Source organism: Aquabacterium commune (assembly GCF_004362855.1).
GTDB lineage: Bacteria > Pseudomonadota > Gammaproteobacteria > Burkholderiales > Burkholderiaceae_C > Aquabacterium > Aquabacterium commune.
Genome location: NZ_SNXW01000011.1, coordinates 55,206 through 104,222 on the forward strand (window position 1 = coordinate 55,206; position 49,017 = coordinate 104,222).

At 64.8% G+C, this 49,017-nt stretch carries 50 protein-coding genes and 1 tRNA gene (1 of these 51 cut by a window edge); 26 read left to right on the forward strand and 25 right to left on the reverse strand.

The features are described 5' to 3' along the window. The 3 genes in view from hisH to hisC are tightly spaced (at most 42 nt apart) and all read right to left on the reverse strand, a layout consistent with a single transcriptional unit that may run on beyond the window. Positions 1 to 365, reverse strand: the 5' portion of a protein-coding gene (gene hisH / locus EV672_RS16045) for an imidazole glycerol phosphate synthase subunit HisH (RefSeq protein WP_133611023.1). It extends 322 nt beyond the left edge of the window; the window shows 365 of its 687 coding nt (coding positions 1-365); it begins with the start codon at positions 363 to 365; its stop codon lies beyond the left edge, outside the window. A 42-nt stretch (positions 366 to 407) separates the two neighbouring features. Continuing rightward, the gene (gene hisB / locus EV672_RS16050) at positions 408 to 1,031 is read right to left on the reverse strand and encodes an imidazoleglycerol-phosphate dehydratase HisB (protein ID WP_133611024.1); all 624 of its coding nucleotides are present in this window, start codon (positions 1,029 to 1,031) and stop codon (positions 408 to 410) included. After that, positions 1,028 to 2,149 (reverse strand): histidinol-phosphate transaminase, encoded by a 1,122-nt coding sequence (hisC, locus tag EV672_RS16055; protein ID WP_133611025.1) that lies wholly within the window; start codon positions 2,147 to 2,149, stop codon positions 1,028 to 1,030. The genes hisB and hisC overlap by 4 nt, the downstream gene beginning before the upstream one ends. Before the next feature lie 76 nt (positions 2,150 to 2,225). Between hisC and EV672_RS16060 the strand changes: the two genes are divergently transcribed. Then, a complete protein-coding gene (locus EV672_RS16060) occupies positions 2,226 to 3,230 on the forward strand; it encodes a PfkB family carbohydrate kinase (protein WP_166643612.1) in 1,005 nt (334 codons plus the stop codon). Here the strand turns inward: EV672_RS16060 and EV672_RS16065 are convergent. Continuing rightward, positions 3,214 to 4,017: a GntR family transcriptional regulator gene (locus EV672_RS16065; protein WP_133611027.1), complete on the reverse strand. Its 804-nt coding sequence runs from the start codon at positions 4,015 to 4,017 to the stop codon at positions 3,214 to 3,216. The two genes, EV672_RS16060 and EV672_RS16065, sit on opposite strands and share 17 nt — an antisense overlap. Positions 4,018 to 4,159: 142 nt before the next feature. Here EV672_RS16065 and EV672_RS16070 point away from each other — a divergent pair, with 142 nt between their 5' ends. Both EV672_RS16070 and EV672_RS16075 read left to right on the forward strand, forming a co-directional pair. Further along, on the forward strand, positions 4,160 to 4,525 hold the full coding sequence (locus EV672_RS16070; protein WP_133611028.1) for a hypothetical protein: 366 nt from the start codon (positions 4,160 to 4,162) through the stop codon (positions 4,523 to 4,525). Beyond that, a complete protein-coding gene (locus EV672_RS16075; RefSeq protein WP_133611029.1) occupies positions 4,522 to 5,436 on the forward strand; it encodes a hypothetical protein in 915 nt (304 codons plus the stop codon). Before EV672_RS16070 ends, EV672_RS16075 begins: the two co-directional genes overlap by 4 nt. Here the strand turns inward: EV672_RS16075 and hisD are convergent. The 6 genes from hisD to EV672_RS16105 form a co-directional block, all read right to left on the reverse strand. Next, positions 5,423 to 6,751, reverse strand: coding sequence for a histidinol dehydrogenase (gene hisD, locus EV672_RS16080; protein ID WP_133611030.1), 1,329 nt, complete (start codon positions 6,749 to 6,751; stop codon positions 5,423 to 5,425). The genes EV672_RS16075 and hisD overlap by 14 nt on opposite strands. Positions 6,752 to 6,894: 143 nt before the next feature. After that, complete coding sequence (gene hisG / locus EV672_RS16085) at positions 6,895 to 7,548, reverse strand: ATP phosphoribosyltransferase (RefSeq protein WP_133611031.1); 654 nt, start codon at positions 7,546 to 7,548, stop codon at positions 6,895 to 6,897. 2 nt (positions 7,549 to 7,550) lie between these two features. Beyond that, positions 7,551 to 8,852, reverse strand: coding sequence for a UDP-N-acetylglucosamine 1-carboxyvinyltransferase (gene murA, locus EV672_RS16090; protein WP_133611032.1), 1,302 nt, complete (start codon positions 8,850 to 8,852; stop codon positions 7,551 to 7,553). Positions 8,853 to 8,964: 112 nt separating this feature from the next. Next, entirely contained in the window at positions 8,965 to 9,237 is a 273-nt protein-coding gene (locus tag EV672_RS16095) for a BolA family protein (protein WP_133611033.1), read from the reverse strand. A 64-nt stretch (positions 9,238 to 9,301) separates the two neighbouring features. After that, positions 9,302 to 10,075, reverse strand: coding sequence for an ABC transporter permease (locus EV672_RS16100; protein ID WP_424923170.1), 774 nt, complete (start codon positions 10,073 to 10,075; stop codon positions 9,302 to 9,304). Further along, entirely contained in the window at positions 10,072 to 11,043 is a 972-nt protein-coding gene (locus EV672_RS16105; protein ID WP_133611034.1) for an ABC transporter ATP-binding protein, read from the reverse strand. The genes EV672_RS16100 and EV672_RS16105 overlap by 4 nt, the downstream gene beginning before the upstream one ends. A gap of 145 nt (positions 11,044 to 11,188) precedes the next feature. On the opposite strand from EV672_RS16105, the gene EV672_RS16110 reads away from it, so the two are divergent. Beyond that, positions 11,189 to 11,446 carry an acyl-CoA-binding protein gene (locus tag EV672_RS16110; RefSeq protein ID WP_133611035.1) on the forward strand — a complete coding sequence of 86 codons (258 nt, stop codon included), beginning with the start codon at positions 11,189 to 11,191 and terminating at the stop codon, positions 11,444 to 11,446. Between the two features lie 36 nt (positions 11,447 to 11,482). Here EV672_RS16110 and EV672_RS16115 read toward each other — a convergent pair whose 3' ends face one another. Beyond that, positions 11,483 to 11,800: a polyhydroxyalkanoic acid system family protein gene (locus EV672_RS16115; protein ID WP_166643613.1), complete on the reverse strand. Its 318-nt coding sequence runs from the start codon at positions 11,798 to 11,800 to the stop codon at positions 11,483 to 11,485. Between the two features lie 186 nt (positions 11,801 to 11,986). Between EV672_RS16115 and EV672_RS16120 the strand changes: the two genes are divergently transcribed. Continuing rightward, positions 11,987 to 13,219, forward strand: coding sequence for a M20 aminoacylase family protein (locus EV672_RS16120; protein ID WP_133611037.1), 1,233 nt, complete (start codon positions 11,987 to 11,989; stop codon positions 13,217 to 13,219). 35 nt (positions 13,220 to 13,254) lie between these two features. On the opposite strand, the gene EV672_RS16125 is transcribed toward EV672_RS16120, so the two are convergent. Continuing rightward, positions 13,255 to 13,968, reverse strand: coding sequence for an RNA ligase family protein (locus EV672_RS16125; protein WP_133611038.1), 714 nt, complete (start codon positions 13,966 to 13,968; stop codon positions 13,255 to 13,257). 15 nt (positions 13,969 to 13,983) lie between these two features. Then, a complete protein-coding gene (locus EV672_RS16130) occupies positions 13,984 to 14,535 on the reverse strand; it encodes a hypothetical protein (protein ID WP_133611039.1) in 552 nt (183 codons plus the stop codon). Between the two features lie 40 nt (positions 14,536 to 14,575). Between EV672_RS16130 and EV672_RS16135 the strand changes: the two genes are divergently transcribed. Together EV672_RS16135 and EV672_RS16140 are read left to right on the forward strand one after the other, a co-directional pair. Continuing rightward, positions 14,576 to 16,429 carry an ExeA family protein gene (locus EV672_RS16135; RefSeq protein ID WP_133611040.1) on the forward strand — a complete coding sequence of 618 codons (1,854 nt, stop codon included), beginning with the start codon at positions 14,576 to 14,578 and terminating at the stop codon, positions 16,427 to 16,429. Between the two features lie 38 nt (positions 16,430 to 16,467). Continuing rightward, positions 16,468 to 17,196 carry a general secretion pathway protein GspB gene (locus EV672_RS16140; protein ID WP_133611041.1) on the forward strand — a complete coding sequence of 243 codons (729 nt, stop codon included), beginning with the start codon at positions 16,468 to 16,470 and terminating at the stop codon, positions 17,194 to 17,196. Here EV672_RS16140 and cphA read toward each other — a convergent pair. Further along, entirely contained in the window at positions 17,190 to 19,769 is a 2,580-nt protein-coding gene (gene cphA / locus EV672_RS16145; protein ID WP_133611042.1) for a cyanophycin synthetase, read from the reverse strand. The two genes, EV672_RS16140 and cphA, sit on opposite strands and share 7 nt — an antisense overlap. Before the next feature lie 16 nt (positions 19,770 to 19,785). Next, positions 19,786 to 21,999 (reverse strand): cyanophycin synthetase, encoded by a 2,214-nt coding sequence (locus EV672_RS16150; protein WP_133611043.1) that lies wholly within the window; start codon positions 21,997 to 21,999, stop codon positions 19,786 to 19,788. Between the two features lie 150 nt (positions 22,000 to 22,149). Between EV672_RS16150 and EV672_RS16155 the strand changes: the two genes are divergently transcribed. The 4 genes from EV672_RS16155 (at position 22,150) to EV672_RS16170 (ending at position 26,641) form a co-directional block, all read left to right on the forward strand. Then, positions 22,150 to 24,480: a cyanophycin metabolism-associated ABC transporter gene (locus EV672_RS16155; protein WP_133611044.1), complete on the forward strand. Its 2,331-nt coding sequence runs from the start codon at positions 22,150 to 22,152 to the stop codon at positions 24,478 to 24,480. A 27-nt stretch (positions 24,481 to 24,507) separates the two neighbouring features. After that, a complete protein-coding gene (locus tag EV672_RS16160) occupies positions 24,508 to 24,978 on the forward strand; it encodes a cyanophycin metabolism-associated DUF1854 family protein (RefSeq protein ID WP_133611045.1) in 471 nt (156 codons plus the stop codon). 334 nt (positions 24,979 to 25,312) lie between these two features. Further along, entirely contained in the window at positions 25,313 to 26,005 is a 693-nt protein-coding gene (locus EV672_RS16165; protein ID WP_133611046.1) for a hypothetical protein, read from the forward strand. Positions 26,006 to 26,098: 93 nt separating this feature from the next. Next, positions 26,099 to 26,641 (forward strand): hemerythrin domain-containing protein, encoded by a 543-nt coding sequence (locus EV672_RS16170; RefSeq protein WP_133611047.1) that lies wholly within the window; start codon positions 26,099 to 26,101, stop codon positions 26,639 to 26,641. A 161-nt stretch (positions 26,642 to 26,802) separates the two neighbouring features. On the opposite strand, the gene EV672_RS16175 is transcribed toward EV672_RS16170, so the two are convergent. The 3 genes from EV672_RS16175 to EV672_RS16185 form a co-directional block, all read right to left on the reverse strand. Then, positions 26,803 to 27,168, reverse strand: a complete 366-nt coding sequence (locus EV672_RS16175) for an HU family DNA-binding protein (RefSeq protein WP_133611048.1) — start codon at positions 27,166 to 27,168, stop codon at positions 26,803 to 26,805. 144 nt (positions 27,169 to 27,312) lie between these two features. Further along, positions 27,313 to 28,866, reverse strand: a complete 1,554-nt coding sequence (locus EV672_RS16180; protein ID WP_133611049.1) for a methyl-accepting chemotaxis protein — start codon at positions 28,864 to 28,866, stop codon at positions 27,313 to 27,315. Between the two features lie 80 nt (positions 28,867 to 28,946). Continuing rightward, a complete protein-coding gene (locus EV672_RS16185) occupies positions 28,947 to 29,417 on the reverse strand; it encodes a cache domain-containing protein (protein ID WP_133611050.1) in 471 nt (156 codons plus the stop codon). Positions 29,418 to 29,691: 274 nt separating this feature from the next. Here EV672_RS16185 and EV672_RS18735 point away from each other — a divergent pair, with 274 nt between their 5' ends. Next, complete coding sequence (locus tag EV672_RS18735; RefSeq protein WP_166643614.1) at positions 29,692 to 29,895, forward strand: putative motility protein; 204 nt, start codon at positions 29,692 to 29,694, stop codon at positions 29,893 to 29,895. 74 nt (positions 29,896 to 29,969) lie between these two features. On the opposite strand, the gene EV672_RS18740 is transcribed toward EV672_RS18735, so the two are convergent. From EV672_RS18740 to EV672_RS16225, 7 genes are all read right to left on the reverse strand, one after another. Beyond that, positions 29,970 to 30,089 (reverse strand) — tRNA-Ser (locus EV672_RS18740). A gap of 87 nt (positions 30,090 to 30,176) precedes the next feature. Further along, positions 30,177 to 31,109, reverse strand: a complete 933-nt coding sequence (locus tag EV672_RS16200; RefSeq protein ID WP_058089407.1) for a tyrosine-type recombinase/integrase — start codon at positions 31,107 to 31,109, stop codon at positions 30,177 to 30,179. A gap of 125 nt (positions 31,110 to 31,234) precedes the next feature. Beyond that, the gene (locus EV672_RS16205; protein ID WP_058089408.1) at positions 31,235 to 31,963 is read right to left on the reverse strand and encodes an IncC plasmid conjugative DNA transfer DtrJ family protein; all 729 of its coding nucleotides are present in this window, start codon (positions 31,961 to 31,963) and stop codon (positions 31,235 to 31,237) included. A gap of 10 nt (positions 31,964 to 31,973) precedes the next feature. After that, positions 31,974 to 34,043, reverse strand: coding sequence for a type IV conjugative transfer system coupling protein TraD (traD, locus tag EV672_RS16210; RefSeq protein WP_058089409.1), 2,070 nt, complete (start codon positions 34,041 to 34,043; stop codon positions 31,974 to 31,976). A gap of 19 nt (positions 34,044 to 34,062) precedes the next feature. Then, positions 34,063 to 34,500 (reverse strand): hypothetical protein, encoded by a 438-nt coding sequence (locus tag EV672_RS16215; RefSeq protein WP_133611052.1) that lies wholly within the window; start codon positions 34,498 to 34,500, stop codon positions 34,063 to 34,065. Between the two features lie 15 nt (positions 34,501 to 34,515). Further along, the gene (gene mobH, locus EV672_RS16220; protein ID WP_166643615.1) at positions 34,516 to 36,933 is read right to left on the reverse strand and encodes a MobH family relaxase; all 2,418 of its coding nucleotides are present in this window, start codon (positions 36,931 to 36,933) and stop codon (positions 34,516 to 34,518) included. A 9-nt stretch (positions 36,934 to 36,942) separates the two neighbouring features. Then, positions 36,943 to 37,425, reverse strand: coding sequence for a hypothetical protein (locus EV672_RS16225; RefSeq protein WP_058089411.1), 483 nt, complete (start codon positions 37,423 to 37,425; stop codon positions 36,943 to 36,945). Between the two features lie 697 nt (positions 37,426 to 38,122). On the opposite strand from EV672_RS16225, the gene EV672_RS16230 reads away from it, so the two are divergent. Genes EV672_RS16230 through EV672_RS16295 form a run of 14 tightly spaced genes read left to right on the forward strand, consistent with a single transcriptional unit; the run spans position 38,123 to position 49,012 of the window. Beyond that, positions 38,123 to 38,683 carry a lytic transglycosylase domain-containing protein gene (locus tag EV672_RS16230; protein WP_058089412.1) on the forward strand — a complete coding sequence of 187 codons (561 nt, stop codon included), beginning with the start codon at positions 38,123 to 38,125 and terminating at the stop codon, positions 38,681 to 38,683. Further along, positions 38,680 to 39,330: an OmpA family protein gene (locus EV672_RS16235; protein WP_058089413.1), complete on the forward strand. Its 651-nt coding sequence runs from the start codon at positions 38,680 to 38,682 to the stop codon at positions 39,328 to 39,330. Before EV672_RS16230 ends, EV672_RS16235 begins: the two co-directional genes overlap by 4 nt. Before the next feature lie 15 nt (positions 39,331 to 39,345). Beyond that, the gene (locus tag EV672_RS16240) at positions 39,346 to 39,618 is read left to right on the forward strand and encodes a hypothetical protein (protein ID WP_133611053.1); all 273 of its coding nucleotides are present in this window, start codon (positions 39,346 to 39,348) and stop codon (positions 39,616 to 39,618) included. Positions 39,619 to 39,643: 25 nt separating this feature from the next. Continuing rightward, on the forward strand, positions 39,644 to 40,021 hold the full coding sequence (locus tag EV672_RS16245) for a hypothetical protein (protein WP_058089415.1): 378 nt from the start codon (positions 39,644 to 39,646) through the stop codon (positions 40,019 to 40,021). A 38-nt stretch (positions 40,022 to 40,059) separates the two neighbouring features. Then, positions 40,060 to 40,368, forward strand: a complete 309-nt coding sequence (gene traL / locus EV672_RS16250; RefSeq protein ID WP_058089416.1) for a type IV conjugative transfer system protein TraL — start codon at positions 40,060 to 40,062, stop codon at positions 40,366 to 40,368. A 53-nt stretch (positions 40,369 to 40,421) separates the two neighbouring features. Then, on the forward strand, positions 40,422 to 40,979 hold the full coding sequence (locus EV672_RS16255) for a TraE/TraK family type IV conjugative transfer system protein (protein WP_160322625.1): 558 nt from the start codon (positions 40,422 to 40,424) through the stop codon (positions 40,977 to 40,979). A gap of 12 nt (positions 40,980 to 40,991) precedes the next feature. Next, entirely contained in the window at positions 40,992 to 41,795 is an 804-nt protein-coding gene (locus EV672_RS16260; RefSeq protein ID WP_083506330.1) for a TraK domain-containing protein, read from the forward strand. 8 nt (positions 41,796 to 41,803) lie between these two features. After that, positions 41,804 to 43,270, forward strand: a complete 1,467-nt coding sequence (locus EV672_RS16265) for a TraB/VirB10 family protein (protein WP_083506331.1) — start codon at positions 41,804 to 41,806, stop codon at positions 43,268 to 43,270. 4 nt (positions 43,271 to 43,274) lie between these two features. Beyond that, positions 43,275 to 44,057: a DsbC family protein gene (locus tag EV672_RS16270; protein ID WP_058089420.1), complete on the forward strand. Its 783-nt coding sequence runs from the start codon at positions 43,275 to 43,277 to the stop codon at positions 44,055 to 44,057. Positions 44,058 to 44,059: 2 nt separating this feature from the next. Continuing rightward, entirely contained in the window at positions 44,060 to 44,806 is a 747-nt protein-coding gene (locus EV672_RS16275; RefSeq protein ID WP_058089421.1) for a TraV family lipoprotein, read from the forward strand. Between the two features lie 37 nt (positions 44,807 to 44,843). Beyond that, positions 44,844 to 47,441: a type IV secretion system protein TraC gene (traC, locus tag EV672_RS16280; RefSeq protein ID WP_166643616.1), complete on the forward strand. Its 2,598-nt coding sequence runs from the start codon at positions 44,844 to 44,846 to the stop codon at positions 47,439 to 47,441. Then, entirely contained in the window at positions 47,438 to 47,980 is a 543-nt protein-coding gene (locus EV672_RS16285; protein WP_058089423.1) for a hypothetical protein, read from the forward strand. Before traC ends, EV672_RS16285 begins: the two co-directional genes overlap by 4 nt. Then, positions 47,977 to 48,633: a S26 family signal peptidase gene (locus tag EV672_RS16290; protein WP_058089424.1), complete on the forward strand. Its 657-nt coding sequence runs from the start codon at positions 47,977 to 47,979 to the stop codon at positions 48,631 to 48,633. The genes EV672_RS16285 and EV672_RS16290 overlap by 4 nt, the downstream gene beginning before the upstream one ends. A 7-nt stretch (positions 48,634 to 48,640) precedes the next feature. Further along, positions 48,641 to 49,012 carry a hypothetical protein gene (locus EV672_RS16295; protein ID WP_133611056.1) on the forward strand — a complete coding sequence of 124 codons (372 nt, stop codon included), beginning with the start codon at positions 48,641 to 48,643 and terminating at the stop codon, positions 49,010 to 49,012. Positions 49,013 to 49,017: the final 5 nt, after the last annotated feature.

Genomic DNA, 49,017 nt, shown 5'->3' on the forward strand with positions numbered 1-49,017 from the left:
CCGTCGAGGCGGAATTTGCGCACCTGCCCGGGGATGAGGCCCAGGCCCGGGGTGTCTTGCTCTTCGGAGTGGTCGAGCAGCATCTGCATGCCCACGCACACGCCCATCAGCGGCTTGTGCACGGCCGCGTGCAGCACGGCACCGAACAGCTCGCCGGCATGGGCCTCGCGCAACTCGCGCATGCAGTCGCGCATGGCGCCCTGGCCGGGCAGCACGACGCGCTCGGCGGCATGCACCACGGTGGGGTCGTTGGTGACGCGGACGTCCACGTTCAGGCCCTGGGCGGCGTGTGCCACCGCCTGCCACACGGAACGCAGGTTGCCCATGCCGTAGTCGATGACGGCGACGATCGAGTTCTGGCTCATGGTTTCACCGCGCGCCACACGGGGCGCGCCAGCTCGTGCAGGTCACAGAGAACCCTTGGTGGACGGGATGACGCCGGCCATGCGGGGGTCGCGCTCCAGGGCGGCACGCAGTGCGCGCGCAAAGGCCTTGAACACGGTTTCGCACTGGTGGTGGGCGTTGACCCCGCGCAGGTTGTCGATGTGCAGGGTGACGCCAGCGTGGTTGACGAAGCCCTGGAAGAACTCGAAGACCAATTGCGTGTCGAGGCCGCCGATGCTGCCCGAGGTGAAAGCGATGTGCTGCGTCAGCCCAGGGCGACCGGAGAAATCGACCACCACGCGCGACAGCGCTTCGTCGAGCGGCACGTAGGCATGGCCATAGCGGCGGATGCCTTTCTTGTCGCCCACGGCTTTGGCGAAAGCCTGGCCCAGGGTGATGCCGACATCTTCCACGGTGTGGTGGCCGTCGATGTGCAGGTCGCCCACGGCGTGGATGTCGAGGTCGATCAGCCCATGGCGGGCGATCTGGTCGAGCATGTGGTCGAAGAAGCCGATGCCGGTGTGCAGCTTGGCCGCGCCCGTGCCATCGAGGTTGATGCGCACGGTGATCTGGGTTTCCGCGGTGTGGCGGGTGACTTCGGCCGTGCGGTCGGCACCAATGGCTTGCGCCGTGTCGGGGGCGTTCATGCTTGAGAGGGGGTCAGGGGTTCGCGCAGGAGGTCGGAAAGCGCCGCGATGAGGGCGTCGTTTTCCGAGGGGGTTCCGACGGTCAATCGGATGCAGTTTGCCAGCAATTCGTGCAGGCCTGCGACATTTTTGATCAGGATGCCACGTGCCTTGAGCGCCGCGAACACGCCGGCCGCATCGCCCACGCGCACCAGGACCATGTTGGCCTGGCTGGGGTAGGCGCGGGCGCCGGGCATGGCGGCCAGCGCGGCCATCAGGCGCTCGCGCTCGGCCTTGATGGTGGCAGCCTGGCGGTCGAATTCGTCGGCGTGTTCGAGCGCGAACAAGGCCGCCTCGGTGTTGAGCACGCTGATGTTGTAGGGCGGGCGGACCTTGTCCACCTGCGCGATGAGGTCGGCGCGGCCCATCATGTAGCCCAGGCGGACACCGGCCAGGCCGAACTTCGAGAGGGTGCGCATCAGCAGCACGTGCGGGCGCTGCGCCAGACGACCGAGGTAGGACCGGCTGGCGAAGGGCTGGTAGGCCTCGTCGATGACGACCAGACCACAACCGGCCTCGCCCACCGCCTGCACGACCTGCTCGATGGCAGCGTCGTCCCAGAGGTTGGCCGTGGGGTTGTTGGGATAGGCGATGTAGGTGATGGCGGGGCGGTGTTCGCGCACGGCCGCGACCATGGCGGCGGCGTCCAGCTCGAAATCAGGCGTCAGTGGCACGCCGACGAAGCGCAGGCCGGCCAGTTGCGCCGACATGGCGTACATCACAAAGCCAGGAACCGGTGCCAGCACCGTTGCGCCCGGCTGGGCACAGGCCACCGACAGCAGGCTGATGAGCTCGTCGGAGCCATTGCCCAGCACCAGTCCCATGTCCGCAGGGATGCCGGCATGGGCGCGCAGGGCGGCATGCAGGTCGTTGATGCGCGTGCCGGGGTAGCGGTTCAGCGCCACCCTGGCCAGCCGCGCACCCAGGGCATCCTGCAGCGCGGGCGGCAGGGCAAAGGGGTTCTCCATGGCGTCGAGCTTGACGAAGCCGGCGGCATCCTGCACGTGGTAGGCGTGCATGGCACGGACGTCAGGGCGGAAAACGCTCAACAGGTTGGACTCGGAACTCATGGATGGCACAGGCGCGACGGAGCAACGATTATCCCATGTCAGACTTGGCGACGCCGAGCAGCCACAGAGAGACCCAAGGGGCCCCATGCAAGTTTTCGCCGCAGCGAATTTCCTCCAGGTGACCTGCGCCCGCGTGCCGCAACTGCCGCGTCCCGGCGAGATCGTCCTGGCCAGCGGCACGCACAGCGAGGCCGGCGGCAAAGGGCTGAATGTGACCCTGGGCTGCCGACGCCTGGGGGCCGAGGTGCGCGCGCTGCTGGGCATCGGGCGGGACGCACCGGGCGATGGCTTGGTCGCGTTGCTGCGCGCGCACGGCATCCCCGACACCCACGTGCACCGCCTGGCCGAGGTCTCGGGCATGGGCATGGGCTTCATCGAGCAAGGCGGGCAGGGCCAGAACTGCGGCGCGGTGTTCGCCGGCCCCAACCTGCTGCTGGACGCCGCGCATGCCGAGCTGGCGCAGGCCGACATCGCCGCGTCCGACTGGGTCTATGGCCAGTTCGAGACCGCCCTGCCCGCCGTGCAGCGCTGCTTCGAACTGGCGCAGGCTGCGGGTGTGCCGACCCTGCTCAACCCCTCGCCGTGGCAGGCCATTCCGGATGCGCTGCTGGTGCTCACGCAGGTGCTGCTGGTCAACGAAATCGAAGCCGTCCAGCTGCTGGGCACGCCCTTGCCCGCCGACGGTGATCTGGCGGCGCTGGCGCAAGCCATGCTCAGCCCGGTGGTCGCACTCTGGTCGCGCTGGCCAGGTCGCCTGCTCGTGGTGACAGCCGGCCACCGCGGCAGCATCGCCTTCGCACCGGATCGGTCGCCGCGGCTGTGCCCGGCCCATGCGGTGGACGCCATCGACACCCTGGGCGCGGGCGACGCCTTCGCCAGCGGGCTGATCGTGGCGCTGGGCCAGGGCTGGGAGAACGACAGCGCGGTGCTGGCCGCGGCCCTGCGGCAAGCCACCGCCTGTGGCGCGCTGATGGCGTCCTGCGCCGGGGTACTGGACGCCCTGCCCTCGCGAGCCACGCTGGCGCAATTCACGTCGGGCCGCCCGGAGCACGAGGTCCGCACACTGGCAGCGATCAGGCCGGCATCTTGAGCCGGTAGGCGTAGGCGTCGCCACGGAAAGTGCCCTCCACGTATTCGACCAGTTGCTGGTGGGTCGAGTAGGTGTGGCGCTTGAACAGCAAGCAGGGCCCGGGCTGGTCGAAACCGAACACGCTGGCTTCCGCCTCGCTGCTCATGACGGCTTCGATGCTCTGGTCGGCATGGCCCATGCGGATGCGGCAGACGTCCTGCAGGTAGGCATAGACCGAGCCATGGGTGTCCCAGCCTTCCAGCGCGGGCGCCAGGGTGAGGTCGTACCAAGCGACCTCGCGCGACATGGGGCAGTCGTCGGCCAGGCGCAGGCGCACCACGCGCAGGAAGCTGGCAGTGGAGGGGCGCTTGAACACCGAGGCCATGGTGCGGTCCTGCACGACGGCGCGCTCCAGCAGGCGGGAGCTTGGCGTCATCCCCAGCTCGCGCATTTCCTGGGTGAAGCCTTTGAGCTGGCGCAACTCGGGCGACAAGCGCGGCGGCGCATGCACCACCGTGCCGCCGCGGCCATGGGTGGACAGCACGCTGAGGCTGCGCAGCTCGTCGTAGCAATGCTTGACCGTGGTGCGGCTGACCTTGAGCCGCTCGGCCAGCACGCGTTCGGCCGGCAGGTTTTGGCCGGATGCCAAGGCGCCGGCGTCGATCAGGGTGCGCAGTTGCTCGGTGAGCTGCAGGTAGAGCGGTCGGGAGCTGGCCTGGTCCAGGCGCACCAGGTCGAAAACGTCTTCGAGGACGGGGACGGGCGCGGGGACGGGGTCTGGCGTGAGCGGATCTGGGCGGGATCGCATGCGGCGGCGGGACGGCAGGAGGCAAAACGTCAGGCCATGGTAGCCGAGGCCGCGCGAGCGACACCCCACGTTCTAGGGGGCTGGCACCAGCGCGGCGGCACGCTAGATTATTGGACTCTGATTGGTATCTTTTTGGATGTCCATGCGCCGCTTTCCAATGATGTTGCATCGCCGCTGCCGGCTCGCGGGTGGCAGCGCGGCGCTGTGGCTCTTGCTGATGACCGCGGGCACTTTTGCGAACGCAGCGCCTGGCATCGGCCTGCTCGCCCCTGGCGCTGCACACGCCACCTCGGCCGCCCAAGCCCTTCGGCCACGCGACATGGTCAAGACGCCACCCCTCCCGGCGCGTCGCCCCGTTGCAGATTCCGCATCGCTCGCGCTGCTGCTGGGCGGGCTGGTGGTGCTGTGGCGGACTGCAGAGCGCCGCACCAACACCACGGGCAACGCCACCAGCAACAACCACACCACCACCCGACACCGCCCCGAGCAGAAGGAGAGCGCCTCATGAGTCACGCGTCCACCGCCATGCCCGTCACCGCGACCACCGCCCTGGCCCGCGTCGCCTGCGCGCTCATCCTGGCCACCCCCACCCTGGCTGCGGCGCAGAGCTACCAGCTCACGGCCTACACCCGCGCCAACACCAACGACTTCCTGGGCAATGTGGGCAAGTCGGATTACCAAACCTTCGACTGGCAGGAAAAGCCCCAGGCACTGACCCTGAACGCCCTGGAGGCCCAATCGGCGGCCGGGGGCGGGGGCGCCACGGCGAGCTTCCTGGGCAGCATCGGCCTGCTCAAAGCCTACGCCTCGGCCACCTACCCCCGCTGCTGCGACGCGCAAGGCCACACCGTGGCCTACGGCTATGCCAATGGCACTGTGCAAGGCAGCTTCTTCGACACCCTTGTGGTCGGCGGTGGCGGGCTGGCAGCGGGCACCTCGGTGACGTACCGACTGGACTTGCGCATCGACGGTCAACTCAGCGCACCCGCCTTCGAATCGGGCGGGGCACTCAGCGCCGAGGGCGTCGCCGAAGCCAGGCTGGTGGACCGCGACAGCCGCCAGGAAGCCATCCTGCGCTGGGACGCGAAAAAACAGGCCACGGGCATCTACAGCCTGAGCTTGCTCACGCAGGTGGGCCACACATTGAGCATCAGCGGCATGCTGTTCGCAGACGCCTATGTGGGCTCAGGGGCCGTGACGGCACGCAGCGCGGAGTCGGACTTCTACCACTCGGCCGGCTACACGCTGGCCCCATCGGTGGCGGGCCTGAACACCCTGGGTGCCAGCGGCCATGACTTTGCATCTGCCGTGCCGGAGCCGGGCAGCGCGCTGCTGACGGGCTGGGGTCTGGCAGCGTTATTCAACCAACGGCGACTTTGCCGCAGCGCCGCCATCCGGGCCAAATTCAACCGCGCTTGAGGCGGAACTCGGCCGCCTGGGCGTGGGCCTGCAGGCCTTCGCCATAGGCCAGCACCGCGGCGGTTTTGCCCAACACCTGGGCACCGGCCTCGCTCACCTCGATGAGGCTGGAGCGCTTCTGGAAGTCATACACGCCCAGCGGCGAGGAGAACCGCGCCGTGCCCGAGGTGGGCAGCACGTGGTTGGGGCCTGCGCAATAGTCGCCCAGGCTTTCGCTGGTGTAGGCACCCAGGAAGATGGCGCCGGCGTGCTTGAGCAGCGGCTCCCAGCGGTGCGGCTCGTTGCTGCTGACTTCCAGGTGCTCGGGCGCGATGCGGTTGCTGATGTCGCACGCCTCTTCCATGCTGCGCGTCAGGATCAAGGCGCCACGGCCCTCCAGCGAAGCGCGGATGATGTCGGCGCGGGGCATGGTGGGCAGCAGGCGGTCGATTTCGGCCTGCACTTTGGCGATGTAGGCGGCGTCGGGGCACAGCAGGATGCTTTGCGCCAGTTCGTCGTGCTCGGCCTGGCTGAACAGGTCCATGGCGACCCAGTCGGCCGGCGTGGAGCCGTCGGCCAGCACCAGGATCTCGCTGGGGCCGGCGATCATGTCGATGCCCACGGTGCCGAAGACGTGCTTCTTGGCACTGGCCACGTAGGCGTTGCCGGGCCCGGTGATTTTGTCCACCTTCGGGACGGTGGCCGTGCCGTAGGCCAGTGCGGCCACGGCCTGGGCGCCACCGATGGTGAAAGCGCGGGTGACGCCGGCCACATGGGCCGCGGCCAGCACCAGCGGGTTCTTCTCACCTTTGGGCGTGGGCACCACCATGATGATCTCGGCCACACCCGCCACATGGGCAGGGATGGCGTTCATCAGCACCGACGAGGGGTAAGCCGCCTTGCCGCCGGGCACGTAGATGCCCACGCGGTCCAGCGGCGTGACCTTCTGGCCCAGCAAGGTGCCGTCTTCGTCACGGTACTGCCAGCTCAGGCCACAGGCCTCCTTCTGCCGCTCGTGGTAGGCGCGCACGCGCTGGGCGGCCGATTCGAGCGCCTCGCGCTGCAGGGCAGGCAGGCTGTCGAAGGCGGCTTTCAGTTCAGCCTGGGTGAGCTCCAGTTCGGCCATCGATGCGGCCTGGACGTGGTCAAAGCGGCCCGTGTAGTCGAGCACCGCGGCATCGCCACGGGTGCGGACGTCGGCCAGGATGTCGGCCACGCGCTGCTCGATGGCCGAATCCGTCTCGGCAGACCAGTGCAGCACCTGCTGGAAAGCGGCCTCGAAGTCGGGCTGGGCGGTGGCGAGGTGACGGATGGAGACGGGCTTTGCAGCGGTCATGGCAGCGGTGATGGCAGCAGTGATGGCGAAAGGATCTCAGCAATCGCGGGCCCGCGGGGCCCTGTGCCGATCGGATCTGATGATGGAGGCGATAGGGCGAGCGGCAAGGCCCGGGCCGAGGTCAAGGTGGCTTCAACCCAGGGTCAGGCCGGGATGGCGGACTCGAAGGCCTGGATCATGGCGCGCAGGGGCTCGCGCTTGAGCTTGAGCGAGGCCTGGTTGACCACCAGGCGCGAACTGATCTGCATGATCTCTTCGACCTCGACGAGCTTGTTGGCCTTGAGCGTGTTGCCGGTGGAGACCAGGTCCACGATGGCATCTGCCAGGCCGGTCAGCGGCGCCAGCTCCATGGAGCCATACAGCTTGATGAGGTCCACGTGCACGCCCTTGTTCGCGAAGTGCTCGCGCGCGATGCTCGTGTACTTGGTGGCCACGCGGATGCGGGCGCCCTGCTTGACGGCGGCGGCGTAATCGAAATCGGCGCGCACGGCCACGCTCATGCGGCACTTGGCGATGTTCAGGTCGAGCGGCTGGTACAGGCCGTCGCTGCCGTCCTGGCTGCCGGCGTGCTCGATGAGGATGTCCTTGCCGGCCACACCGATGTCGGCGCCGCCATGCTGCACGTAGGTGGGCACGTCGGTGGCGCGCACCAGCACCACGCGCACGTCGTCGCGGTTGGTGGGCAGGATCAGCTTGCGGGATTTTTCCGGGTCCTCGAGCACCTGGATGCCGGCAGCGGCCAGCAGCGGCAGGGTTTCTTCGAAGATGCGGCCTTTGGAGAGTGCCAGTGTGATCATGGTCATGCTTCCTTGACGCGTTCGATGTCGGCGCCAATGCCGCGCAGCTTCTCTTCCATGCGGTCGTAGCCACGGTCGAGGTGGTAGATGCGATCGACGACCGTTTCGCCCTCGGCCACCAGGCCGGCGATCACCAGGCTGGCCGAGGCGCGCAAGTCGGTGGCCATGACGATGGCGCCCGAGAGCTGCGGCACGCCTGTCACCACGGCGGTGTGGCCATCGACATTGACCTTCGCACCGAGGCGGATCAGCTCGTTGACGTGCATGAAGCGGTTCTCGAAGATGTTCTCCTGGATCACCGCCGTGCCCTCGGCCACGCTGTTGAGCGCCATGAACTGCGCCTGCATGTCGGTGGGGAAGCCCGGGTGCTCCTTGGTGCGGAAACCCACGGCCTTGGGGCGGCCCTTGCCTTGCACGCGGATCCAGTCGGGGCCGATGTCGAGCGAAACGCCGGCTTCGCGCAGCTTGTCGATGACGGCTTCGAGCTGGTCGGCATCGGTGCGGCGCAGGGTGACGTCGCCACCCGCGGCACCGACGGCGCACAGGAAGGTGCCCGTCTCGATGCGGTCGGGGATGATGTGGTGGGCTTGCGTGCCGCTCAGGCCATGCAGGCGGTCCACGCCCTGGATGCGGATGCGGTGCGTGCCTTGGCCCTCGATCTGCGCGCCCATGGCGATCAGCAGGTTCGCCAGGTCCACGATTTCAGGCTCTTGCGCGGCGTTCTCCAGCACCGTTTCGCCTTCGGCCAGGGTGGCGGCCATCAGCAGGTTCTCGGTGCCGGTGACGGTGACCATGTCGGTGGTGATGCGCGCGCCCTTGAGGCGGGTGGGCTGGCCATCGTTGCCCAACGGCGTGCTGGCCTCGATGTAGCCGTGCGCCACCATGATCTGCGCGCCCATGGCCTGCAGGCCTTTGATGTGCTGGTCCACCGGGCGCGAGCCGATGGCGCAACCACCTGGCAGCGACACCCGCGCCTTGCCAAAACGCGCCAACAGCGGACCCAGCACCAGGATGGAGGCGCGCATGGTCTTGACCAGCTCGTAGGGCGCCTCGGGCGTGTGGACCTGGCCGGCGTCCAGGGTGATGGTGCTGGCGTCGGCCGCATCGGCCTCGTGGACCACGCCCATGTTGCCCAGCAGCTTCAGCGTCGTGCCCACGTCTTTGAGGCGCGGCACGTTGTGCAGGGTCACGGGCTCGGCGCTCAGCAGCGTGGCGCAGAGGTCAGGCAGGGCGGCGTTCTTGGCGCCGGAGATCGTCACTTCGCCTTGCAGGCGGCGACCACCACGGATCAGGAGTTTGTCCATGAAGCACGAAGGGCGCACGGGCCACCGCACAGGGGTGACGCATGCGCCGGGTGAAAAGGTTGCAGGGGCGAGGTGCCTGGGTGAAATGCCTTGGCGGGAAATCCGGCGCGCTTCAGCCGCCAGGGGCTTGGGGGGCCTGAGGCGCCTGTTGCGACCACTCTGCCGGCGTCAGGGTCTTCATCGACAGGGCGTGGATCTCAGCTCGCATTCTATCGCCCAGGGCCTGATAGACGCGCTGGTGGCGCGCCACGCGGTTCTTGCCGTCGAACTCGGCCGAGACGATGGTGGCAAAGAAATGCTGGCCATCGCCCTCCACTTCCAGGTGGGTGCAGGGCAGACCAGCGGCGATGTAGTGCTGGACTTCGGCGGGCGTGGGATTGGCCATGGGGTGCTCGGTTCGGACGGGAGATCGGACGAAAAATGGGACGCAAACTGGGGGCGCGGACGGTTCAGTGCCGGATTTTGTAGCCCGTTTTCAGCAGGCGCAAGGCCACAGCGGCCACCGCGAGCGTGACGCTCAGCACCACCGCCAGGCTCAACCAGGGGCTGACGTCGCTCTGGCCGAAAAAGCCGCGACGGAATCCGTCGATCAGGTAGAAGAATGGGTTGAGGCGCGAGACGCCGTGCCAGAAATCGGGCAGGGAGTGCACCGAGTAGAACACGCCCGACAGGAAGGTCATGGGCAGGATGACGAAGTTCTGGAAGGCCGCCATCTGGTCGAATTTGTCAGCCCACAGCCCGGCGATCAGGCCCAGCGAGCCCAGCAGGCAGCCACCCAGCACCGCGAAGGTCAGCGCCCACAGCGGCTGCGCCATCTGGGGCGCGGCGAACACCACCGTGGCCAGCCAGACGCCCGTGCCGACCATCAGGCCGCGCACCAACGAGGCGCCGACATAGGCCAGGAACCAGGCGCGGTGGGACAGCGGCGTCAGCAGCACGAACACGAGGTTGCCCGTGATCTTGCTCTGGATCAGCGAGGACGAGCTGTTGGCAAAGGCGTTCTGCAGCACCGACATCATCACCAGGCCGGGCACCAGGAAGGCCGTGTAGCCCACGCCGGGATAGACCTGCACGTGGTTCTCCAGCACGTGGCCGAAGATGAGCAGGTAGAGCACGGCCGTCAGCACGGGCGCTCCGACGGTCTGCGCTGCCACCTTCCAGAAGCGCAGCACTTCCTTGACAAACAGCGGGCGGGCGCCCTGCAGGGATGCGAGCCAGCTCATGCCGACACCCCCTGCGCGGAGGCAACCATGCCACCGTCCGGCGCCACAGCAGGCGGCGGTGGCGTCAGGCGGCCTTGCATGATGGCCAGGAACACATCTTCCAGGTCGGCGCGGCCCATCTCCAGGTCCTCGATGGCACAGCCGGCTTCGCGCAACGCCGCCAGCGTGTGCTCGACCTCGGCGGCATCGTGCGCGGGCAACTGCACGATGCGCCCGGTGATGCGGGCCTGCGCGGCCAGTGCAGGCGGCAGGGCCGCATCCGTCTTGAAGCGCAGCATGGTGGAGGCCGTGCCCGCCAGCAGGGCCGAGGTGCGGTCCAGCGCCACCAGCTGCCCCTGCTTGAGCATGCCGATGCGGTGGCACAGGGCCTCGGCCTCTTCCAAATAGTGCGTGGTCAGCAGCACGGTGTGGCCGTCCTTGTTGAGCTTGGCGATGAACTGCCACAGCGTTTGACGCAGTTCCACATCGACGCCCGCGGTGGGCTCGTCCAGCACGATGACCGGCGGGCGGTGCACCAGGGCCTGGGCCACCAGCACGCGGCGCTTCATGCCACCCGAGAGCTGGCGCATGTTGGCCTCGGCCTTGTCAGCCAGCCCCAGGTGGGCCAGCAGCTCGTCGATCCAGTCGTCGTTGCGGCGCAGGCCGAAGTAGGCGCTCTGGATGCGCAGGGTCTCGCGCACCGAGAAGAAGGGGTCGAACACCAGCTCCTGCGGCACCACGCCCAAGGCGCGGCGGGCGGCGGCGTAGTCGCTCACCACATCGTGGCCCTGCACCGTGACGCGGCCAGACGTGGCGCGGCTGAGGCCCGCCAGGATGCTGATGAGGGTGGTTTTGCCCGCGCCGTTGGGGCCGAGCAGGCCGAAGAACTCGCCCTCGGCGATGTCGAAGCTCACGCCCTGCAGGGCACGGACCTCGCGGCCGGCGGAGGCAAAGGTCTTGGTGACCTGCTGGAAGGAGATGGCATTCATGGAGGTCCGCATTCTAGAGAGGCCACCTTGCGCGCGCTGACCCCAGGTTTTTCAGGCCCTGTTTTGAGGGGGCTGCCGAGGGCTTGAGCGCATGGAACGGGTAGTAACATGGCCCGGCCTTGACACACCCACAGGAGACAAGAACATGTCCGATCTGCAAGCCCGCTTCGACCAGGCCCTGGCCGATTCCAAGCTGCTGCCCGCCAAGCCCGACAACAGCACCCTGCTGCAGATTTACTCGCTGTTCAAGCAAGGCAGCGTGGGCGATGTGCAGGGCGACCGCCCCGGCATGATGGATTTCGTGGGCCGCGCCAAGTACGACGCCTGGGCCAGCCTCAAGGGCAAGACCCAGGACGCCGCCAAGCAGGCCTACATCGACCTGATCGAATCGCTGAAGAAGTGAACGCGGACGGGTTGGGGCACGGGCCGAAGCGCAAGCTCAGGCCTGGCCCTCGGCCCTGTTCTGCGACTTCTCGATCAAGCGGCCCAGGCTCTTGGCCACTTCGGCCTCGATCATGGGCTTGAGCGCCGACATCATCATGCCGAGCTTGATGCTCAGGTCGAACTCGGTGCCCGTCACCTTCATCGTGCCTTTGACGCCCATGCGCTCGAAGGTGATGGTGTCCTGATCCGCGCCTTGCTGGTGCTGGCAAGTCAGGCCCAGCTGGGACGCCGAGGTGTCCACCCACTTCTGGGCCAGTTCACGGGCCTTGTCCAGGCCCAGGGTGTGCGATTGTTGGAACGTCACGTCGCTCACGGCGGTCTCCTTGCAAACTTGCCGAACTGGCTGGATCGCCCCGGGTGAATCCGCGGGCACCGCACTGTAAACCGGTCCGCGGCATCCGTGCGGCCGGCAGGACGCGGAGGTAAGATGAAGCGCCGCATGCATGTGCGCTGCCACTCGCCCGCTTTCGCCAGCCACGCTCGCCCTGCCTCAGACACCATGACCGCATCAGCCACTGGTTCGCCCACCGGACTGCCCCCCACCGTTCTGCCCGAATTGCTGGACCAGGCCGAGGCCATCCGCGTGTTGCGCCGGGACATCCATGCCCACCCCGAGCTGTGCTTCGAGGAGGAGCGCACCGCTGACATCGTGGCGGGCACGCTGGCGTCTTTCGGCATCGAGGTGCGCCGCGGCTTGGGCAAAACCGGCGTGGTCGGTGTCATCCAGGGCTTGCGCCCGGGCCCGCGCGCCCTCGGCCTGCGTGCCGACATGGACGCCCTGCCCATGACGGAGCACAACACCTTCGCCCACGCCAGTCGCCACCACGGCAAGATGCACGCCTGCGGCCACGACGGCCACGTCGCCATGCTGCTGTCCGCGGCCCAGCACCTGGCGGCGCACCGCGATTTCGCAGGCACGGTGTATGTGGTGTTCCAGCCCGCAGAAGAAGGCGGCGGCGGCGCGCGGGAGATGGTCCGCGACGGCCTGTTCGAGCGCTTCCCGATGGACGCCATCTTCGGCATGCACAACTGGCCCGGCATGCCCGTGGGCAGCTTCGCCGTGCGCAATGGGCCTTGCTTTGCGTCGAGCAACGAGTTCCACATCACCATCCGCGGCAAGGGCTGCCACGGCGCCATGCCGCACCTGGGCATCGACCCCGTGCCCGTGGCCTGCCAGCTGGTGCAGGCCTACCAGACCATCCTGACGCGCAATGTGCGGCCGGTGGAGACGGGCGTCATCTCGGTGACCATGATCCAGGCCGGCGAGGCCACCAACGTCATCCCCGAATCGGTGGTGATGCAAGGCACGGTGCGCACCTTCACCACCGAGGTGCTGGACCTGATCGAAAACCGCATGCGCGAGATCACCCAGCAGCTGTGCGCGGCCTTTGGCGCCGAGGCCGATTTCAAATTCAGCCGCAACTACCCGCCCACCGTGAACCACGCTTTCGAGGCCCAGTTCGTGCGCGAGGTGATGGCTGAGCTGGTGGGCGCCGACCAGGTGCACGAGTTCGAACCCACGATGGGCGCGGAAGACTTCAGCTACTTCCTGCAGGCCAAGCCGGGCGCGTATTTCGTGATCGGCAATGGCGATGGCTCGCACCGCGAAGGCGGTCACGGTCTGGGGCCCTGCATGCTGCACAACCCCAGCTACGACTTCAACGACACGCTCATCCCCTTGGGCGCGACGCTGTGGGTGAAGCTGGTGGAACGCTGGCTGGCGCGGGCCTGAGCGCCCGACGCCAGCCCAAGGCACCATCCCAGGGCTCAATCCCAGGCGATGCGGTTCCACTGCAGGGCGCGGCTGCGCCAGTGTTCCTCGATGCTCTGCACGAAGTCGGGCCGCACGAGCTTGGCCCGCTGCAGCAGCCATTCGGCGTCTTCGTGGCGCACCACCACGCCTTCGAGCGAGCCCTCGCGGTAATGGCTGCGGTGGGTCTGCACCCACTCGGTCAACTCGGGCAGCGAGGTCTGGCCTGAGCTGACACGCGGCACCTCGCGCAGGCCCAGTTGCGTGGCCAGCGCGTGGCGTCGGCTTGTGCTCCAGAAGCGCTGCTCGGCGCGGTCGTACACATCGAAGGCCAGGAACCAGTCGGGCAAGGCGGCGTAGTCCAGCGAGTGCTGGGCCGCACACCATTCGCCGAACAGCATCAGGGTGTCGCCCAGGGCGTCGAACAGCTCGCCTTCGCGCACGCTCAGCCACTCGTCCAGGCGCGCGAACTGGCCGCCATAGGGCTTGTTGAGGTACTGGCCGCGGTTCTGCACGTGCAGCACGCCTTCGCTGGAAAACGAGATGCCCATGTTGGCGCCGTCGAGCTTTTCCTCGACGACCACGGCATGGTGCAGCAAGGCCCGGGCCTCGTCGGGCGACAGCACCTTGTCATCGCGCGGCGTGCCGTTGGCCAGCCAGGCCAGGTGGGGCGTGTGGGGGAAGCGGAAGAAATCGTGGGCGCTGGAGGGGGTGTTCGTGGCGGTGTTCATGGCAAGGCTCCAGGCTCAGCGGCCGAACTTGTGCAGGTGGAACTGGTGGACTTCGCGGTCGCACAGGAAGTGAACGGCCACGCCGACATCGGCCAGGCAGGGCGCCCAGTCCACCCATTTGGAGTCGGCCGCCTGCAGGATGGGCGGGTGCTGCGGGTGGCGGCAAGCCACGGCCACGAACTTGCGGTCGGCCGGGTCGAAGTCCCAGAGGCGCTCGTCGTGCGGGAAGTGGCGAAAGCCCCAGACCGGGTCGGCTTCCAGGTGCACCAACTCGCAGCGGCTGGCGTCGTTGACGTGGTGCAGCACCCAGCGCACGAAGGCATCGCCCGCGCCCTGCCCGGCTTGCGGGTTGGTCTTGTGGCGGTACTCGTGCAGGATCTCGAAGCCATCGTCCAGCACGATGCGGCCACACGCCATGATCTGTTCCAGCCAATCGCGGCAGGTCTGCACGCAGGCCTCCGACACCGCCGGGTGCTGGCCGTTGGCCACGAGGATGACGTTGGTGTCAACCACGCACAACTCCGCGAACGGCGGCAAGGCAGGGGGCGGTGGAACGGGCGGCTTCATGGCCTGATTCTGCCTCGCGTCGCGGGTATCCTTGGTGCCCATGTACGCCTCGTATTTCGGACTCAGGCAGGCGCCTTTTTCCATCGCCCCCGACCCGCGCTACCTCTTCATGAGCGAACGCCACCGCGAAGCGCTGGCCCACTTGCTTTATGGCGTGGGTGGCGGGGGTGGCTTCGTGCTGCTGACGGGCGAAATCGGTGCGGGCAAGACCACGGTCTGCCGCTGCTTCCTGGAGCAGATCCCGCGCCGCTGCAACGTGGCCTACATCTTCAACCCCAAGCTCAATGCCGCGGAGTTGCTGCAGGCCATCTGCGACGAGTTCCGCATCCCCGTGGCGCCCGATGCCTCGGGCCAGGCCTCGATGAAGGCGCATGTCGATGCGCTCAACGAGTACCTGCTGAAGACGCACGCGGTGGGTCAGAACAACGTCCTCATCATCGACGAGGCGCAGAACCTGTCCACCGAGGTGCTGGAGCAGCTGCGCCTGCTGACCAACCTGGAGACCAGCGAGCGCAAGCTGCTGCAGATCATCCTCATCGGCCAGCCGGAGTTGCGCCAGATGCTGGCCCAGCCCGAACTGGAGCAGCTGGCCCAGCGCGTGATCGCGCGCTTCCACCTGGACGCCCTCTCGGAGGACGAGACCGCCCAGTACATCCAGCACCGGCTGGCCACGGCGGGCCTGCGCCGCGGCACGCTGTTCGATGGCAAGGCCGTGCGCCGCATCCACCAGATCACCAAAGGCGTGCCACGCCGCATCAATCTGCTGTGCGACCGCGCCTTGCTGGGCGCCTTCGCCGAGAGCAAGGCGCGGGTGGACCGCACCATTGTGGACAAGGCCGCGGCCGAGGTCTTCGAGGGACAGCACTTCTTGGCACACCCCCCGGCGCAAGCCAGCGCTTCACACGGCACGGCCTCCGGTGGGCAGCCTCACCCAGGCCACACGGGGCACCAAACCCTGCCCTGGGCCGACTGGCCGCGCTGGGCCTGGGCTGGGCTGGGTGGCAGCCTGGTGTTGGGCATGGCCGGGCTGGGGATGGGTGCGTGGCTGCACAGACCGGGCACCCCCGCGACTGCCGCGCCGACGCAGGCTCTGGCGTCGGCAGCGAGCACGGCATCGCGCACCGCCCCCTCCGCGCCGATGGGTGCCATCACCAACGGTGTGGCCAGCGGCACGGCCAGCGCGGCGCCTTCGGCGGCAGTGCCATTCGCGCCATTCGCGCCTGCACCTGCACCCGCATCGGCCGCAGAGCTCAGCCCCCAGGCGCTCGTGCAACGTGCCAGCACCGACGAGGCCGCGGGCTGGCGTGAACTGGCCCAACGCTGGCAGGTCAAGCTGGGCCATGGCGACCCCTGCACCCAAGCGCGCAGGCAAGACCTGGTGTGCTTCCGTGCCAGCGGCGGGCTGAGCCTGCTGGTGCAGCTGGACCGCCCCGCCCTGCTGGCCCTGCAAGACGAACAAGGCCGCACGCGGCATGCCGTGCTGACGCAGATCGACGCCCGCCAGGCCTGGTTGCAGGTGGGCGACGCCACCGTGCGCATGCCCCTGAGCGCCTTGTCCAGCATCTGGCGCGGCGACTTCGCAACGCTCTGGCGCGCACCGGAGGGCTTGCGCAACAAGGTCACGCAAGGACAGAGCGGCCCGGCCGTCGATTGGCTGGCGATGAGGCTGGCGAAGATCGACCACGGTCCCGCCGCCGTCACACCGGCCCGGCTGGACGCGGCCTTGCAAGCCCGTCTGCAGGCCTTCCAACTGGCCCAAGGCCTCAAACCCGATGGCGTGGCCGGTGCCACCACCTTCATGCTGATCAACCGCGCCAGTGGCGTGCCCGAACCGCGCCTGGTGCAAAGCGTGCCTGCCCCCGCGGCCGATCGCCCCAGCCCGCCGCGCCGCTGAGCGGGCGAGCGCACCTGCCCGATTCCCGAGGTCCGACCATGTCCTACATCCTGGATGCCCTGAAAAAAGCCGACGCGGAACGCGAGCGCGAAGGCGTGCCCAGCCTGCACACGCAGCACGGCCATGCCACCAACGCGTCCGACCGCGGCGGCCAAGGGCCTGTCAGCGCTGCGGTGGGCCTGCAGTGGGCCGTGGGGGGGGTGGCCGCAGGTCTGGTGCTGCTGGCGGGCGTGTGGTGGCTGAGGTCTCAGCCAGAGCCAGCCGCGGCCTCCGATGCGAACGGTGCTGCGCCAACCGTCACAGCGCCTGTGGCACCACCCGCGGTGGCCGTGGCGCCACCAACGTCCCTCGCGCAGCCGCAAGTCGTGCCGCCACCTCGGCTTGCATCGCCAGGCGACGGGCGCATGGCGCAGGAAAACGCCGCCTCGGAGCCCGCCCGCCGCAATGCGCCGAGTCGGGCGGACGCCGGCACACCATCGCGCACAACGCCAAGCCCATCGGCCCTGCACGTGGACGCGTCCTTGCGCGACGCCCCGCGCCGCGTGGTGCCCGTGGCCGAACTGCCAGAGGATGTGCGCCGCGAACTGCCGGCCCTGAGCATTGGCGGGGCCATGCACTCGGACGTGCCGGCCAACCGCATGCTCGTGCTCAATGGCAGCGTCTTCCATGAGGGCGACCAGCCCGCGCCGGGGCTGGTGCTGGAAGAAATCAAGCTGAAATCGGCGGTGTTCCGCTTCAAGGACCACCGCTACAGCGTGGCTTACTGAGCCGGCACGGGCTCCGCGCAGCGCTGGGCCAGGTGGGCCAGTGCTTCCTCGACCTGGTCCACCAGCACCAGGCAGAGGTCGCCGGGTTGCAGGCGCTCCAGCGCCGTGTCGATGGCCGCGAACTCGCCACGGACCTCATCGACGCGCTGCGCACGCTGGGCCTTGCTCAGGCCTTCGCGCAACAGGCCCAGCACCTCGCCGTCTTCGCGACCACGCTGACAGGCATCCTGGTAGAGGATGAAGTCGTCGAAGGCTTCGCCCAGGATCGCGGTCTGCTCGCGGATGTCCTCGTCGCGGCGGTCGCCCGCACCGCTGATGACCACGCTGCGGCGCTTGGCCGGGATGCCGTTCACCGCGTTGACCAGGGCGCGCATGGCGTCCGGGTTGTGGCCGTAGTCGGCGATCACCGTGGCGCCACGGAAGCTCATCACGTTGAAACGGCCCGGCGCGTTGTCGGAGTCGCTCACGAAGCTGGCCAGACCGGCGCGGATCACGGCCCAGTCCATGCCGGCGCTCCAGGCCGCGCCGATGGACGCCATCACGTTCTCGACCTGGAAGCCGATGCTGCCCTGGCGCGTCAGCGGGATGTCGCGCAGCAACAGGCTTTCGCGCCAGTTGCCCTCGGACACCACGATGGCGTCGCCGTCCACGCAGATGGCGCGCTTGCCCTGGGCACGGTGCGTCGTCAGCACCGGGTTGTGCGGGTCCATCGCGAAATAGATGATGCCGCCCGGGCACTTGGGCGCCATCGCCACCACGATGGGGTCGGCCGCGTTCAGCACGGCGTAACCCGTGGGCGCCACGTTGACGACGATGACGCGCTTGAGCACGGCCAGGTCTTCCACGGTGGTGATGTAGTTCAGGCCGAGGTGGTCGCCGGCGCCGATGTTGGTCACCACGGCCGTGCCGCAGCGGTCAAAACCCAGGCCTTCGCGCAGGATGCCGCCACGGGCGGTCTCGAACACGGCGGCATCGACATCGGGATGCATCAGCACATTGCGCGCGCTCTTGGGGCCGGAGCAGTCGCCACTGTCGATCTGGCGGCCGTTCACATAGACGCCATCGGTGTTGGTCATGCCCACGCGCAGGCCGGAGGTGGCCAGCAGGTGCGCGGTCAGGCGCGCGGTGGTCGTCTTGCCATTGGTGCCGGTCACGGCCACCACGGGGATGCGGCCGTCGTCACCCGGCTTGTAGAGGTTGTTGATGACGGCTTCGCCCACGTTGCGGCCCTTGCCGTAGGACGGCGACAGGTGCATGCGCAGGCCCGGCGCGGCATTGACCTCGACGATGCCGCCGTTCTGGTCTTCCAGCGGCAGGTGCACGCTCTCGGCCAGCACATCGACACCGCAGATCTCCAGGCCGATGGTCTGGGCCGCGGCGATGGCGCGCGCCGCCACCTCGGGGTGCACGTCGTCCGTCACGTCGGTGGCGGTGCCACCGGTGGACAGGTTGGCGTTGTTGCGCATGATGACGCGGCGGCCCTTTTCAGGCACGTCATCTGGCTTGAGGCCTTGCACCTGCAGGCGCGCCACGGCGATTTCGTCGAAGCGGATCTTGGTCAGCGAGGTGGCATGGCCTTCGCCACGGCGCGGGTCTTCGTTGACCTTGTCCACCAACTGGCGCACGGTGTGCACGCCATCGCCGATCACGTGCGGCGGGTCACGCCGGGCCGCGGCCACCAGGCGATCACCGACCACCAGCAGGCGGAAGTCGTTGCCCGGCAGGTAGCGCTCGACCATGACCTCGCCATGCTCGGCCGCGACTTTGTGGGCGATTTCCAGGTGCTCGGTGCTGACGATGTTGACCGTCACGCCCTTGCCCTGGTTGCCGTCGCGCGGCTTGACCACCACCGGCCAGCCAATCTCTTCGGCCACCAGGCAGGCGTCGGCAAAGTCGGTGACCGGGCGGCCCGTGGGCACCGGCACGCCGGCCGAGGCCAGCAGGCGCTTGGTCAGGTCCTTGTCCTGGGCGATGGACTCGGCCACGGCGGAGGTGTTGTCCACCTCGGCGGCCCAGATGCGGCGCTGCTTGCTGCCCCAGCCGAACTGCACCAGCGAGCCCTGCGTCAGACGGCGGTAGGGGATGCCGCGGACCACGGCCGCGTCCACGATGGAGCCCGTGCTGGGGCCCAGGCGCACGTCCTCATCAAGCTCACGCAGCTCGGCCAAGGCGGCCTCGACATCGAAGCTGCCTTTCTGGAGCGCGGCCTCGACCAGCGCCATGGCGTGGTCGAACGCCTTCTTGCCAACCGACTCTTCGCTGTACTCGACCACCACCTGGTAGGTGCCGGCCTCCACGGTCTGGGCCGTGCGGCTGAAGGTGACGGGGCAGCCAGCCTGGGCCTGCAGCGCCAGCGCCACGGTTTCCAGCACATGCGCCACGCTGATCTGGCCCGGGCGACCATCGGGGCGCAGCGGCCCCATGCTGGGGAAGAGCTCGCGCACGCGGCCCTCGAAGCCAGGCAGGCCGTCGATGCTGCACTCAGGCGCGGGGCAGCTCACGACGGCCTCGATGGCGGTGTGGCGGCTCCAGAGGTTGGGGCCACGCAGGGCACGGATGCGGGAAACGTCCATGGGTGTCTCGCTCAATTCACTTCTGGGTCGAAGGGGCAAAGGTTTCCAGACCGGCGGAGATCAGCTCGGGCGAGATGCCCAGAGCCCACGCCACACCGGCTGCGGCCAACAGGCAACGCACGCTGCTGCCGGGCACCGGCTGGTCGGCGATGCCCGCGGTCATGCGGCGTGCGGCCGCGCTGTTGAGGTCGGCACAGCGCACGGGCACCTGGCCGTTGTGGGTCAGCAGCACGTGGTGGCCATCGACCGACACGGTGCGGCCGCCCTTGGCGCGGTGCGCCACCAAGGCGGGGCTCTGGTGGTCGATGTCGTAGAGGATGACTTCGCCATCGCACAGCTCGGCCATCTCCAGCACACGCTCATCGGAGGCATTGAGCACGGCCACGCCATCGGACAGCACCACGTCCACCTGGGTGCGCAGCACCTTGAACATCTGGGCCGGTTCGTGGATGTCGTGCTCGGCCAGCGCAGGGGCCACCGGGGCCTCGGCACCGTGCAGGTCGGTCACCACGCCCACGCTGCAGCGGTCGTAGGCCAGGCCGTCGTTGAGGATGCTCGCTGCGCCGTTCTCCAGCACCACGGCATCGACCTCGCGGTTCATCAGCAGGCGCTGGCCCGCTTCGAAATTGGCGCGGTCGCCGCCTTCGATGCGGCGGCTGCCCAGGAACAGGCCCTCGCGGCAGCCCAGGCCCACGTGCTTGCCACTCAAGTGCAGCAGCCAGGCCACCAGGCGCGCGATCTGCGTGGTGCCATGAGAGCCGGCCACGCCCACGATGGGCACGCGGCCGGTTTCATCTTCATGGAAGAGGTGGTCGGCGATCGCCTTGCCCACCGGACGCGGCAGGCCCTCGGCAGGCTTCAAGTGCATCAGCAAGCCGGGGCCGGCATTGACCTCGACCACCGCGCCGCGCTGCGGCAACAGCGGCTTGGACACATCGGTGACCACCATGTCGATGCCCGCGATGTCCAGGCCCACCACGCGGGCGGCCAGGCTGGCGGCATGGGCCACATCGGGGTGGACGTCGTCGGTGCAGTCGATGGCGACGTTGCCGTTGCGCTGCACCAGCACGCGCTGCCCGTCGGACGGCACCGACTCGGCGCTCAGGCCCTGGCGTTCCAGCAGCAGGCGCATGGCCGGCTCGCGGTCCAGGATGATGGTTTCCAGCGGGAATTCCTCGGCGTCGCCGCGGCGGGGGTCGCTGTTGAGCTGGTCGTTGATCAGTTGGACGATGCTGTCGCGGCCATTGCCGACGATGCACAGGCTCTCGCCGCGCGCCGCCGCCACGACCTTGCCGCCCACCACCAGCAGGCGGTGCTCGTCGCCGGGGATGAAGCTCTCGACGATGACGTCGCTGCCCTCGGTCTCGGCGATCTTGAACGCGGCTTCCACGTCGGCGCGTTCTGACAGTTCCAGCGAGACACCGCGGCCGTGGTTGCCGTCCAGCGGCTTGACCACCACCGGCAGGCCGATGTCCTGGGCAGTGTCCCAGGCGGCTTCCGGGCTGTCCACCACCTCGCCTTCGGGCACGGGCACGCCGCAGGCCTTCAGCAGGGTTTTGGTGAGGTCCTTGTTGCCGGCGATGCCTTCGGCGATGGCGCTGGTCTTGTCGGTCTCGGCCGTCCAGATGCGGCGCTGCGCGGCGCCATAGCCCAACTGCACGAGGTTGCCCTCGTTGAGGCGGATGTGTGGGATGCCCCGGTCCGTGGCCGCACCCACGATGGCCGCCGTCGAGGGGCCGAGGTAGCAGTCGTCGATCTGGGTGCGCACGGCTTCCACCGCGGCCTTGACATCGAAGGGCTCGTCGTTGATGGCGGCCATCAGCAGGGCATGACCTTGCTGCAGGGCCACGCGGCCGACCTGCTCGTCACGGGCGCGGAACACCATGCGGTAGATGCCCCGCTGCGAGGTGCTGCGCGTCTGGCCAAAACCGGTGGCCATGCCCGCCAGGTTGAGCAACTCGATGACGATGTGTTCGAGGATGTGGCCCGCCCAGGTGCCCTCTTCCAGGCGCTGGATGAAGCCGCCGCGCTCGCCGACACCGCAGTGGTGCTCGACCAGGGCCGGCAGCAGGGCCGTCAGGCGCTGGTTGAAGCCGGGCAGCAAGTTGGAGGGGAAGTCTTCCAACTCGCCCAAGTCCAGCCAGACCTCCATCACCGGACGGTAGGTCCAGATGTTCGGTCCACGCAGATAGCGTGTGCGCAGCAATTTCAAATCGTTCTTCTTGCTCATAAGCACCAGCCGGTGTTGCGTCCTGATCCCTTGACCCCACTCACGGGGCCGACATGTGCGAGCCGGGCAGGCGCAGGGGTGAAAGCCAAACCCGTCATTTTGCGCCGGATGCGGCCCAACACAACGTCAGGCTTGGGCGAAAATGCAGCCATGCACCCTCATTCCACTGCCGACACCGCCTCAGCCGTCCGACCTCAGGCCGATCCGCACAAGGGCAACGCCGATGTGCCCTTGGCCCCTGGTGAGAACGTTTTGAGTCGCCTGGAGGTTGACCTGGACGCTCGGCTTTGTTTCCACGCCTCGGCGCTGGTGCTGACCGACCAACGGCTGATGAGCCGATCTGACAGCCAAGTCGCACCAAGCGCCGGCAACGGCGCGCAAACCACCGACTGGCAAGCCTGGCCCCTGAACGCCGGCCTGAGCCTGCGCCACCACGACCACGCCGGCGTCGGCACCCTGGAATTGCACGATGCGACACGGCGCCTGGCCACCTGGCGCTTCACCCTGACCGTGCACGCCCAGGTCATGCGCCTGGTCGAGCAGTTCGAGCGCCGCCTGCAGACCCTGGACACGGGCGCAGCAGTGGCCGAAGACGACAGCCACCGCTGTGCCAGCTGCAAGGCCCAACTGCCGCCCGATGCCGACGAGTGCCCGGTCTGCCACCGCGATGTGCAGGCGCCGCCGTCCACCTGGGTGTTGCTGCGCCTGTGGCGCTTCGCCAAGCCCTACCAAGGCAAGCTGCTGGCCGGCTTCCTGCTAACACTGACGTCCACCGCCGCCACGCTGGTGCCTCCTTACCTGACCATGCCACTGATGGACGAGGTGCTCATCCCCTTCCAGAACGGCAAGGACATCGACCACGTCCGCGCCATGATGCTGCTGGGCGGCCTGCTCGGCGCAGCCCTGGCCGCCTGGGCGCTGGGCTGGGCCCGCACCTATTTGCTGGCCCTGGTCTCCGAACGCATCGGCGCCGACCTGCGCACCGCCACCTTCGAGCACCTGATGCGCCTGTCGCTCGACTACTTCGGCTCCAAGCGGACCGGCGACCTGATGAACCGCGTCGGCTCGGAAACCGACCGCATCAACGTCTTCCTGTCCCTGCACGCGCTCGACTTCGCCAACGACGTGCTGATGATCGCCATGACCGCGGCCATCCTTGTGTCCATCAACCCCTGGCTGGCGGCGGTCACGCTCATCCCCCTGCCCTTCATCGCCTGGCTCATCCACCTCGTGCGCGACCGGCTGCGCACCGGCTTCGAGAAGATCGACCGCGTCTGGGGCGAGGTCACCAACGTGCTGGCCGACACCATCCCCGGCATCCGCGTGGTCAAGGCCTTCGCGCAAGAGCAGCGCGAGACCAGCCGCTTCCGCGCCGCCAACCAGTACAACCTGCAGGTCAACGACAAGCTCAACAAGACCTGGTCCCTGTTCTCGCCCACCGTCTCGTTGCTGACCGAAATCGGCCTGCTCGTGGTCTGGGCCTTCGGCATCTGGCTGGTCGCGCACCACCAGATCACTGTCGGTGTGCTGACGGCCTTCATCGCCTACATCGGGCGCTTTTACGGCCGTCTGGACTCCATGAGCCGCATCGTCTCGGTCACGCAAAAAGCAGCGGCCGGCGCCAAGCGCATCTTTGACATCCTCGACCACGTCTCCAACGTGCCCGAGCCCGTCAACCCCGTGCCCATGCCGACGCTGCAGGGCCGCCTGACGATGGATGGCATTGGCTTCCGCTACGGCAGCCGTTCGGTCATCCGCGGTCTGAGCCTGGACATACAGCCCGGCGAAATGATCGGCCTGGTCGGCCACTCTGGCTCGGGCAAGAGCACGCTGGTCAACCTGATCTGCCGCTTCTACGACGTCACCGATGGCGCCATCCGCGTCGATGGCGTGGACATCCGCCGCATCGCCGTCTCGGATTTCCGCCGCCACATCGGCCTGGTGCTGCAGGAACCCTTCCTGTTCTTTGGCACCATCGCCGAGAACATCGCCTACGGCAAGCCCGAGGCCACGCGCGAAGAAGTCATCGCCGCCGCACGCGCGGCCCACGCGCACGACTTCATCCTGCGCCTGCCCCACGGCTACGACTCGCTGGTGGGCGAGCGCGGCCAGGGCCTGTCGGGCGGCGAGCGCCAGCGCATCAGCATCGCGCGCGCCCTGCTCATCAACCCGCGCATCCTCATCATGGACGAGGCCACCTCGGCCGTGGACACCGAGACGGAAAAGGAGATCCAGAAGGCGCTGGACAACCTGGTGCAAGGCCGCACGACGATCGCCATCGCGCACCGCCTGTCCACCCTGCGCAAGGCCGACCGCCTGGTGGTGATGGACAAGGGCCAGGTCGTGGAGGTGGGCCCGCACGACGAGCTCATGGCCCGCCAAGGCGCGTACTGGCGCCTGTACATGGCCCAGGCGCGCAAAGCCGAGGCCGACGCCCTGCTGGAGGCCGAAGCCGCCGCAGCCCCCATCAGCCTGGCCTGACACCGAGGGACACCCGTGAGCACACCCATGAGCACCCAGACTTTCACCCTCGGCCGCGACAGCCACGGCCGCCTGACCCTCACCACGAGCGATGGCACCCAGCACGAAGGCGTGGTGCCCGTGCGCGCCTTCCCGATCTCGGCGCCCGACGACGGCCTGTCCCTGGTGAGCAGCGACGGCCACGAACTGGTCTGGATCGACCGCCTGGAGGCCCTGGCCGCCGACCAGCGCACGCTGATCAGCGAGGACCTGGCCTTGCGCGAGTTCACGCCCACCATCCAGCGCATCACCGACGTGTCCACCTTTGCAACGCCCAGCACCTGGTCGGTGGACACCGACCGCGGCCCCACCACCTTCGTGCTCAAGACCGAAGACGACATACGCCGTCTGGGGGGCGGTCGCCTGCTCATTGCCTCCGGCCAAGGCATGCAGTTCGGTGTGCCGCAGGTGGCCGACCTGGACCGCCACTCTCGCAAGCTCCTGGAGCGCTTCCTCTGACACGTGCTGCCGTCAATTCACCCTGCGTCACGCAGGCAACGCTGAATGGCAATCGGGTCAACGTCTGCCAAAAATCGAAAACAGCGTCAAAAAAGTCACCAACAAGCGGCATCTTCTCGACGCACATCAACAAAATCGCATCAAATCGGGTTCTCTCGCGTTAACCCTCTCCAGGCTTTCCCGTTTCACGATCAGGTTTTCCCTGGTTTTGCACGGCACGCGCCGCCTGGGCCGGAGTTAACCCCTTCAGGTTAAGCAAAGCCTCGTCCTACGCTGTCATCAGACGTCGCCCACCGAGGCGATGCGCCCCTCCCAACCCACCTGGAGACGCGAGATGACAAAGACCTTTGCACACCACGCCATCCGTGCTTTTGCACTGGGCGCCGCCATCGTGGCCGCGCCCATGGCAGCGCAAGCCGCCCTGAGCCTGACCGTCCCGACCAACGCCTTGCAGGCCAATGCGGTACAAGCTTTCTCGCAAGACGCGCTGGACAGCTTCGACATCGTTGGCATCACACTCAAACCGCTGGGCAATGCCTCGGTCGTGCCCAACTTGCCAGGGGCTTACAACCTGCCAGTTACCAACATCTCGCTGCAACTCGTGAAAATCGCTGGGGGCTCATCCACAGGATCGGCCCTGGAGTTCAACCGCCTCGACGACGACACAGGCAAACGCACACGCGTCACTCTGGCCAACTTCAGCATCGACTTCAATGCCAAAAAAATATTGGCGGATGCCACACAGCAAGGCCAAGCCGTCGTGAAGAAAACGCCCATCTTCGATTTCCACGAACAAACCCCCGTGGGCCTGAAATATCAGTTCCCCCTGAGCATCACCGGCAAGCAAGTTCTCGACAAGCTGTTTCTGACGCTCGAGGGGAAAAAGGTGTTCAAGGCAGGCCTGGAGCTGCCTGACATTGCCGACCTCGTGCTCGACACCACAGACTTCGGCACCATCACCATCGATGTGGCCGTCAAGCTGCGCAGCAAGCCTGTTTCCAACCGCCCCTACGTCGTGGCGCCCTGACAGATCTTGATGTGGCGCAAGGCGGCACCCGTGCGGGCGCCCAGAATCGACAAGCAGCCAAGCGCTGAACTGTCGATTGCACTGGAGCCCGCCATGACCGCCACCCTCAACCCACCCGTCCACCCCTTGCAACCCTTCGATGTGCTGGACACCTGCCACCAGCAGGTGGTGATCACGCTGCAAAAGCTGAGTGAACTGATCGAGCACATCCAAGCAAACGGTGTCGATGGCCAAGCACAGGCCTGGGCCCGCGACATCTTCCTGTTCTTCATGAACACGGCCCGCGAGCACCATCTGGACGAAGAGCGCCACATCTTCCCCGCGATGCTCAACAGCGGTGACGCCAGCCTGATGGAAGCCGCGATGCGACTGCAGCAGGACCACGGCTGGATCGAGGAAGACTGGCTGGAACTGGCGCCACAGATCGAATCCATCGCGGCGGGCTACAACTGGTTCAACCTGGAACAGTTGCGCTTGGCCGTGCCGGTGTTCCAGGCGCTCTACCAGGACCACATCGCACTGGAAGAGTCGCTGGCCTACCCGCAAGCCAAGGCACGCATTGCCGCGTGGGACCTGCAGGGCATGGGCCGCGAGATGGCCTCACGACGTCGTCAAAAAACCAGCCTCGCCGCCTGAGGCGTCGGGCCGAACCCACCGGTCAACCCAGGAACAGAAACGCGCAGCACCTGGAGAGGTCACTGCGCGTTGGTGGAAGGCGCGGAGGGCGCTGATGGCGCTAAGGGCGTTGTGAGCGCCCGAGGCGCTCAGGGCAGCCTGCGCCGCCCTGCCCGAGGGGATCAACCCTTCTTGGCCTTCTTGGCAGCCACCGGCTTCTTGGCGGCAGCGGCCTTCTTGGCAGGTGCTGCGCCAGCCTTGCGGGCCGCGGCCTTCGGGTCCACGGCGGCCTTGAAGGTCGCACCGGGGGTGAACTTCGGCAGCTTGGCGGCAGCGATCTTGATCTTCTCACCGGTGCTGGGGTTCACGCCGTTGCGAGCAGCACGGGCGTGTTGCTTGAAGGTGCCGAAGCCGGGAACGGTGACGGAATCACCCTTCTTGACAGCGGTCACCACGGTGTCGAGCAGCGTGTCCAGAATGCGGCCAGCCTCGGCCTTGGACAGTTGATGCTGGTCAGCCAAACGCTGGATGAGATCAGTCTTGTTCATGAATGAGTTTCTGGATGCACCCGCAAATGTCGGGCCATGTATTGTGCCGCGTCACAAGCCCCTTGGCACGGGGTCTGAGCCCGCAAATGCCCTTGTTGATGCGTGTTTCGGGGCGATTGGCCGCTGACCTTGATCCAATCGGGGTCAAAATTCGGCCACACGGAAGACGCTGACGGCCTCGTTGAGGCTGCGGGTCTGCTCCTGCAGACTGCTCGCTGCCGCTGCGGCTTGCTCGACCAAGGCGGCGTTCTGCTGCGTCACGTGGTCGATGCTGCCGATGGACTGGTTGACGCGCTCCAGGCCGTGGGCTTGCTCGTCGGTGGCCTGGGTGATCTCGGACACGATGGTGGCCACACGCTGGCTGGACTCGACGATTTCGGACATCGTCGCACCCGCACCGTCCACCAGGCGCGATCCCGCCTCGACCTTTTCCACGTTGGCAGAGATGAGTGTCTTGATCTCCCTCGCCGCCGTGGCAGAACGCTGCGCCAGGCTGCGCACCTCGGAGGCCACCACAGCAAAGCCACGGCCTTGCTCGCCCGCACGGGCTGCCTCCACCGCCGCATTGAGTGCCAGGATGTTGGTCTGGAAGGCAATGCCATCGATCACACCGACGATGTCAGAAATCTTGCGCGACGACTGCGTGATGTCGTTCATCGTGCCCACCACCTGAGAGACGCGCTCACCGCCCGTGGTGGCGATGCTCGACGCCTGCACCGCCAGGTCACTGGCCTGACGGGCCGACTCGGCGTTGCGGCGGATGGTCTCGGTCATGCCGGCCACGGTGGAAACTGTCTCCTGCAAAGACGCAGCCTGCTGCTCGGTCCGGCTGGAGAGGTCCTGGTTGCCCGCGGCGATTTCGGTCGATGCGGTGAAGATGGATTCGGCCGAGCTGCGCATGGTGCCAATCACCGATTGCAAGCTGTCGGCCATGCGGCCCATCGCGGCCTCGAGCTCACCGATTTCATCGCGGCGCGCCACGCGGATGCGTTGCGTCAGGTCACCCTCGGCCACACGGTTGGCCAGATTGACCACGGACTTCAAAGGCTGCACGATGGAGCGCGACACCACCAGCGCGGCACTGACGGCCAGCAGCAAGCCCAGCGCTGCCGCACCGACCATCAACTGGCTGGCGCGGTCCGACCCGCTCATCAGCTCCGTGGACGCAGAGGCCACGCGCTCGCGCTCCAGGGCACTGAGCTGGCCCAACAGCTCACGCCGCTGAGACGACAGAGAGTCCAGCTTGTCGTTGATGACCTTGACGGCATCTTCGGGCTGGAAAGACACGGCGAAACCGATGGCCTCCTCGGCCACCGGCATGCTCTGTTCACTGAGTGCGCGGACCTTCTGCGCCAACTCGACCTCCTTGGCATCGCTGGCAATGGCCTTGAACTCGTCCGAGGCTTTGCTCAATGCTTTGGCAGCCTCACGAGCGGCCTTGGCGTTGGCCTGCATGGGCACGGGGTCCGTCAACAGACCGATGTTGCGCAAGGAGAGATCTTGTTGCGCCACGAGCGAGGTCATTTGCGCCACGGCGTTCTGACCCGCCTGGGCAGCCAATAACTCGTTCTGCAGCACCACCTTGACGCGCTGGGCGTTGTACAGGCCCACGGCAGAGATGGCCAGCACCGTGGCCGCCAGGGCGCCAAAACCGATGCCCAGCCGCTGACCGACGCGCAGATTGGACAGTGCGTTCATTCACCTACCTCGTCAAGCTGCCCAGAGTTGCATGTCCGAGCGCCGGGCCAGCGCGTCGGACAGGGCTCAACCCACCAGGCTCAGCGGTACACGCCCGCGCAGAACGCATGGCCGTCGAACGCCTCGACATAGGTCGTCTTTTCATCGATCTGCTTGCTCACGGGGTTGGGCCACTTGTAGTCCACCCAGCCCGGCTTGCCGGACTTGGCCATGGCGATGATGTGCTCCACGAAGGGCACGCCGTCGGCGTCTTTGAGTTGCGCCAGGTTCTTGCCCACCAGCTTGGGGTTGGCCGCATGGGCCACATCGATGCCATCCAGCGTGGCCACGTAAACGTACAGGTCACGGTCGAAGAACATCGGGTTCTTGGCGTTGATCTCGGCGAAAGTCTTGTCTTTGCCGTTCGCTTTGTACTGGGCGATGGCCTTCTTGACCATGGCCACGGCCTCCTCCTTGGTGGCGCGGTCTCCAGCCCAGCTCAGGGGCGACCAGGCAGAGGCAGCGATGGCGGTGAGTGCGGCGATGGCAAAGCGACGGGACACGACAGTCATGGGGCAGCTCCTTCGAAGCGAATGGGTGGAACATCGGGCTCCGGCGCCAGTTGTTGACGCTCCGGATGTTTGAATATCGTCAAATGCACAGCGGCCTGTTGCACGGATATGCACACATTTGTCACACTTGAACGAGCGCTGAGCCCCTCCATGAGGGCGGATGCGTGGCGTGCGACCGCCTCCGGGTGCCACCGTGCTGCGCTCGCTCAAGTTCACGGCAGGGACACCGACATTTGTCGATGAGTCCATCCAACCCCAAACACAAGGTACCAACATGAACATTGGCAACGACGCGTCCGTGAGGGCCGCAACCTCGGCTGCACAAAGCAGCAACGCCAGCGAAGTGCAGATGGCCGTGCTCAAAAAGGCCATCCAAAGCCAAGCAGCTGGCGTGCAACCCTTGCTGGACAGCCTGCCTCAGCAGCCCAAACTCGCCACGGAGGGCGCAGTGGGCACGAAGGTCAACACCTACGCTTGATCTCGCCTCGACAGAGACAGAGACAGGCAGACCGCAAACGAAAAAGCCACCCGTGAGGGTGGCTTTTGAAATTTTGGTGGGCCCTGAGTGACTCGAACACTCGACCAACGGATTAAGAGTCCGTCCACCCCTAGCCGGCCAGCGCCTGACCGAAGACACAAGGTTGAGAGGTCTTTAAGCCATGCTTAAAGCCCCTGCGGCGAACCCTTCGCTGCAAAGCCCTCTCAAGTACCTAGTTTATACGGGAAAAATCATGTGTCAAACATTTGCATGGTGATGTGTTACAGAAGGTCGACCGCCGCGCGCATGTCCTCAAGATCCGGATGGACGTACTGCAGCGTGGTGTAGGGCGTCGTATGGCCAAGAAGCTCTTGCACCACCTTGAGGCTCGACCTGTTGCCCCGTAGCAACTGCGTTGCTGTGGTGTGCCGGATCTTGTGCGCAGTCATGCGAACAGAATCCTCGTCCTGCTTGCTATGAAAGCGTGCAAAGAACCTGATGACACGCTCACCAGTCATCACGTCGTGCTTGAACGGTCTCGTGGAGAACAGCGGCAAGCAGAACACCTGTCGATCGGCCAGGTCGTATCCCACAATCTCCCTGGTCCGCCTGCGAAGGTCCTCTAGCGTAGGCAAGAGTGCGTCCGAAATGGGCACATCCCACTCACGCTTCGTCTTGCTCGTCTCGGCTCGCAAGCGGATGGAGCGCGCGCCCCAGTCAATGTCCTTCCACTTCAACCCCACCAGCTGACGCAGGCGCATGCCGGTCGTGTAGAGCGTCTTCACTACTGCGAGCCAGAAGAACTGGGGCGGGAACATGTCGACCTCGGTGCCGTCGCGCAGTTCACGCCTGGCTGACGACAGGACCTGGACGTAGCGGGCCAGGACCTCGCGAGGGATCGCTTTCGGCTTCCTGGGCACCGGCGCGGGCCTCACCAAGCGGAAGATGTTCTCTTCGATGTACTTTCGCGAGACCGCATGCTTCCACAGCACACAAAAGTGCCTGCGACGAGAGTTGAACGTCACAGGACTGAGCCTGGCAAGACACCGGGCCCGGTAGCCGGTCAACCAGCCAACGGTGATCTCTTCCAAGTCAGGGTTCCCATGCTCAAACTCTGCGCACAGCACATCCACGCAATACTTGTAGGTCTTGTAGGTGGCCGGCGTCCAAACACTCAGCTGGCGAACCTCTTCCATCAACTCACGCACTTTCATCGGCTTCCTCTTCTCTCACTTGTCATCGTTTCCACGTGCCGGTCAGGCACGTCAAATCATTCTGAGAGAGAGGACTTAGGGTTAGCACCCCCACAAGATGGGGGCCGGAGAATTCAGGCTGGTGTTCAGGCGTATTTCTTGTAGTAGGTCAGTTGCATCCGCGCACAAATTGCGCACAGCAGCACCATCGCGACGATGACCCATTCAACGCGGACACCTGCCGTGGGCCAAGCAAGATAGGCCATGAACGTGACTGCGATGATCTGGAGCTGCGCGATCTTGAAACGGTGGTACAGATTCGCCGATTCGCGCCCTGCGTCGGCACGTCGAATCGCCCGAGCGGATGCCCCATCCGTGAGGCCCACGGCATACGCCAGGGCAAGCATCGGAATGGCGCCCGTCAGAAGGGCCAATGCCCGGATCGCCAGCACGTAGTTCGCCCACAGACATGTTTCGACGATGTCGCCGTTGTTGGCCCACCATCGATCAAAGAACGTCTTGCCCGGGTCTGGATCATCCTCAGGACTCGCTGTACGGCCGGGCAAATGCGACGGCAGGTTGAGCAGGCTGCGCATCCCCTTGGTCATCAATCCGATGACGCCGCTACGGACAGCATCGCCGAACTCGATGGACAAGCTCGTGGGATCCAAGACCGGCGTGCTCAGTTGAGCCGAGTGCACGATCTCTTGCTGCGCGAGCTCCTGCATTGCCCAGACGGGATCGTGCTGACGCCACAGGGCTACGCCGGCAAGAGCCACGACGCCATATACCCAGAACACGGCCAGCAGAAGTGCTGTCCACGCCGCGGCACGAATAGGCCAGATCAGGGCGGAGAACGCCTGACCATCGGTCATTGAAGCGTTCTTAGAAGCCAATCCCCGCCCCCTCCACCGTCAGCTCCTCCATCGCATCTTCGTGCGATGAGAGCTCTGCAGCTTGGCGCCTCATGTGTTGAAGCATCTCTTCCCACTTGCTCGGCACCACGAGGTCCTTCTCTGCCAGCGCAAGCGGTATCCGGACATGGACCAGGCGCCCTCCCTCCAGCAACGCGAAGGCCTGCCCCTTTGGCTGGGACATCAGCATGGCGGGGGTCACCAACGGAACCTTCTCAGAGCTGAGCTTGTCGCCCGACCGACTGCTGAAGTCTGCGAAGTCGCCGGGATCGTTGGTGTCTGTGACCCCACTGTCCGGTGTAACAGACCAGACGGGGACCTCCTCGAGCTGGGAGGTCAGCAGCTTCGCCGTGTCTTCGTTTTTGACCCGCAGCATGATCATCGTGTTCAGGTTGCCCCCGATTTGACCAGCTGCTGCAGGAGAGCCCGTCTTGACCTCGATGTCTTGGCCGGTTTGCGTGTAAGCCGTGATCTGCATGCCGGCGCCGCCAGCTTTGTTGGCAAGCTGCTTGAAGTACGGGCCGATGAGCTCGTTGACTTCGTCCAGGTGTAGCCGAATGCGCCTCACCTTCTCGGAAACGGACTGACCGTATCCCAGGCCATGCTTGTAGATGGCGCCAGCCACCGACGTCAGGTCGGAGAGCATCGACGCCGAGACGGCCTCGGCCACGTCTGGAATCGACAGCGCGTCGAAACCACAGTAGACGATCGCGTTCCGCGAAATCAGCGACTGCCACTCCATGAGCGGGCGCGGGTCCATCGAATCCATGTAGTCGGGAGAGATGAGGGCAGCGAGCTTGCCCGTGGTCATCTTCTCCAGCAACGGATAAAGGCTGTTGACCAGCTTTTCAAAGTAGGTCCGGTCGTTCGACAGGATACCTGTCAACGAGTCTGCAACAGGATCCTTGTGTCCGAGCTCGCGGAAGTGTTTGGCCAAGAGCACGACCGTGATGTCGCGCCCATTGCGCTCGGTCTTCGCGACGAGATCCTTCATGTCCTTCGTCGGGTTTGGATCGAAGGTGGCCCGCCAATTCGGGCTGCGCTTGTCGAGCCAGTATTCCAGGTAGTCACGCGCCAGCTTGTCGACGTTCACGCCGTACGCGTAGATCTTGGCCATGTCGGGCTTCTCCCCGGTAGCGGCCATTGCACGCGCGATGGTGTTGACGTAGCGCCAAGCGAATGCTTTGAACGCCGCCGACTGGCCCTCGTCGGGAAGCTGGCCTGTCGTGCGGCTCGCCACCTCGGACTCTTGCTCGAACGAGCCGATGGGGTTGTACCTTGCCGAGATCTCAGGGAAGCCGAGGTGGAACACGACGAAGTCCTTCTCACGCCCAGCTCGGACAGCCTCGGCGTACATGGACAGGAGCAACTCGACGTCACCCTTTGGGTCGAAGACAAAGGTGGGATCTCCCCGCCGGATGTCCTGCGTGACGAGCAGTTGGGCCAGGCGGGTCTTCCCCACCCGGGTCGTGCCATAAACGATGACGTGGTTTGTCAGCTCGGCCAGGGCCGTCCAGATCTCCTCCTCATCCGGCTCAACGCCATGGATTTCGGGCTTGCCCCCGAGAGGCGCCAGGGGCTCGACGGGATTCCACCAGGCACTGCGTTGGGTGACACTGGTCAGCCAGTCGCCCTGTGGGTGCTTTCGCTCGTAGTCGCGTGCGAACTTGTAGAGACGCCCCAACTTGAGAAGATGGGCGTTGTAGGGCATGCGCGCCTGGTGCAGGCGCTGGGCATGCACCTGCGTCCACTCGAACCCTCGGCCGAAGAACAGGCCATCACCAGCGTGAGGAATGTCCTTCGGCTCCAATGCATAGGCGGGAAGACGCCGCAGGCTGCGCCGATAGCGCACGATTCTGCGTGCCTGCATGCCGCGCACAGCGGCCAGGCCTGCCAGGCCTGCTGAGCAGGCCATGGCCGCTTGTGTCGGGATGACGAACAGTTCTGGCCATGTCTTCAACGCGATGGCAGCAGCCAACGCGCCTGCTGCCGGAAGGATCTCATAAGGACGTCGATAGACGTTCTCGATCTTGACCTGCATGGGCCACCTCGCTCAGTGATCAACGCAGCGCGTCATAGTCGGGCCTGGGCTGGTGTCGCTCGAAGCGTCGACGCAGTTCATCATGCGAAGGTGATGTCCCCTCTGGCCATGCAGCGTCACGCAATTCACACAAGAAGTCGTCCGTTGCGCTCAGCCAGTGAGTGAGGCCAAATTCGTCCTTGAAGAGTTCAGGGTGCCGAAGCCGTATGACCTCGGTGACCTCCCGTACCTCCGATATCCGCTTATGAACGCCCCCTTGGCTTCTTTCGAGCAGTTGAAGCAGACCAAGGTCCACAAGACTGCCTTGGGCTGCCATCACCACGTTGTTAGATGGCGGCGCCAGCGCTGCAGGTTCTTCAGATCGCAAGAATTTCGGCGGGCATACCAAAGCAAAGCCCAGCCAGGCAACGACTGCCAACAACAGCGAGATTGCATATGCGTCTGCGTAATCAAACATCCGGATTCTCCTGTTTCAGGTCTTCGATTGAGCTCCAACAGGCTTGAGCTTGCGAGCTGGTCGACCGGTTTTGACAATGCGCGAATTCAATGCAGGAACTGGATTGAAGAAGAGCTGTGGCTGTGGGACCAGAAAAAAGCTCGACGTGGCCGAGATGCCGCCGTCGTGCTTTGTGAACGCGTAGTAGTGCAGGTTCTCATCCCCGTTGCGCAAGGTGTAAGGGGACTTGGCAACCTCGTTCTGCAGGCGATGCATGACCTTCTCGCCATAGGTCTGCTTCAACGCCGCCACAGGGCCACTTTCAACGCCATCGTGGTCCTCCAGGAAGCGCCTGAACACCCCAGGGGAAAGCAGCAGCATGCCTTCTGGCACAAAGTGCACCAAAGCCTGTGGCTCGTTGTACTTGAGGTGCCCAGTTGCGACAGACGTTTGGAGCCACACGAAGAAGGCAGTTGCAGCAGGCGTCGCATCCTTGGCAGGCCTGGGGCTCTTCTTGAGCTTCTGGTGAGGTTGCTGCGGAGCCGCGATGGCCTCATCACGCATGACCACCGGCATCGCAAGAGGCACGCTGTTGACGGCCTTGGCCGTCTGTCGCGGGGCGCCGGCCATCGCTGACAGATCAGCCTGGTCCTCTTCGCGCAGGAACGGCGCCCCCTCACCATCCTTCGGTTGATCGGACTGCTCCTGGGCAGTCGATGGCTGAGGTGACGAGACAGGACCTTTGCCGGGTTCGGCTACATCGGTATCGCCCCCCTCAGGCTGTGGCAGGCCACCATGTCGAACAGTTTCAGCAGGGGCGTCTTCCTCGTCGGGAGGCATCGCCATCATGTCCAATGACGATGAAGACTGGGCCAGGTCATGCGGCAGCTCCTGCGGAGAAGTTGGCGCAGCCTTTGCCTTGGGCTGCGGCGCCTCAACCTTGACAGCACTCTCCCCTGCAGAGGGAACTGTGGTGATGGCTGGCCCAGGCTGAACAGGGACGGGCTTTATCGCTGCTCCAGCTGTCGTCAAGGGTTGAGCCAGAGGCTTGACGGCTGGCCCAGGCGAGGCATTCGACACTGCGGCAGGCTGGGTCAATTGAGGCACTGCTCCAGTCCCCTGCTCGCTGGTTTGCGCGGGAGCTACAACCACATTGGCTGCGGCAGCTTTGGAGGCTGACCCCAACACCTTGAGGCTGCCGACTATCGGGCTTGGCCAGGTCGATTGATCAGCACCAAACAGCTTGACCAGTGGAAATTTCAGCACCGTCAGAGGCGGGGACTTCCAGCCCACGTCAAGTTCCACCTCAATCTTCCACACTGCGCCAGAGCCATCAGGATTGGACTCGCATGCACCGTAGTCCTGGAACTCATCGAAGATGCGATCATTCTTCGCAGCACTGGGAATGCCTTCGGCCGATTCATGCTGCGCCAGGTAGTCCCTGATTTCGTCAGCCAGGCGAGCACAGACGAACCACACTGCCCCGTCGTAGACCCAACCTACTGCACCAGGCTTGTTCAAGGGCAGCAGCCCACCTTGCGCCAGCATTCGACGCAACCCCTGCATCAGGCGCTCGATCAAGGGAACCACCTTGGCTGTGGCAAACCTTGTTCTTGGACCAGAAGCCAGATTACGCTTCACAGACGCAGCGTCAGCTTGTCTGACGATGTCGGGCAGAAACGACTGCGGTGCATCCTCACTGCTGAGGTACTTGAACAGCTCGCCGAGCAGCTGCGGCTCATCGCCCAGCCACTTGATGGTGTGCTCAGGCACAAATCGCTGCGCCAGGATGGCTGGCAGACGCTGGTGCAGTTGATACTCGCGCTCGTCCTTTGGGGCGAACTCCACCCGGTAATACTGCCCCACCTCCATGGGCCCTGCCAGAGCGGCCCATGGCTTGCCAAGCCTAGGATCGTCCGGGAAAACGGTAACGCGAAGATCTGCGACAGGCTTGCCCACGTCGTGCAGCAACGCGCCGATGAAGACCATGTAGGTGCAGCGATGTTCCAGCCGCTTGCGATCCTCTGTGCCTACCCCGCGCGGCAACTCAAGCCCAGCCCGGAAAGCCAGCGCCGCATCGGCAACCTCCAACATGTGGATCCACAGGCCACCCGGTTGAGCGTGGTGATGGCTCTCGCTCGCGGGCAGCATCTGCACGAACTCGGCCAGCAACCGAAGCACCGGCAGGCAATCCGAGTTGTACGCCTTCTGCGAAAGGCGCGTGCGCCGCTCGATGGAGTCGAGCAACGAGCTGGTGCTCGTCGCGGCCACGATCTCCTCGAATGACTGGACGCGAATGTGCGACGCAGGCCTGCTGATCACGGGCACCGTGCCGCCGGCGGGCTTCTTGCTGATCGCTCGAACGTCTGATCGCCTTTGCAAGGCCCACACCACACTGAGACCGCCGATGAATGCAGCGGACAGCAGCAACATGTGTTCGGCAGTCGGGCTCATGGCCATGGCTCAGACCTCCGACACGGCAAAGCCCAGCTCGTGCTCTTTCACGCGACCGAGCAACCAGGTCCGAAGCACCGTACGAGGCCAGAGAGTCTTCACATCCTCCCAGGTGAGCAACCTGCCTCGCGCCTGCCGAAAGCTCAGGAACGGCTGCTCCAGGGGATTCCATGGTTGTGGCACCTGCTGGTCAACCATCGCCTGCCAGGCAGTCATGTCGACACAGGCCAACGCTTCGGCGCAAGCCAGCTCCCGATCCTGTATTTCCCGGCGACGACCTTGACCAGGCGGACCATCCAGCACCGGCACGGTTCTGACGGCTTCCATGACCTGCTGCAGGGGCTCATGGTCTGGTGACATCGCGTCATCTGCGTAATAGTGCGCTTGCCAACCATCCCACCTGCAGGCAAAGTCAACCACCACGTCATGCCAATGTGCCAGGCCTCGCTCTTCGAGCAGGCAACGCAGGGGCTGGAGTTGGACAGACGTCATAGAGGGCAGATGGCTTCTGGGATGGGAGCCGCCGCAGACTATTGATGTGCATCGCCGCAGTCCAGCGAAAAGGCAAACGTAACGGGCAGGTGTTTAAGCTTCCGTAGGAAAAGCCTTTCCCGATATACTGGTCGGTTTGCGCGACGTTTCGATTGCATCGCACACGCACAGAATGACCTGCGGCAGCCTCCATCGCGACAGCCCTTCTGCCATTTGCGCGAAGCCGCTAACCATTTGAATTGATTAGCCTTTAAGGCAATTCCCATTGCCCATTAATGCCATTTAGGCAGCCGCGGAGCGGCTTAGCGGCAGCGGCTGCCGGCCCTTTGGGTAGGGCCGTTATCTGTTACAGAAGGCCCTCGCAGGCATTTCCTCATGCGCCCGAAGCACGAGCCTATTTGCGTCTATTCGTAACCCAGGGTTACGCACAAATATGCGGCAAGTGCTTGATTCTCCGTCGCAACTGGCCCTTTCCGCCAGCTTTTGGCAAAGCGAAAAACCTTTCATCTTCTGTGACTTGCTTTGATTCGTCAAGGCAAAAGGACATCCCGTTACATCTGCTTTGAAACGCGACTTTTCTGCATCGATTTCCTAGAGTCGCCCCCGTGTTGGCCAACTTCCTCGGCCACACACCCTTGTCAAGCGTTCACCCGGGGCCAGCCGCCCCGGGTTCTTTTCCGCTTGAGGACACGAAGAGATGCAGAAGCACAGGTGGATCAATCGGCGGATCGTTGGGGCGACAGTCGCATGCACTGTCGCCCTCGCGTGCGCGCTCATCGCCCCATCAGTTCATGCCTCCTCCAAGCGTGCACAACAGAAGAAGGCTCCTGCGACGTGGGCCAGGTGCTTCTCGATCAGCGGTGCGCGCTACAACATCAACCCATACCTGTTGGCCGGGATCTCCGTTGTTGAATCCCGAGGCAACCCTGCGGCCGTCTCCCCCTCCCCCGCATATGGCCTGCTGCAGGTAGACCACAGCTGGCTTCCCAAGCTCAAACAACGGTTCGGCTTCACCAAGAGCGACCTCTTGGAGCCCTGCACCAACATCGATGTCGCGGCCTGGATCTTGGCTCATGAGCTCAAAGCCAAGGGCGACACCTGGGAAGCCGTAGGCGCTCTCAACGCCGCTTGCACGACGCTCAAAGGAGCGCGATGCCGCTCACAACGCGCCTGGTACAGCTGGAAGGTTTACCAGGCCATGGCCAACCTCACACCAGAAGACGTGGGCCATACAGCACCCACGCAGGCTCCGCAATGATCAGCAAGCTCAAGTTCATGGCCATGGGTGTCGCAGTTGCTTTGTGCGGCTGCTCATCCGTTCAACAAGAAACCCCGCCGCAAGCTCCGCCTGTCCCAGTCGGCTTCCAGCAACTCGACAAGGGGCTGTCCCAGACCTTCGTGACATGCCAGCCTTGCGCCCAACCAACGCAGAAGACGCTTTGGACTGCCCCAGCGCCTTCACGGCAGCCCGCAGCAAGCACCAACGCTGCCCCAGCCCAAGAAGCCTCCCCAGCAAAGCCCCAGGTCGACAAGGAAACGATCGTCGCCACGAGCGTGCACTTTGCCTCCGACTCGGCTGCGCTTGATGCCACTGCCAAGTCTCGCCTCAAGGCCTTCTGCCAAGGCCGCATGCAGCTCGACGGCCTGACCGTCACCGGCCACACGGACAGCACTGGTGCCCCAGTTCGCAATCATCGACTTGCCCAGCAGCGGGCAAGGACCACATCGCAGTTCCTACGCGCATGCGCTGAACAGCAAGGCACAGCACTGCATGTCGACGAGCAAGCCAAGGGCGCTTGCTGTTATGTCGCACCCAACAACTCACCCGAAGGCCGTGCGATGAATCGAAGAGTTGATGTTGAGCAAGCGGCCAATGCCCTGCCCACCAGGCAGGCCGATCAGTAACTGGGGAACCGACAAATGAATTCAGGCAATGAAGGCACCGAAGAAGGACGTAAGCACAGCGGAGCCAAAGGCGTCCATATGGTCGAAGGGTGCAGGCGAATCCTGCTCTCCAACGACCTATTGGACGACCTGGGTGAGCTCCAGCGCAAGACCCAGCCCCGACTGGACATGCGGTATCTCGTCGAGGGCGCCATCTCGGCGCTCTTGGCAAGCCCCGGTGGTCTGGAGAAGGTGGCTGAACACGCTCGCCAGCGCCTGCGTCAGCAGCTGGACAAGCACAACACATGACCTTTCTTCTACGGAGCTTCAAGCAATGACTTCCCTGACCATCAACGCTGCTGTCGCCGCGAACCAAACGAAGGCACAGGCCTTCCTGCAGACCTTCTTCAAGTACCTGCCCTACGCCCTGATCGCCATGCTCGCGGTCATCGGCCTGATGGAGGCCGCACACGCTGTCGGCACCCTGGATGCCACCGCCAAGGGCCAGGCCCTGAAAGCTGCCTACACCGCCGTCGATGACCTGACTGGTGGCTACGGCAAGGCCTTGGTGCTGTCGATCGGCTTCATCGTCACGGTCTTCGGCATCCTGGCCTCGCAAGCCACCGGCCCGGTCCTCAAGTACATCGGTATCGCGATCTACGCGTCGATGGCTCTGGGCGCCGCTTTCGCCCTGGGCGGCGCGCTGATCTGAAGAAGCGCCACTGAGCAACACCACTGCATGACCAGCCCATGACTCAACAAACAGAAGATCCGGACACGATCATCATCAACAGCATCAAGGATCCCTGGAAGCTGCTGGTCCTCGATCTTGACATCGCCATGGGTGTAGCGCCCACGGCATTCATGGGCTTCATGCTCAAGCACGAGCTCATCGGGCTGGCCATCGCAGTGGCCGTTGCATACAAGTGGCAGACCTCTCGCAATAACAACCCGAAGGGGTTCGCATTCCGCTGGCTGTGGTGGCACACCCCCGCCTCCTTGTGGACGCTGTTCAAGCATGTCTGCCCACCTTCTCACAAGCGAGAGTTCATCGGATGACTTCGCCCATAGCAGCCAAAAACACCATCGCCGACACCAAGTCCTGGCTCTCGGTGTCCCTGCTCGTCAACGCCGCCCAGGCCTTGGCGATCATCGTCCTCCTATTCATGTTCATGTCGGCCAGGAAGGCCGAGAAGATCGTCCAGCAAACCCCTGATGGCGACCGCAGCCGTTGGATCAGCGAAAGCTCGGGCCCATCACGACAGAAGATCATCGACACGGGCTTCTTCATGAGCTCGTTGACGCTCGACGTGTCACCTGGATCCGTGAAAACCAAGGGCGAACTTCTCAAGACATGGATCCCTGCCTCCGGCTGGGACGTCATGAACCGCAAGATCCAGAAGGCCTCACTCGCACTGGAGCGGATCGGCGGCGTTCAAAGCTTCAACCCCCTCTTCGCCACGCCAGACCCTGAGCGTCTGCGCATCGCGCTGACAGGCGAGTTCCGCCAATGGGTCAACGGGGTCCCCATTCCCACCGAGACCCGCACCTACGCCTACATCTTCACGCAGGACGGCTCGCGGCTGTATCTGGCTGACTGGTTCGAATCGAGCAAGGACAAGCCCTTCGAGAAGTTGAAGACCGAAAACGACGAGACGGCCGGAAAGTAAACGGACACAGCCATGACGACACCCTTGAACACCTTGCGCGCCCTGCTGCTCGCCGGCCTGATCAGCACATCCGCTCTCAGCGTCGTGCAAGCCGCACAGTTCATCACTGTGCGAGACGGCGACAGCTCCATCGCCAGCATGTCACTGCGCGACCCGACGAGGATCACCCTGCAGGGCGGCAAGATCGTTGACGTGGTTGGCGATGTCTACGACCAAACGCGCAATCCGAATGGCCGTATCACCGTGATGACGGACGCCGAATCGGGTGAGATCTTCGTGCAGCCGGTACTGGTTGGCGGTGCCGGCTACCAGGCCGTGACGCTGACGCTCAAAACGGACTTGGGCACCTACTCGCTTCTGCTCAAGCCTCTCGATATGCCCGCCGATGCGATCGTCATGCAGTCGAGGGGCAAGGCCCAGCCCCCGGGGGCCGCGCGCGCTGCGAGCAGCTACTCGCAGGAACCAGCCCGTGGGCAGACGCCGGAGTTCACCAGCTCATCCTATGTTCGAAGCATCAAAGGATGGATGCTGGCAATGGCATCGAATCGCGCGCCCGAGGCCGTCGATGTTCGTCGGGTTGACAAGCGGATCGCGCTGTGGAGCGAGGTGACTTTCACTCTGGACGACAGCTGGGTCGGCAAGGCCATGGTCGGCGACCGATTCACGCTGACCAATGTCTCCGATCGCACGCTGATTCTGGACGAGCGTGAGTTCTATCGAAACGGCGTCCTTGCAGTCACGGTTTTCAAGCACCAAGTCGAACCCGGCACCAGCACGCCCGTGTGGGTTCTGCGCACACGCTCTGAGCAGGACTGAGAGCCATCATGAGCCTGAAACAGATCAAACTCCCCGGCCTGTCTCTATACCGGAACCTTTCGACCAAGCAGAAGAAGACGGCGAACATGGTGCTGGGTGGCCTGGCCAGCGTCATCCTCGTGTCGTTCGTGTCCTGGGTGCTGAGCAGCAGCGCCCCGCCTCCCCCACCTCCGGAGCTCGAGAACGTCACGCCGGCCGAGCTCAGCGCCCCCGGATCGAACAAGGTTGACCCTCAGCAGTATTGGATGGCGACCGAGCGCAAGCGCCTGGACCACCTGGAGGAATTCGTCAACAAGATCAAGCAAGAGCGCGATGGCCGAGGTGCCCCCACACCGGCCGCCACCTCTGCTGCGTCCCAAGCCGAGACGGCTGCCCCAGCGGCATCCAGCGCATCTGCACCTGCTCCAGGTGAAGCCAAGACACCTGCGACAGGAAAGCCAGCAGTCGTCGTGGTCGAGAGCAATGATCGTGCGGGTGGCAAACCGACGCCATACCCCAAGCAAAGCCAGATTGCTGGCACAGGTACAAACGGCATTCCTGATCCTCAACGGGTCAATCCGAATGCACCTGGTGCACACCTCGGCCTCACGCAGTACCCACCAGGCTCTCCCAACTCCAACGCTGGCAGCGGCCCCCAGTTGGACGCCAGCGCCGCTCGTGCTCCGGTGATCATCTCTGTGAAAGCCGGCGCCAGCGGCGCCCAGGGCGACAAACCCGCAGGTGATGGCCAGAAGGCAGCAGGGCCAAAGTGGAACGTGACCCGCAACTTCCTGCCCGTGGGATTTGTCCGAGCAAAGCTGCTTGGCGGCATCGACGCGGCAACAGGGGGGCAATCGCAAAGCGATCCCCAGCCCGTTCTCTTCCTACTCCAAGACGATGCCATCCTGCCCAACGGCTGGCGCTCCAAAGTGCGCAACTGCTTCATCGTGGGCGGCGGTGTGGGGGACATCTCGTCCGAACGTGCATACATCCGCCTGCTCACCCTGAGCTGCGTCAAGCACAACGGCGATGTCCTGGAAGCCTCCGTCAAAGGGTCCGTGTTCGGCGAAGACGGCAAGAACGGCATGAGAGGCCGCTTGGTCACCAAGCAAGGCCAGATCCTCGCAAATGCCGCCATGGCTGGCATTGCGTCAGGTATTGGCAAGGGCTTCGGGAACCAGGGCACGACAGTTTCGCAATCACCCTTGGGCGTTACGACCCAGCAGTCCCAAGACGCCAAGACCATCCTCAACAACTCGATGGCGCAAGGCTTCGGCAGCGCGATGGACCGACTTGCCCAGTATTGGATCGAACGTGCCGACCGCATGTACCCCGTCATCGAGATCGATGCAGGACGCATGGTTGATCTGGCATTCACCAAGGGCATCGAGATCGACATCGTGCCCGGCGACGACGACGTTGAAGCCCTCCAGGCTGCCTCCGGTCGAAACCTGGACCGCAGCGCCGAGATCTCCGCTCTATTCAAGGACATGTGACCTCATGAGACACGCCACCATCCTCACAACGATCAAAGCCGTGACCATCGGCCTGGCGCTGAGCCTTGCCACGGGGGCGCACGCCCAGGACGATGAGGCCACAAAGGTGTTGTCCAAGTTGCGTCAACTGCAGCCTGCAACCAAGTTCGACAGCGTGAAGACCTCGCCGCTGCCGGGCCTGTTCGAGGTGGCCATGGGACGCAATCTGGCGTATGTGGACGCCAGCGGTCGTTACTGGGTCTTTGGCCACGTCTGGGACATGCAAAGTCAAACCGACATGACCCAAGAACGCATGGCCGATCTCGACCGAGTGGACTTCAACCAGTTGCCCACCGAGCTGGCCATTCGCTTCATCAACGGCAAGCCACTGCGCACCCTGGCCATCTTTGCCGATCCCAACTGCGGTTACTGCAAGGTGCTGGAAAAGGAGCTTCCCCAGCTCAAGGACACGCAGATCTACGTGTTCCCAGTCGGGATCCTCGGCCAGGACTCCATGAGCAAGGTACAGGCCATCTGGTGCAGCGCTGATCGAGCTGCTGCGTGGAAAGCCTGGATGACCAAGGCCGTCCAACCTCCAGCAGCTTCGGCGGCTTGCATCGCAGCTGCCCCCGTCGAACGCTTGAGCCAACTGGCGAAGTCACTTCGAGTCGAAGGCACCCCGACGTTCATCGCAACTGATGGCCGCAAGCGCGCAGGTGCTCGTTCCGCGGCAGAGCTATCCGCCTGGTTGGGCAATCAGCCCACGAACGCAGGACAGGCTGTTTCTCTCAAGTCCACGAAGGAATAAGCATGATGACCTCATCGCTCATGCGCCCCATTCTCAATCCTCTGCTCCGCGGCATCACTGTGGCCGTGATCGCTGGGGGTGCTCTTTCGGGTTGCGCTGGATTCTTCAACGGCTACGACGCCGAGAACCAGTTCAAGTGCAAGGCCCCTCCCGGTGTGCAGTGCCAGTCGATCAGCGGTGTCTATGCCAACTCCCAGGGGGGCACCTCTGCATCGAACCAGGCAGCCCCCCAGGAAGGCCGCCGTGCAACCGATTCGACCTCGGGCGCCCTGCCCTTGCCCGCTGCCCGAAACATGGGGGCAGGCCTGCCTCCTACCTATTCGGGCGCGATCCGCTCCGAGCCGACCACCATTCGCACGTGGGTTATGTCGTACAAGGACGCCGATGGTGACATCGTCGACCAGTTCTACGTGTACATGGCGCTGGACTCCGGCCATTGGATGATCGAGCACGCGCAGCAGCTCGTCCGAGACAGCTATGCCCCTTCCCGCCCTGTCAGGGCCATGGGAACGGGCCTGCCCACCGCAGGCAGTGGGTCCAGCGCAAATCGCCCGACATCTGTGCTCCCTTCCGACGCAGCCGACAAAGGCCAGGACACGGCAGCAGGCAGCACGCCAGCTGAACAAAACAACACCCAGGACCCCGCCTCCATGATCCAGAGGATCCAGGAGGCCATGCGCCGCGCCAGTCAACCTGGTTCGAATCCGCCAGCAGACGCGGATGAGACAAGCCCCAAGCCCACGCGTTGATCAGGAAGCCCAAATGTTGGACCAGTTGAAGCGCCTGATGGCTGCCAAGCCCATCGAGTTGTTCGATGTCTCCCAGCACTTTGCCAGCGGCGAAGTGGAGGTGGACCCTTCCGACCCATCCGACCGGCTGGCCCATTGGTTGCCGTATCGAGCGTACGACAAGGCAAACGAGGTCTTTGTGAACGAAGACTCCATCGGTTGCGTGATCGGCTTCACCCCACAGACGGGTGCTGATCAGTCCATGGTCGACAGCCTGAAGGGCATCTACTCCATCCTGCCAGACAACACCGGCCAGCAGTTCACCCTCTTCGCATCGCCACACATCGATGACCTGCTGAAGCGCTACGCTTCCATGCGAAGAAACGATCTGAACCATTCGGGTGTCATGGCCCAGTTCGGTCGACCAGGCCGCCACGAGAACATCTCACGGTCCATGGCACGGCGCCGCTTCGCGTTCATGAAGTCCGGTGTCATGGAGTCGCTGGTGCCCTCGGTTCCCCTCATGATTCGAGATTACAAGGGCTTCTTCTGCTTCACATTGCCTGGCGGGGTTGACGACACGAGCCGCGTGAGCGAGCTCTCCGAACTGCGCGATCAGATCATGTCCACGTTCCGCACGGCTGGGTTCCACGTGCGCAACTGGAATGCCACAGAGCTCATCAACTGGACTGCTGACTTCTGCAACGCGCAGCGCTTCTATGGCGAGCGCGCGCACCTCACCTACGACGAGAGCCGCCTCATCAACGAACAATGCGTGGGCCCTGACGCCTACTCGAACTGGCGAGATCCGCGCCGGGCCATCCTGGCCCAGGGCGGAGCCGAGGAGAAGCACACCATTGATCTGCGCATGATGGTGGTCGACAAGTACCCCGAGCGAAACGCGCTCTGGAACATGGGCATGCTGATCGGAGATCTGTTCCAACCCGCCCTGCAGGTCCCCTGCCCCTACAGCATCACGCTTGGCACCTGGATCGGCGACCAGAACAAGGAGAAGGCCGGCGCGACTGTCAACTCGATCAAGGCCGAGAAGGATGCCCAGTCTGAGATGGCCCAGATCGACCCCGGCATGACCAAAAAGGCCAAGGAGTGGGCTGCGACGCGCAAGGCACTCAACGATGGTCGCAAGATGCTGGATGCCTACATGTGCGTGGGCCTCTATGCCAATCCGAAGCTGGCAAACCGCGCTCAAAACGCGATGCGCAACATCTTCTACAGCCGCGGCTTCGAGCTGAAGGTGGCCCTGCGTCGCCAGGAGCAATACTGGTATGGCAGCTTGCCAATGACCATGTCAAAGGGCTTCGCCGACGAGATGCGCTTCAACAAGCAGCTCACGCCCAAGCACAGCGGCAACGCCATTCACCTGGCTCCGCTCATTGCTGAAGGCCGTGGCACTGGCACGCCCGTCCTTCTCGGCGTAGGCCGACGCGGGCAGATTGCGCCCATCGACCTTTTCGACAATGAGTTTGGCGGCAAGAACGCATCCGTCGTCGGAGCCACCGGCTCGGGCAAGTCCACGCTCCTGCAGGAGATCGCCGAGTCGTATTACAGCTGCGGCGCCAAGGTCCGTGTTTCCGAGAAAGGCCGCTCGTTCCAGAAAATCGCCGAACGCCTGAACGGCCAGTTCATTCGCTTCGTCAGCCAATCCCGCATTTGCGTCAACCCGTTCTCCATGGTCAGTGAGCCCATGGAGATCGATGGCGAGATGTGCGGCGGCATTGACGACGACGTGGCGCTGCTGCAGCCCATGGTGGCCAAGATGGCATCCCCGAGCCAGGACCTCGATCCCGCCGTCTACGCAACGATCGCGACCGTCATCAAGGAAGAGTTCATCAAAAAGGGTCGCGAGATGACCATCACGGACGTGCGCGAGCGATACCGCACGGGCCGCATCTACGAGGACCGCCCCGTCGATCAGCGCTACCTGGACCTCTACGACATGCTCGCGCCCTGGTGTGTTGGCGGCGTCTACGAGAAGTGGTTCAACGGCGTTTGCAACATCGACTTCAGCAACGATTTCATCGTCTACGAAACACAGGATCTGGAGGCCAACCAGCACCTCCACGGGGTGATTCGCCAGATCCTCATGTACAAGACGACACAGGAGTTCCTGGTCGAGCGCAAGCGCCGCAAGATCTTCATCCTGGACGAGGCCAAGGACGACCTGGCCGGCCACGGCCCCGACGACCAGGCCTCTGGCGAGTTCCTGGAAAACATGTACCTGCGCGTGCGCAAGTACGGTGGCTCGGCCATCACCGCATCTCAGGACGTTGCGCACTGGATGGTGTCTGCGGCAGGACGCAGCATCTTCAACCAGTCGGACTTCATCTTCATGGGGTCGCAGTCAGAGACCTCCATCGCCGCAGCTGCAAAGTCCGAGTCTTTCATCATGGACGACCAGCTCAAGCGCCTCATCGGCACGCTCTCCGGCGAATCCGGCTACTACAAGGAGTGGTACTTGCACTCCAAGATCTACAAGGGCGTGATCCGCCTGCTGCTCAACCCCTCGAAGGTGCTGCTGTTCAGCAATCGTGCCGAAGACAACAACCCGCTTGACGAGCGCATGGCGGCGGGCATGAGCACAGCCCAGGCCATCGACGATCTGCTCGCCGCCCGAGGCATCACGGAGCCCGCATGAGTGACACGACCACCAAATCCCCCCAAGGAGGCGATGCCCATTCCGCCTCTGTTCCTGACGACAGCGCGATGACCAGCCAGGATCAACCCTCGACCGGCATCCGCATCGTCCTGATCGCTGCGATGACCTCCATCGTTCTGACAGCCTGTGCGCTTCTGGTCTACGACCGATTTGTTCGTGATCCACGTACCCCCCGGCTCGGAACCGTAGATATCGGGCAGATCTTTGCAGCGAACCAGGCGGTTGCCATCAAGAAGCTGCTCTCAGGCTCCTCGAACATGCCAGCCGATGCCCTGGGAGCACAGGCTGGCCAGGACATGTCCAAGCAGTTGCAAGACTTCTCACGTCGCTGCGGTTGCCTGCTGATCGCCAGCCCGGCAGTTTTCGGAAGCACCCTGGCCGTGCCCGACTACACCGTTGCGATCAAGGCCGCCTACGGGCTGACGGTGGATCCGGCCGAGTTCCGCGTGCCCGTTCCCCAGCAAGGGCTGGGCGCCGGCCAGCTCGCTCCCCAGACCTCCCCCGGAAACGCACCATGACCACGGCACCAAGCCCACAGGGCCCGCACCAGCCGATCGCTCTCACCACCCTTCTGGTGGATCTCGTGACCCGCCGCCCTGGCTGGGATGAGCGCTGGAGCAGGTACAAAGCCACCCAGCCCGCCATCGCGCGCCGCCGGCTGCCGTGGGTCATCGCTCTCTTTCTGGCTGTTTGGGTGACTTCACAGCACCTTGCGATCGGGTTCGTGACAACACAGAGCATCGATGCCCACCTGGTCCTGGTCCTCAAAGGCACCACGCCGAAGAAGGGGGAACTTGTGGCGTTCATCTACACCGGACAAGACATCGGCGGACACAGTCCGGGCGATGGCATCGTCAAGGTGTTGGCCGGTATCCCTGGCGATCGGATCGAACGCTCGGGCCGCGACTTCTTCCTTGATGGTCACCCCCTGGGGCACGCCAAGGAACGATCGGGAGTAGCCAAGAAGAGCTGGACCACCCGCAAGCTGGAAGAGCTGGGCTGGGCCAAGCCTCTGAAGAGCGTGCCGCTGCAGGCATCTGAAGGTGGCGTGATTCCTCCTGGCCATGTTTGGGTTCAGGGCACTGACCGCGATGCCCTGGACTCGCGGTACGCAGCCATGGGGCTGGTGCCGGTGAACACGTTCCTCGGCCGGGCCATCAAGATCTTCTGAGGCGTCCATGGCACACCTTCCTTTGCGCCAATCCAACGCCGTCGCGCACCTCACGAAGCTGGTCCTGGCGCTGTCGCTCGCCTCGATCGCTTCCACCGGCGGGGCCAAGACTTATTCGAGCGACCTTGGAACACTGGGCCCGACCTACGAGATCAAGGAACCCGATCTGCTTGAAGACATCACTGCCACGCTCCGAAAGAAGGAAGCCAGCGGTGAGCTCGCTCGAATCCAGGCTGAGGGACGGCAGCGCGCCATTGCTTCCATCCGCGAACCGAAGCCGGTCCAAGGGTGTCCGCGCCGATCCAAATCTGAGCCACTGTGCCGATCCAGTATTGAGCCAGGGCTGGTAGCCGACCAAAGGGTGGTCAGCTGTGGATAAGTGTA

Coding starts and splice junctions, on each gene's coding strand:
- hisB (WP_133611024.1), bottom strand. CDS start 1,031: ATGAACGCCCCCGACACGGCGCAAGCCATTGGTGCCGACCGCACGGCC.
- EV672_RS16060 (WP_166643612.1), top strand. CDS start 2,226: ATGCAAGTTTTCGCCGCAGCGAATTTCCTCCAGGTGACCTGCGCCCGC.
- EV672_RS16065 (WP_133611027.1), bottom strand. CDS start 4,017: ATGCGATCCCGCCCAGATCCGCTCACGCCAGACCCCGTCCCCGCGCCC.
- EV672_RS16070 (WP_133611028.1), top strand. CDS start 4,160: ATGCGCCGCTTTCCAATGATGTTGCATCGCCGCTGCCGGCTCGCGGGT.
- EV672_RS16075 (WP_133611029.1), top strand. CDS start 4,522: ATGAGTCACGCGTCCACCGCCATGCCCGTCACCGCGACCACCGCCCTG.
- hisD (WP_133611030.1), bottom strand. CDS start 6,751: ATGACCGCTGCAAAGCCCGTCTCCATCCGTCACCTCGCCACCGCCCAG.
- hisG (WP_133611031.1), bottom strand. CDS start 7,548: ATGATCACACTGGCACTCTCCAAAGGCCGCATCTTCGAAGAAACCCTG.
- murA (WP_133611032.1), bottom strand. CDS start 8,852: ATGGACAAACTCCTGATCCGTGGTGGTCGCCGCCTGCAAGGCGAAGTG.
- EV672_RS16095 (WP_133611033.1), bottom strand. CDS start 9,237: ATGGCCAATCCCACGCCCGCCGAAGTCCAGCACTACATCGCCGCTGGT.
- EV672_RS16100 (WP_424923170.1), bottom strand. CDS start 10,075: ATGAGCTGGCTCGCATCCCTGCAGGGCGCCCGCCCGCTGTTTGTCAAG.
- EV672_RS16105 (WP_133611034.1), bottom strand. CDS start 11,043: ATGAATGCCATCTCCTTCCAGCAGGTCACCAAGACCTTTGCCTCCGCC.
- EV672_RS16110 (WP_133611035.1), top strand. CDS start 11,189: ATGTCCGATCTGCAAGCCCGCTTCGACCAGGCCCTGGCCGATTCCAAG.
- EV672_RS16120 (WP_133611037.1), top strand. CDS start 11,987: ATGACCGCATCAGCCACTGGTTCGCCCACCGGACTGCCCCCCACCGTT.
- EV672_RS16125 (WP_133611038.1), bottom strand. CDS start 13,968: ATGAACACCGCCACGAACACCCCCTCCAGCGCCCACGATTTCTTCCGC.
- EV672_RS16130 (WP_133611039.1), bottom strand. CDS start 14,535: ATGAAGCCGCCCGTTCCACCGCCCCCTGCCTTGCCGCCGTTCGCGGAG.
- EV672_RS16135 (WP_133611040.1), top strand. CDS start 14,576: ATGTACGCCTCGTATTTCGGACTCAGGCAGGCGCCTTTTTCCATCGCC.
- EV672_RS16140 (WP_133611041.1), top strand. CDS start 16,468: ATGTCCTACATCCTGGATGCCCTGAAAAAAGCCGACGCGGAACGCGAG.
- cphA (WP_133611042.1), bottom strand. CDS start 19,769: ATGGACGTTTCCCGCATCCGTGCCCTGCGTGGCCCCAACCTCTGGAGC.
- EV672_RS16150 (WP_133611043.1), bottom strand. CDS start 21,999: ATGAGCAAGAAGAACGATTTGAAATTGCTGCGCACACGCTATCTGCGT.
- EV672_RS16155 (WP_133611044.1), top strand. CDS start 22,150: ATGCACCCTCATTCCACTGCCGACACCGCCTCAGCCGTCCGACCTCAG.
- EV672_RS16160 (WP_133611045.1), top strand. CDS start 24,508: ATGAGCACCCAGACTTTCACCCTCGGCCGCGACAGCCACGGCCGCCTG.
- EV672_RS16165 (WP_133611046.1), top strand. CDS start 25,313: ATGACAAAGACCTTTGCACACCACGCCATCCGTGCTTTTGCACTGGGC.
- EV672_RS16170 (WP_133611047.1), top strand. CDS start 26,099: ATGACCGCCACCCTCAACCCACCCGTCCACCCCTTGCAACCCTTCGAT.
- EV672_RS16175 (WP_133611048.1), bottom strand. CDS start 27,168: ATGAACAAGACTGATCTCATCCAGCGTTTGGCTGACCAGCATCAACTG.
- EV672_RS16180 (WP_133611049.1), bottom strand. CDS start 28,866: ATGAACGCACTGTCCAATCTGCGCGTCGGTCAGCGGCTGGGCATCGGT.
- EV672_RS16185 (WP_133611050.1), bottom strand. CDS start 29,417: ATGACTGTCGTGTCCCGTCGCTTTGCCATCGCCGCACTCACCGCCATC.
- EV672_RS18735 (WP_166643614.1), top strand. CDS start 29,692: ATGAACATTGGCAACGACGCGTCCGTGAGGGCCGCAACCTCGGCTGCA.
- EV672_RS16200 (WP_058089407.1), bottom strand. CDS start 31,109: ATGAAAGTGCGTGAGTTGATGGAAGAGGTTCGCCAGCTGAGTGTTTGG.
- EV672_RS16205 (WP_058089408.1), bottom strand. CDS start 31,963: ATGACCGATGGTCAGGCGTTCTCCGCCCTGATCTGGCCTATTCGTGCC.
- traD (WP_058089409.1), bottom strand. CDS start 34,043: ATGCAGGTCAAGATCGAGAACGTCTATCGACGTCCTTATGAGATCCTT.
- EV672_RS16215 (WP_133611052.1), bottom strand. CDS start 34,500: ATGTTTGATTACGCAGACGCATATGCAATCTCGCTGTTGTTGGCAGTC.
- mobH (WP_166643615.1), bottom strand. CDS start 36,933: ATGAGCCCGACTGCCGAACACATGTTGCTGCTGTCCGCTGCATTCATC.
- EV672_RS16225 (WP_058089411.1), bottom strand. CDS start 37,425: ATGACGTCTGTCCAACTCCAGCCCCTGCGTTGCCTGCTCGAAGAGCGA.
- EV672_RS16230 (WP_058089412.1), top strand. CDS start 38,123: ATGCAGAAGCACAGGTGGATCAATCGGCGGATCGTTGGGGCGACAGTC.
- EV672_RS16235 (WP_058089413.1), top strand. CDS start 38,680: ATGATCAGCAAGCTCAAGTTCATGGCCATGGGTGTCGCAGTTGCTTTG.
- EV672_RS16240 (WP_133611053.1), top strand. CDS start 39,346: ATGAATTCAGGCAATGAAGGCACCGAAGAAGGACGTAAGCACAGCGGA.
- EV672_RS16245 (WP_058089415.1), top strand. CDS start 39,644: ATGACTTCCCTGACCATCAACGCTGCTGTCGCCGCGAACCAAACGAAG.
- traL (WP_058089416.1), top strand. CDS start 40,060: ATGACTCAACAAACAGAAGATCCGGACACGATCATCATCAACAGCATC.
- EV672_RS16260 (WP_083506330.1), top strand. CDS start 40,992: ATGACGACACCCTTGAACACCTTGCGCGCCCTGCTGCTCGCCGGCCTG.
- EV672_RS16265 (WP_083506331.1), top strand. CDS start 41,804: ATGAGCCTGAAACAGATCAAACTCCCCGGCCTGTCTCTATACCGGAAC.
- EV672_RS16270 (WP_058089420.1), top strand. CDS start 43,275: ATGAGACACGCCACCATCCTCACAACGATCAAAGCCGTGACCATCGGC.
- EV672_RS16275 (WP_058089421.1), top strand. CDS start 44,060: ATGATGACCTCATCGCTCATGCGCCCCATTCTCAATCCTCTGCTCCGC.
- traC (WP_166643616.1), top strand. CDS start 44,844: ATGGCTGCCAAGCCCATCGAGTTGTTCGATGTCTCCCAGCACTTTGCC.
- EV672_RS16285 (WP_058089423.1), top strand. CDS start 47,438: ATGAGTGACACGACCACCAAATCCCCCCAAGGAGGCGATGCCCATTCC.
- EV672_RS16290 (WP_058089424.1), top strand. CDS start 47,977: ATGACCACGGCACCAAGCCCACAGGGCCCGCACCAGCCGATCGCTCTC.
- EV672_RS16295 (WP_133611056.1), top strand. CDS start 48,641: ATGGCACACCTTCCTTTGCGCCAATCCAACGCCGTCGCGCACCTCACG.